Genomic DNA, 57,671 nt, shown 5'->3' with positions numbered 1-57,671 from the left:
TTATTGGTTTTGGGCGGGCGATTCAGGTTATTATAACCGAAGGAAATATCATAGATACAATAATCAATTATCTTTCACATTTGCTCCTGCAATTGCCAAAAGAAATTGCAGGAGTAGCCATGCTTATTATTCAAAATATTCTTTGTTTTTTTGTGCCTTCAGGAAGCGGGCAAGCCGTTGTTTCTATACCAATTTTAGCCCCGGTTGCAGATTTGCTGGGTTTAAGCAGGAATATCGCAATACTTACTTACCAATTTGGTAATGGTTTTGGGTATTTATTTTGGCCAATTGGGGCTGCAACAATTTGTGGCGTAATGAAGATAGGGATAGACCAATGGTATAAATATTTCTTGAAATTATATTGCTATTTTATTATAATACAAATAATTCTAATTATGTTAGCTGTTGTCATGAATATTTGAAAATGTAGTATCCAATATGGAGGAATGAAATGTCAGAAAATGTATATGAGTATAATGAAAAAAAAATTGTTGCTATTTTATCTTCAAAAATTTCACCAGAAGTTGCGTTAAATGTAATTGGACACTTAGCGATATCCTTAGGTGCATATAGCGAAGGCTCTCTTATGGGGAGAACCTTCCTGGTGGACAAAAGCAATATCAAGCATCCCGGAATTTCCAAATATCCATTTATTTGCACGAAGGTAAAGCCTGGAAGGTTAAGAAGTGTAATTGAAGATGTACGTACAAATCATCCTGATATAAAATTACATGATTTTCCGAAGCAAATGCTTGAAACCGGGCATGATGATGAACTAGCGCAAGCTATCGAGCAAAGTGAAGAAAATGAAATGGAATATTTGGGAGCGATTATCTATGGAAGTAGTTCGGAAGTCAATCTTATTACAGGGAAGTTCACTTTGTGGAGAGCTGATTAAATTAATAACATTTCATACTATTTGAAAATGCTCATGATATTCTTTTATATTTAAAAGCTGATGGAAGTATTATTGATGCTAACAAAACAGCAGCAGACAAATACGGTTACTCGTATATTGAGCTATTAAAAATGAATTTGAAACAAATATGACACCTTCAATGATGAGTGAATATAAAGGACAAATGGAAGTTTCTGCTTCCACAGGAATAATATCTGAAGGTATCCATGTAGCAAAAGATGGTACAGACTTTCCTTTTGAAGTAAGTTCAAGAAGTATTGACATAAAGGGTGAGTTGATAAGAATTCACATCATCCGTCATATTACAGAACGGGAACAAGCGGAAAAAATAAGGTATCTGGTTAATTATGATGCACTTACAGGTATTTCAAATAGGGGATTTATTATGCGGCAATTTGAAAGAACCATAGAACCAGCAAGACGTAGCAAGCTCATGTTTTCAGCTATGCTTTTTGATGTTGATAAATTCAAAACCATAAACGACATACACGGGCACAATTCAGGAGACGGGGTTTTAAGAAAAGTTGCTGAAAGATTACAGGCGGTGGTAAGAAAGGCAGATATAACAAGGAAGACTTGGCGGAGATGAATTTTTAGTGATTCAGCCATTTACCAATGATAAGAAAGAATGTTCAGTATTGGCTGATAAAATTCTCAATGAGGGTTGCCAGGACGGTTCAATGGGGGGATGCTACCTTAGGCATTCGGATAAGTATTGGGATAGCGTTTTTTCCCCAGGATTCAATTGACCCAAAGGTATTAATCCAGTACGCAGATAATGCCATGTATGCTATAAAACAACGAGGAGGAAAAGAAAAGCCACTTTGTGTACCTTGAGTTATAATGAAAATTTACATTGCTGTGTTATGATTGGATAAATAGTCATAGGAAAATACCTGTTGGTTATTTGTAGAATACGCCGCTAAAAACCGGAATTTGAAAGGAAGCGAATAAAGATGGGTGACCCGAGTAAGTTTGCAAATATTATAGAATATAATGTCTTGATGTATGTCTTAGGAGCACTATTGCTTTCCGAATGCATAATATGGTTTTTAACATTAAAAGGGAGCCGGGACAGTTCAAAAAAACATTCTGATAATGGAACTTTTTGGCTGATTATTATAGGCTGGTGCTGCAGTGTAATGTCCGGTGCCTTTTTTAGAAGCCAAAGCATGCCACAAGCTGTGAGAAACTGGCTACTTCCCCATTTTACATATTATATCGGAATAGTCTGTATTGTTGCCGGAATAATAGTACGTTGTACGGCGGTTGGGACTTTGAAACACGCCTTCACATTGTCAGTTCAGACAACAGACAGTCAGCATCTCATTCAAACCGGGCTGTATGGCATTGTCAGAAATCCCGCTTATACAGGGAGCATTATCAGCCTGTTAGGAGTGGCTTGTGCATATGGCCATATCCTGGGAATTATCGGTGTTTTTGTAATTTGCCTTATTTGCTATGGGGTAAGAATACATGTTGAAGAAAAGGCATTGACCACGCAATTTCAAGAAGAATTTGAACAATATTGCAAGCACACAAAATATCGCCTGATACCGGGTGTATATTAAGCAATTTACAAATAGCGGTCTGATTAGGAGCGAAAGACCTCTCAAGGTTTTGAAAAATTATACTCAAAAAACCCGCCATTCCTGGCGGATTATCTATTTCACTTTTAATAATTTTACTTCGTGGACATCTAAGATTTCCTTTATAGCCTTAATATCCTTTTTTATCTCAAGGGTATTTTCCAGAGCCTGACGATATCCGTCATATAAAGCTTTGGAATCTTCACTTTGCTTATTTTCAATAATCAAAACATGCTTTTCCAAACTCCTCACGTCGCTTTTTAAGCCGTTCACGTCGCTTTTTAAGCCGTTCACGTCGCTTTTTAAGCCGTTCACGTCGCTTTTTAAGCCGTTCACGTCACTTTTTAAGCCGTTCACGTCGCTTTTTATCTCTTTTATATCGGAATCCATGCTGTTGAGTTTTTCAAGAATCAGTCTTAAGGTTTCTTCCATATTACAGCCCTCCAGAAAGTAATTATATCATGTGTCGGTAATATATATCTATACTTTTTTTCAGACATTATAACTGAAAATAGTATTTTATTAATATACGTATGCTGAATGTGAATAAGACCAGACCAGGCATGATTTATCTCATATAATAAAATTTGGAGTGACTGCCGAAGTCAGGAATAAATCAAGCCTGACCTGTAAAAGTTACTTCTGGACCGGGATAAAACAGCTATAATTAAAATCTCCGTTGACATTGCCTGGAAACGCCAATATAATGAAAATGATGCAGTATTTTGAAACTGCAAAGGATTGAAATTTCAGGTGAAAGGAGTTGTTTTAATGTCTGTAAAAAATGTTGAGGTGGTTTTTCGCTAACTGAATACCGGCAAAGGTACACGCAAATGCCATAAAGCAGGCATTGTTTGTGTTGCCTGTGCAGCTTCTTTTGAGCAACCTGAATCGTGTATAGTGGAATTTTTGACACGCAGCCTGGCAGCGTGTTTTTTTATTACCTTTTTATGCTAGGAACCCTGCAGGTGGCTGTTATCTGCGAGGGTTTCCAAGCCTTTTTCAGATGAAAGAAGAAGCCTGGAATTGATGGCTGATATGAATATGGATAGGAAGTCCACAAAAGGAGGAGACAGGGAATGGATATTAAAATAAGAAGTGAAAGAATATCGGATTATAGCAGTGTGGCAAATGTCAATTACGAGGCATTCCTCGGCTGGCACCCCGACAACCAGTATGTTTCAGAGCCCGTATTGGTAGACCTGCTAAGGCACAATTCATTGTTTGATCCGGAATTGTCTCTGGTTGCAGAATTCGAAGGCAAAGTTATAGGCCATGTGCTTTTTTCACCTTTCAGATTTATTGTACTGGGCAGGGAGCAGATGGGGGTAATATTGGCTCCCGCAGCCGTGAAGCCTGAATTTCAAAATAAGGGGGTAGGGAGCCGGCTGATAGAAGAAGGACATAGAAAGGCAAAGGAAAAAGGCTTTGTATTTTCCTTGCTCTGCGGACATGAGGGCTACTATCCCAGGTTTGGTTATAAAACAGCTATGTTTTCAGAAACAGGAGCAAATGTGAATATATGCCGGGAAGACTTTGACCATGAAGGTTTTAATGACAGGCCGGTTAAAGAGGAGGACATCAAGTGGATACCGGAATTATGGAAAAGTCAGCATGCAACTGAGGCTATTGCACTTATGCCCGGGGAGAATATCAGCGAATGGAGTAACCAGGGAATGCACTGCAGGTGTTCGGTTGTCAGCAAAAATAACAGGATTCTGGGGTATGTCAGGTACGCCTCTTTAAAAAGACTGAATATAAAGGAGCTGGTGGCAAAAAGTGAGGATGTTCCGGATATATTAGCCTATCTTGTCTGGAAAAGCTATGGCAAGGCACAAGGAGAAATGAGTATTTTACTGCCTGCCGAAAAAATAAATGCTATGCTTGTAAATTCAGGCAATTATAGAATAACAGAGGGACGAATTGCACACAAAGCCTTTATGATGAAGGTTCTCCAGCATGCCGGCCCTGTGGAGGACTACTGCGAAAAAGTTGAAAAAGGGCTTATAAAGCCCGGCATTATTGCTTTTCCTGCAATGTTTGACATAGATGACGGGAGGGATAAATAGAATATGAAAAAATTTGAGACATTGACTTTATAAGGCAGCATTTGGTTATTATTACTTGATAATATATAATTAACGGTACATGGTAGATTCTGCTATGTACCGTTTTTTAAAATCCTATGAGACCTGGGAAAAATTGAAGCAGGTTGATATTTAAAAAAGGCTGGAATTCAGCGCGGTTGGCCAACAGACAACCATGAACGGCATTACCTGTATACCTTTGAGTATGAAAATCGGGGCAGTTTGATTCCGGCAATCCGAATTAAATGGTTTCTTGTATTGTTATGGTAAGTATGCTACAATAAAGGAAAAATATAACATTTTGAGGTAGACATATGAACAAAAGAATAATTAGCGTTTTCCTGATTTTATGCATGCTGGTTACCCTTAACATATTACCCTCCAGTGCCGCAGGTACTTCAAAGGTCAAGATTACTGTCAAGCTTCAATCAATTGACCTTGTAGAAAATAACCATGTGGGAAATGAGTGGGTCTTTGAGTGCAAGGTAAATAAGAAGAACTTGCAGGAAGGAGATTCAACCGTTATAAACACAACTTCAACAGGTAAAATTACAATCGTGTCAACTGTTGAAGAGATTGACAGTATTCCTGACACAGGTTCAAAGACCTTGACTGTTTCGGTGGGTAAATTGAAAGTCAACAAAAACAATACATATACCTCTCTGGTAACAGTCACTGAAAACAGGGGCCGATATTCAGGCAATAAAGCCGTATGGAGGTTCACATACGGCATAAAAAGATCCTAAGCTGCCTGACTATCCTGCGGCGTTTGTTACTCGGCCCGGGATTCACAATGTATCGGCAGGGTTGATTTTTGAAGCTGTTTTTTAAAAATTGCACCAAATGCGTATCTCACAAAGGGCTGTATGAAAAACAACTGAGAAAAAAATGCAAACGGAAAATTAAAAACCATCTTCTGCATCCACTGTGCCAAAAACTCCCAGGTAATCCCGTTGTATAAAATTGTAGCCACAAAGCTCATCATGGGACACATAAGAATGACTGTAGAGCATATGCTGGCGGTTGTAACCACATAAGGCTTATCCTCCCTGGGATTTACAATGCTGAAGGCAATTTTCAAAGACAGGGGACCGGCAATGAAAAATTGCAGCAAAAAGGCGAATACAAACTCAATTGCAATTACCTTTCGGGAAGCTGCAAAGACCAGGTTTGACATTCCCCCCATTTCAATTGCAAGATTGTAAAACACAAACAGATGCACCGTAATAGTTACGGTCATTAAAGTATAAACCAACTTTTGAAAATTTGTTGTGGGCATTAACATTCCCATCCTTTCTTTTTAATATTGCTATTCTTTTCCAGACAACAAAAAAAGACACAGCATGCACCTTGTACCGTAATCAGATTTACGTGCAAAGCACCACATGTGTCGTTTCGCCAGAAATAAATATTCAATTGGATATAATTTAACACATTTCATAAAGCGGGTCAAGCATCAGGGTATCTAAAGGGGAATTCCTTTTGGCAGCTTATGCACGATTTTGCCCGTGATATTCGGGGGCTGTATTTTTGCGGTATTCTATGGGCGAAACCCCCAGTATGTCTTTAAAGGCAGCGGCAAATTTGCTGGCATTTTCATAGCCCACCTTTCCGGCAATGGTGGCAATGCTGTCGCTGCTATGGCGCAGCATATAGGCTGCCGCCTGGATGCGGTGGGATTTTATGCAGGTGAAAATAGGCATTCCGTACACTCCCTTAAAACAAAGCTTCATGGAGGTAAGGCCAATGTGGAAATTCTCAGACAATTCCTCAAGTGAAAACCGCTTTTCCAGATTGTCGGTCATATGTTTTTTGATTTGTTTGACAATCTCCACCTGCTTTTTTGGAAAGTATTGTCTGGGCTCCTTTTGCTCGGACAATTCCGTAATACTCAGGAATAAAAGCAGTTCCAGCACCTTAAGCTTGAAATATCCTTTTTGTACCTCCTGGGGAATGGTGTAGAGCTCGGAAAAAATGTGCCGGATTTCTGCTTTCGCCCTCATGATAAAACAGCGGTTATTGGGGCAAAGCCTGTCACGCAGGGAATAGAGGTCGATTGAGATGTCCTCGAAAACAGAGGATAAAAAGGTTGAAGCCTTGTCAAGGCTGATAATTACTGCCACCCCATGATAATGCTCCAGGGGGAAGCTTGAAGCAGTTATCCTGTTATGGCACATATTCACCGCAAGGTCGCCTTCTTCCAAATAGCCGTATGTACCTCGCTCAAATTCACATTCAAACCTGCCTTCCCTGCAATGGTTTATTTCCATAATTTCCTCTTGAATATGAATGTCCTGATGGTAGCTAAAGGTGTGAAAATCATTGTATATCAAATCAACTCCGGGAAATACCCGGTAGCTGGTCATGACTCCCCGGCCATTGGCGGTTTCCGCTCTGTAAACCGTACAGTCATTGGTGCGCTGTATAACAGCAATATCCTGACCGTATAAGTTTCTCTCATATTCCGATGCTTGCATTATTTTTCCCCTCCGGTATTACAAAGTCAATTACTATGAGCTGAAAGCCTCCTGAATTCAAAGCTGATTCAAACCCAAACTGCGTTTGGCTTTGAACCGTAAATGGCCTTGGTAAAATATATTCTCACATAAGTTAGAATATCCTAACTTATTAATATAATATGTTTTTTCAGAAGAAAAGTAAAGAGCCTTTTAAGCTTAAAAAAATGTCCGAATGGAGCAGAGGACGGCTGAATGGAGCGGAAGGAGCAGTCCATAACTGGTATAATATAGCACTGGCAGCATATATAAAGGTACCTGGCAGGAAGGCAAATTTTTTTACTTGAAAGTTAGGTTATTCTAACAGTTTGCGTGAATGTCAATATTTTCAGGTATATAAAAATATATAAAGAAAAGAGGTAATATAAGGATGAAAAAAGAAAAATCTAAAGCCCATAAGCCCAAAAATGGGATGGCAAGGCTTATGGAGCTGGCAGCAACAAAGAAGCCCCTTGTTATTTGCTCGGCTGTTCTGTCTGCAATGGCAGCGGTTGCTTCCTTTGTTCCCTTTATATCCATTTATTATATCATTGGCGAGATAATGAATGGATATCCGGATTTCACAAGTCTCAATGTACAGAAGACCATAACCTTCGGGTGGATTGCCTTTGGAGGTGTTTTGGGAAATGTACTGCTATATTTTGCAGCTTTGATGTGCTCGCATCTGGCGGCATTCGGAACTCTTTACCGCCTGAAGGTGGATTTTGCTTCTCATATAGCGGGGCTTCCCCTGGGCTTTCATTTAAACTTCGGGAGCGGAAAGCTGCGTAAGGTTATGGATGAAAATATTGAAAAGATTGAGGGCTTTATAGCTCACCAGCTTCCTGACATTGTGGCGTCCCTTGTGGCACCGCTGGTTATGCTTGGAATTTTGCTGGCTTATGACTGGAGGTTTGGATTGGCCGCGCTGGCCGGAGTAGTTATAGCCTTTGTTCTGCAATTTTCAGCCTATGGAAATGAAGGCTCAAAGGCAATGGTGAATAAATACCAATCAGCACTTGAGGATATGAACAACGCCTCCGTAGAGTATATAAGGGGTATTTCCGTGGTTAAGGCCTTCAAACAGACGGTATATTCCTTCCGCAGGCTCCATGATACAATCAAGGCGTATACCGGATTTGTCATTCCATATACCCTGAGCTGGGAAAACCACATGTCGGGTTTCTCAACAGTCATCAACAATATATACCTGTTCCTGCTGCCGGTAGGCATACTGATAGGAATGAACACAACCGATTATGCCGCCTATGCCATGACCTTCATCTTCTATCTTCTGTTTGTGCCCTCTATTTCCTCAGTTATGCTGAAAATCATGTATGTTACCAGTAACGGCATGCAGATTACCGGGGGTGTGGAACGTATGGATCAGGTGCTTCAAAGGAAAGCCCTTGCCGAAACAGCGGATCCCAGAATGCCGGACGGCTGTACCGTAGAGTTCAAGGGAGTGTCCTTCACCTATGCTGAAGCAAAGGAAAATGCGGCTCTCACAGATGTATCCTTCCTGGCGGGGCAGGGAGAGGTCACTGCCATTGTGGGGCCTTCGGGAAGCGGAAAAAGTACCATTGCCCATTTGATCCCCAGATTCTTTGATGTGGCGGAGGGCAGTATTCAAATAGGCGGAGTGGATATCAGGGATATGAAGCTGGATAATCTCATGGAAAAGGTCAGCTTTGTATTTCAGGATGTATTTCTATTCAAGCAGAGCATTATGGACAATATCAGGATTGGAAATCAAACGGCCTCTGACGAACAGGTGATTGAGGCGGCCAAAGCCGCGCAGTGCCATGAGTTTGTGGAGAAGCTGTCCAAAGGCTATGACACGGTAATCGGAACAAGGGGAGTGCATCTCTCGGGAGGTGAACGGCAGCGGCTTGCAATAGCCAGAGCCATTGTAAAAGACTCTCCTGTCATAGTGCTGGATGAGGCGACGGCCTTTGCTGACCCGGAGAACGAATATCTGATACAGAAGGCCTTCGAAAAACTGATGCGGAATAAAACAGTAATTATTATTGCCCACCGGCTGTCCACCATCAGGAGTGCCAACAAAATCATTGTTATGGATAAGGGCCGGATGGTGGAGCAGGGAACCCATGAAGAACTTATCCAGGGAAATGGAAAATACAAGGTCATGTGGGATATGTACACAAAAGCAGTAGAATGGAAAATCCAAAGTGGAAAGGAGCTGGGTGCAAATGTTCAAATTGAAGGAAAAGCTGCTGTTATCGGATAAGGGGTATTCAGATTTGAAAAAGGCCATTGCTGCATGCACAATTACAAATCTATCCTTGATGCTTCCTTTTGGCATAACCATACAAATTTTTGCAGAATTGCTGAAGCCCCTGATGGGAGAGGAACTCTCCTGGGCCAGAATGTGGATATATTTCGGATTGGGGCTTGTAGCCGCGCTTCTGGTATTTCTGGCTAACAAGAATGATTACAAAAAAACCTATGTAGCCTCCTATATGGAATCGGAGGCAAACCGGATACGTGTGGCAGAGCATATAAGGAAGCTGCCCATGAGCTTTTTCAATTCCAGAAACCTTTCGGAGCTGACCACGAATATCATGGGAGACTGTGCAACAGAAGAGCATGTGCTGAGCCATATAATTCCCCAGCTTCTGGCCAACGGTATCTCCATAGCGGTCATATGCCTGGCCCTGGCTATTTTTGATTGGAGATTGGCACTGACTGTGTTTTGTACTGTGCCTCTGGCCTTTCTCATAATTGTCATAAGCAGAAAAATAACAGACCGCCTCAGTGAAAAGCATGTGGACTCCAAGCTCGAGGCTTCCGACCAGGTGCAGGAATATCTGGAGGGAATCAAGGTTATCAAGTCCTGCGGACTTGCGGGAGCAAAATTTTCTACCCTGGACAATGCCATAAAGCATATGAAGAATATGTCCATGAAGCTGGAGTTCGTGGGAGGAGTACTGGTAACCGGGGCTCAAATAGTTGTACAGTCCGGCATAGGGCTTACTGTCTTCGTGGGAACCTACCTGCTGACGGCAGGGGAAATCCGACTTATACCGCTGCTGATGTTTTTTCTCATAGTGGTGAGGATTTACGGGCCTGTACTTACGGAACTGACGCTGCTGCCCGAGCTTCTATATATGCAGGTTGCCACCGCACGCATGAGAACGCTTGTTTCAACTCCTGTAATGGAAGGGAACAGTGAAAGGAAAATACGTGATTTCAATATAACCCTTCAAAATGTCTCCTTCAGCTATACCGGGAAGCTTTCCAAGGAGGAAACCGTTATCAGGGATTTGAACCTGTCAATACCCCCAAACTCCATTACTGCCCTGGTAGGACCCTCGGGAAGCGGGAAGAGCACCTTGTCAAAGCTGATTGCAAGATTCTGGGATGTAAACAAGGGAACTGTTAAAATCGGCGGTATTGATGTCAAGACATTGGAGCCCGAGCATCTGATGAGCTATATATCCTTTGTATTTCAGGATGTGGTGCTGTTTAATGATACCGTTTACAACAATATAAGAATCGGGAACATGGACGCCACACGGGAACAGGTGCTGGCAGCAGCCAGGGCGGCCTGCTGTGATGAATTTGCCCTGAGCATGCCGGAGGGCTATGAAACCTTGCTGGGGGAAAACGGCAGTACCCTTTCGGGAGGCGAAAGGCAAAGAATTTCCATTGCCCGGGCTCTGCTGAAAAATGCGCCCATTGTTCTGCTGGATGAAGCGACGGCCTCTCTGGACCCTGAAAACGAAGTGCTGATCCAGCAGGCGATTTCCAGACTGATAGAAGGTAAAACAGTTATTGTAATCGCCCACAGGCTAAGAACCATTGCAGGTGCTGGAAAGATAATCGTCATGGATAAGGGCAGGGCAGTGGAAGAGGGCACCCATGAGGAGCTTATGCGCAAAAAAGGCTTGTATGAGAGGCTTTATACCATACAGCAGGATAGCCTGGGCTGGAGTGTATAATCATTCCCTGTCCGACTGCATGAATACTTGCATGGCAGCTATGGAGTCAGAACTTATAACATGTTCTATGGCGCAGGCATCGGCTTCAGCCACCGATAGCTCTACCTTTAAAACCTCAGTCAGAAATTGCCTGATGACGTGATGTTTTTTTGAAGTCAGTTCAGCCAGCTTCAGGCCCTCCGGTGTGAGGAAAATCTCCTTGTACTTTTCACTGACAATGAGCCCCTTTTCAGAAAGGGTGGACATGGCACTGTTGGTGCTTGCTTTGGTGACGCCAAGACGGAGGGCTATATCTGAAACCCTGGCACCTGCACCCTGGGCTGAAAGCTCATATATGGCTTCCAGGTAGTTCTCCATTGTAAATGTAAGCTTTTCCAAAATAATCCTCCGGGTTTATAAAATTAAGTGCCTTTATTTATGAAAGCTTATATGAGCGGAAATAAATAAAGGCGTTCTCACAACTATAGTATATCCTTTCGGCCTGTAAAAATAAAGCAGCTTGTTCGGGCATTCTGATGAATTAGGCTTGACATACTGAAGGCGGTGTTATATCTTGGAATAAAATATCCGGCTGCCATGAAATGCTTTCGGGGATGAAATCCAGGAACAGCGTTGGAAGGCGGTTTTTACGGATATAAAATGCGAATACGCAATATTGTTAAAAGAGGTGAAACGGTATGCTGTTTATATGTTATCCTAAATGTACCACCTGCCGAAAGGCACAAAAATGGCTGGACGAGAAAGGGTGCGCCTACACTTTCAGAGATATCAGGCAGTACAACCCCACCTATGAGGAACTGAAAAGGTGGGTGGAGAAAGGCGGGCTTCCTGTACGGAAGTTCTTCAATACCAGCGGAGTATTATATAAATCCATGGACCTTAAGAACAAACTGGAGTCCATGAGCGAAGAGGAGCAGCTTAAGCTGCTGAGTACCGATGGAATGCTTGTAAAAAGACCTCTGCTGGTGGACGGAGAAACAATATTGACAGGCTTTAATGAAAAGGAGTGGAGTGGAAGGCTGTGATTTTGAATTTTCAAAATTTTGAGTTAATATGATAGTTTTGGGAATAATAAGCCTGAAGGTTATCAAAGTCAATTACGGTTCAAAGCCATCGGCTTCCAAAAGCCAACAAGTTGGCTCTGAATTATGCTTTTAAGCTGACTTTGAAAGCCGATATGACTCATGAAAGGAAATAGTATGAGGCTGAGAAGATGGAATACTCCCAAAGTAGCTATTACTCATAACAGAGATGAAGCGGCAGCCATAAAACAAGCTCTGGAGCTGCTGCAGATAACCTCTGCAATTGGAAATGAGGATGTGATTGTGATTACACCCAACTGGGTGAACAATAAGCAGCCCGATTCTGCCGTGGTGGTCGGGCCGGAAAGCCTCAGACAGATAATAAGGATATTCAAGGCTAAAACGCCAAAAAGGATAGTGGTTGCAACAGGCACTGCCGACGGTGAGACAAAGGAGGTCATGGACTCGGTTGGCTTCGGAAAGGTGATTGCCGAGGAGGGTGTGGAGTTTATAGACCTGAACCACGGGCCTTTTGTAAGAATTGATTTGGAGCACCCCATAGTCAAGGCTACCAACCTGAACAGGCTTTATGAAGAGGTTACTGTTTTGGTTTCCTTCACCCAACTGAAGCAGCATGAGGAGGCCACAATGTCCGCAGCAATAAAAAATATTGCGTTGGGGTGGCCTTCTGCGGAAGAACACGGGCATCCAAAAAAGAACCTGGGAATCCATACCGACCTGCATGGCTTCATATATGCCATGGCCCAAAAAGTGCCCATTGACTTGTCCATTGTCAGTGCCAGCCCGGCTATGATAGGCACAGGTCCTTCAAAAGGAATCTCCCGGCATACTGGCCTGGTTGTGGCCGGCTGCGATCCTGTTGCTGCCGATACGGTTGCTGCAAGGCTTTTGGGCTTTAAGCCCCAGGCTGTCAGGTATTTGTTCGAATGCGGCAACAACAAAATAGGGCAAAGCGTTATAGATAAAATAAATATTGTTGGAATCCCCCTGGTGGAGGCTGAAAACATATTCAGCCGTGCGGCATATGGTGACGGCCTGGCTGTGGATAAGAAATAAACCTGCAGTTGAAAGGGAATACAAATAATATGAGGTCTTGCTCTTCAAAAGAACATAAAAGGCCGGCTTGTACATGAGAGTACCTGCCGGCCTTTGCTGTGTGCGCTCAGCACCGAAAGTCCATGGGCGAAGGTCACTGAAACTTCCTGGACCCCGGGGCATGGCCTTTTGTGTAAGTAAATCCGGACATTTATCTGAACTCCCTGGCCAATGCCTCAAAGGCGGGCAGAGAATTCTTTATTGTTTCAAGGCTCACACAATAGGCCAGCCTGAAATGGCCCGGACCTCCGAAGCCCGAACCTGGAACTATGAGCAGATTGTATTTTACGGCTCTGTTTTTGAACTCCACATCATCTGCAATCAGGGATTTGGGAAAGAGGTAGAAGGCTCCGTCAGGCTTCACACACTCATAACCCATTTGAGTCAGGCTGTTGTACAGCAAATCCCTTCTTTCCTTATAAATATTTATATCCACCGAGGAATCAATAGCCTTGGCTATAACCTTCTGGAACAGGGCGGGAGCGTTGACAAAGCCCAGAACCCTGTTGCAGTAAATCAAGCCGCCCATTAAGGTATCAATATCCTCAGCCTCTGGATTTGTAGCTATATAACCCATGCGCTCTCCGGGAAGAGAGAGGGACTTGCTGAAACAGTCAATCATTATTGCATTTGGGCATATTGTCAGAATGTTGGGTATTTCCACATCATAAGCCAGCTTCCTGTATGGCTCGTCGGAAATAATATAGATTGTATGTCCGTATTCCTTTCCTTTCTGCTCAAGCACTTTGGCAATAGCCTTTAAAACGTCCTCACCATAAACTACTCCTGTAGGATTGTTTGGAGTATTGATAAGTACCGCCTTGGTATTGGCAGTTATTTTGGACCTTAGCAGCTCCGGGTCGGGCAGGAAGGTCTTTGAATCAGTATTTACCATTACCGTCTTGCCGCCGTGATTGTCAATATACGAGGTATATTCAACAAAGTAAGGCGCAAAAATAATCACTTCCTCACCTGGGTTCAAAAGGGTTTTCAAGACAACATTCAAAGCTCCCCCAGCGCCAACCGTCATGACTATGTTGTTGAAGGTGAGCTGAAGCCCGGTTTCCCGGTTGATTTTGCCTGCTATGGTTTCCCTCACCTCAGTGTAACCTGCATTATTCATATATAGATGCATACCTGGCTCGTTTGAACCGGCCAGCTCCCGCAAGGCAGCCTTGACTTCTGCAGGAGGCTCTGGGTCGGGATTTCCAAGAGAAAAGTCATAGACCTTATCTGCTCCATACAGTTTTTTGAGTCTTGCACCTTCTTCAAACATAGCTCGTATCATTGATGAATTTGCAAGCCTGTCTTTAATTTTATCCGATATCATCTTAATTCCTCCTCACAGAATTTTTTTATATTTTAATAAATCTGAACAACAAACGGGTAAGGTATTCCAAGCCGGTGAACCAAATCACCTGACCCGGGTTATTTTTATTATTTTTTCTTCCTCAGGCGATATATTGATTGTCTTAAAGTTATCATATATGACCATGCCGGGCTTGGCGCCACCGGGTTTCTTGACGTTTTTTACAAGGGTGTAGTCCACTGGGACGTTATGTGACATTCTGGCACTGCTGTGATGGGCGGCAAGGGCTGCAGCTTCCTCCAGCGTAGAGTTTGGAACCTCACGGCGTTCCGTCCTTATTACAACGTGCGAACCCGGAATGTTTCTGGTATGCAGCCAGATGTCGCCGGCTGAAGCAAGCTTCAAGGTCAGCAGATCATTTTGCTTGTTATTTTTTCCCACAAGAATAACAAAGCCGTCACTTGAAGTGAATTCCAAGGGGGCAGAGGGTTTGTCCTGCTTCTTTTTTTGATTTCTGGCAGAGGCTCTGATATAGCCCTGGTCCGTTAACTCCTGCCTGACCTCTTCAATTTCCAGCCTGTTACTGCAGTTTTCCAGCATTGCCTGTACACTCTGCAGGTATTCCAGCTCGGACAAGGTCTCTTTTAACTGCTGTGTCACGTTTAAATGAGTGCTCTTGGCCTTTGAGAACTGCTTGTAGTATTTCTGTGCATTTTCCTGAACAGATTTATGTTCGTTTAAAGGAATATTGATATACTCCTGGTTTTCGCTGTAATAATTCAAAACCCTTGCAGCTTTACTGCCCGGGGGAATGCAGTAAATGTTGGCAGTGACCAGCTCTCCATATAGCTGAAGCTTATTCCTGTCGGATACCTCCCGGAGCTTGTCATGAAAAATGGAAATTTTCTTTTCACAGCGGTCTATGCTGTTCTTAATTACCTTTACCACATCGCCCATTTTTTGTGACAGACGTTCATTTGTATCCCTGAGAGCATAGAAATCATCCAGAGCAACAGATAAAAGCTCATAGTTTTTAAAAATAACCGGTTGGCTGGGAGCAAGGCAATAAAAGTCCAGCGGCCTGAGCAGGTTTTTATCCTGGTAGACAATGCAGGGCTGAAAAGCGTTGTTTTTTATCCGGTCCAGGTAATCCTTCAGGGCAGATATGACTTTTTCCCTTTGGGAACCGTCCAGGTCCGCAACCGGTGTTTTGGGTGCAACACCCGCTGCTGCACAAATTTCGCGGCAGGTATACGGGCTGAAACCCTTTATGATATTCAGCAGCAGCCCTTCAAGGTGTTTGGCCTCACCGGCAGTTCTATGCCGGAAGATATGGTCTGCTTCAACACTTTCAGGCAGTTCCTTGTCTTGAGCAGGCGGGAGGGAATAGGGCCTTGCAGGCATAACCTCCCTGACACTGCTGATATCACTGTCTACGTGCTTTATGGAATCAATGATTTTGTCCTGGCTGTTCAGCAGGATAATATTGCTGTGCTTTCCCATTATTTCAATCACGACCCTTTTAACGGATAAATCCCCCAGCTCATTAACTGATTCTATATTGAGCGAGATAACTCTTTCATAGTCGTGAAAGCTTATGTCAAGCAGCTTACCCCCTGAAAGGTGCTTTCGCATAAGCATGCAGAAAACAGGAGGTGCCTGTGGGTTTTCCTTTTGAGCCGCGGTGATGTGGAGGCGTGGATAATTGGCATTGGCACTGGCCACAAGCCTGTAGTTCCGGCTTTTGGAACGGATCAGCAGCACTATTTCATCTGCTTCGGGCTGAAAGACCTTGTCCACCCTTCCGCCTGCAAGCAGGCTATTTAATTCATTTACAATACATTTTGTCACTATTCCGTCAAATGGCATTTTAGTATAGACTCCCGTTAAAAAACTTAATGCGGTATATTATTGATATATGTTATATTTTAATCCGTTAAACAAGCTGAGGTATGGATTTTCAATCCTCAAGGGCCTGACGGATATCCTCTATAATGTCCTCCACGTTTTCAATTCCCACTGAAAAACGTATTAGGCCGGGATCGATTCCCGCCTGAACCAATTGTTCATCGGATAACTGTCTGTGAGTGGAGCTGGCCGGATGGAGCACCGCCGTTCTGCAATCCGCAACGTGAACGACTATTGCAGCCAGCTTGAGCTTGTCCATGAACCTGACCGCACCTTCTCTTCCGCCTTTGATTCTGAAGGATACAACGCCGCTGCAGCCTTTTGGCAGGTATTTGTCCGCCAAAGCATGGTAGGGGTCGTTCTTAAGATAAGGGTAGCTTACAGACAGGATTTTGTCACTTGACGCAAGAAATCCGGCAACACTTTCAGCATTCCTGCAATGGCGCTCAATTCTCAAATGCAGGGTTTCCAGGCCCAGATTTAAAAGGAAGGCATTATTTGCCGACATATAGCAGCCGAAATCTCTTATAAGCTGAACCCTGGCTTTTGTTATGTAGGCGGCCCTTCCGCAGTCCCTGGTATAAATCATGCCGTGATAGGATTCATCGGGCTCTGTCAGGCCGGGAAACTTTCCGTTCTCCCAGTTGAAATTTCCTGAATCTACAATAACTCCCCCCACGCATACAGCATGGCCGTCCATGTATTTGGTAGTGGAATGGATTACGATATCAGCACCATATTCTATAGGTCTTAAAAGCATTGGAGTGGCAAAGGTATTGTCAATAATCAACGGCACCTTATTTCTGTGAGCAATGGCCGCAAATTTTTCCATATCCAGAATACTGATTTTGGGATTTGCTATTGACTCGCCGAATAGGACCTTTGTGTTTGGCTGGAAGGCCTTTTGTATTTCTTCCTCCGAACTGTCCTGGTCAACGAAGGTAATACCGATGCCCATTTCGTTCAGCCGCTTGTGGAACAGGTTAAAGGTTCCGCCGTATATGGTGCTGGAGCATACGAAATGGTCGCCGGACTTGCAGATATTCAATATGGACAGCAGGGAAGCAGCCTGTCCCGAAGAGGTGCAAATAGCTCCAATACCGCCTTCCAGGGCAGCAATCTTGTTTTCGACACATTCTACTGTAGGATTGCTTATTCTGGAATACATATGCCCCGGTACTGACAGGTCAAACAGCTTGGCAACATGCTCTGTGGAATCGTATTTATATGTAGTACTCTGATATATTGGCAAAACTCTGGGCGCGCCGTTTTCAGGCTTATAGCCTTCCTGAAGGCATTTTGTTTCCATTTTCCATGACATTTGAAAAATCACTCCTCGCAAGTATCAAAAGTTCTAGAATTTAACATTAGCTTATATTTTATAATACATCAGGGATTTTAACAATAGATTGAAAGCAAGTAGAGCTGTTTATAGAAATAAACTTATGAACCAGTGGTATGTGACACCTAAAAGTCCCATATTGCCGACGGTTAAATTCTGCGCAGAATTTCGTTGTCGTTCTTTCCAATACATACAGTATTGCCTTCGTCCTCTGCCTTATCCTGCAAAAATTTTCCACCCCGCAATATACGTTTCAGATGTTACAGACCACTGGTACAACATTCGGTAAATAGGGTGTATAAATTTGGAGAAGATTTTTTAGAAATACAAGGCGGAGGAGTGTGGAATAATTGCTTTATTTCAATTGACGACAACGATGTAGTTCAAAAAAATATACCCAAATTATGTGCCAGGATTTACCGAATGTTGTACTGGCTGGCTATAAACAATCCGCTGAAATTATTGTCAGACTATTGGTGCGAAGGCTGGCGGGGCTCACCGGCTGTATCTGCCTCATCCTCCCGGGGACCGGGATTTTGTTCAAAGGGTCTGACCAAACTGCTGAAGCCCATAAAGGGGTTATTGTGTATGCTGTCTATAATAGTGTCTATTCTTTGGGATACGTAGCTGTCATTTCTTCTTTTATTTCTCATGGGAATACCAAAAGTCCTTTCCTGCCTTACGGCTTTTTAAACTGCTTCTTTTATATTATTCTGGGATAAAGAAGGTTATTTAATTCATAAATGTTTCTGTAAAAAGTAAAACAGACAAATCCGGTTGGGATTTGTCTGTTTTACCAAAGTCAATTACGGTTCAAAGCCTTCGCCTTCCAAAAGCCAACAAGCTGGCTCTGAATTATGCTTTCAAGCCGGCTATTAAAGCCGGTAGTAATTGACTTTGATAGCTGTATATATTTATATTTTGCAATTCACAATATTGCTGTTAATGACAGAGCAGACTGCTTGATTGGGCTAGGCTGCAATATCTTCACTGTCCTGAGCATTTGATTTTCTGAAACCGCCCTTTTTGGAATAGACGATGGCTCCAATAATCAATACCGCACAAATGCCAAGTGCCACCAGCATTCCTGCGTCGGTACTCTTATACTGTATAAGGATGGGGGCTGCCAAAAGAGATACAAGGTTTATAACCTTAATCATTGGATTAAGGGCAGGGCCAGCCGTATCCTTCAGCGGATCACCTACCGTATCTCCCACAACCGCAGCCTTATGGCTCTCAGAGCCTTTTCCGCCGTGAGCACCGTCCTCGATGGTTTTCTTTGCATTATCCCAGGCGCCGCCGGAATTGGCCATGAATACTGCCAGCAACTGTCCCGAAATGATTACGCCTGCCAGAAAACCGCCCAGGGCTTCAACTCCGAGAAGAATACCAACTATCAGTGGTGAGACCACCGCAATAATTGCAAGTCCCAGAAGTTCTCTTTGAGCAGCCACAGTACAGATATCCACGGCTCTCTGATAGTCCGGTCTGACCTTGCCCTGAAGGAGGCCGGGAATCTTAAACTGCCGTCTTACTTCATTGACTATGAGAGAGGCGGCTCTTGTAACAGAATTTATGATAAGTGACGAGAAAAGCCAGGGAATACATGCTCCAATGAGCATTCCTATAAACACCACAGGACTTGACACACGTATGCCGGTATCAAAAATAGTTTCCTTGGCACCCATACCGATTTGAATCTTGGACACATCTGTAAGGAAGGAGCCGAACAGGGATACTGCGGCTATAACGGCAGAACCTATGGCAACACCCTTTGTAATAGCCTTTGTAGTATTGCCTGTAGCGTCAAGGCTGTCCATAACTTTTCTGGCATCCTTGTCCAGACCGGCAAGTTCACCTATTCCGTTTGCATTGTCGGCAATAGGCCCGAAGGAGTCCATTGCCACATTGTTACCGGTAAGTGTAAGCATTCCTATACCTGTCATGGCCACTCCATAAAGGACATAATGCACATCCTGTCCCCAGAATATCAAGACTGAACTGAGTATGGTCGCTGCAATAACTACAGTCTGCCATACTGCACTTTCAAAGCCCTCCGCCAATCCGCGGAGAATTAGAGTTGCAGAGCCTGTTTTTGAAGATGCGGCTATATCTTTAACCGGTCTGTGGGAGGTATCGGTAAAATGCTTGGTAACTTCATCCAGAGCTACGGCAAGTAAAATACCTACTCCAACGCAAAGGAAAGCTTTCCATTCATTCATGTAGAGGGCTGCCAATAATGCAAAGGCGGCAAGACTTATAACTGCGGAAGTATAAAACCCTTTATTTATGGATTTGAGGGCGTCACCTTTTTTTGACCCTCTGACCAGATAGGTGCCTACTATGGAAGACAGAACTCCTATTCCTCTTACAAGCAGAGGAAATATTATCCATTTTAGTTCCCCTGTCAGGGAATAAAGGGACAAGCCCAAAATCAAACCTGATACGATTGTTACTTCATAAGACTCAAATATATCGGCTGCCATACCGGCACAGTCACCAACATTGTCTCCCACAAGGTCGGCTATTACCGCCGCATTTCTGGGGTCGTCCTCGGGAATGCCTGCTTCCACCTTGCCCACCAGGTCTGCTCCCACATCTGCCGCCTTGGTATAAATGCCTCCGCCGACTCTCATGAACAAAGCCAGAAGAGTTCCGCCGAAGCCGAAACCAAGAAGTGCGTCAGGAGCTGCGATTCCAAGAACAATAAAAATGAGGGTTCCGCCCAGCAACCCCAATCCATCGGTAAGCATACCGGTTATTGTTCCGGTTCTGTAGGCGATTTTCAACGCTTCGCCGAAGCTTCTTCTGGAAGCGGAGGCTACACGTACATTGCCTTCTACAGCCATTCGCATGCCGAACTGTCCAACCAGCAGGGAGAAGATTGCACCCATAACAAAAGCAATAGCCCTTGCAAAGCCGATTATGATTTTAACATTATCCTCACTTAAATTTGAAAACCTTTTTGTTGCCTCCTCACTTGGAGGAACAATATAAACAGAAAAGAATAAAAGAACGGTAAGAACAGCAATAAGAGGGAGGATGGACTTGAGCTGCCGGCGCAGATAAGCGTCCGCCCCGCCCTTGATGGAATTCCATACCTCCTGCATTTTTTCAGTACCCTTGTCATACTTCATGACCTGACGCCGAAGTATGAGTGCATAACCCAGGCCCAGAAAGGCGATAATAAGTACGCACCAGATTCCAAAAGTCTCAAACCGTGTTGCATTGCTTAAACCAGACATTAAATACACACCCTTTCAAAAAATTTTTTTATTTAAAAAAATTAATAAACGGAAAGAATGGAATGAGTAATAAAAAAAATTGTGCCAAATTATACATTCTATGAAATTCTATTTTTTCCTTTATTTTTTCCCCCTTTTTTTAAAAATATTTATATAAATTATCATATTGTCCGGCTAGTGGTCTGTAACATTGTTTCTTGACATTTTGAGTTAAAATTCATCAAAAAAATACAATTGACTTTTTGCCGGATTGATAGGTATTAAAAGCCACAATAGGCTTAAATACAGCAGTTGAAGCTAAAACAATACTGTATGGTGTTATGTACCTATTGACATAGACAACACATATAAACTATAATTTCAAGGTGATGATTTTACAATTACTGACATGTTTTTTATAAATATGTATTATTGTGTAGTTTTGTGCGTTTTTACATTGAGTTATATGTAATATAACTATAAAAATATTTTACTTGGAGGTTGATTATGTTAAAGCAGCGTTCTTTTTGGGGTTACTTTGGACTTGTTTTAATAACTTTGGGTATTTATGGCTTGGTTTTTGTCTATAAGATGACAAAGGACATTAATACCTTAACCGGTGATGAGGCTCCCGAAACAAGTCCGGGTCTGGCACTGGTACTTTATATGTTTACGTGCGGCATATATCCTCTGATCTGGTATTACCAGCAGGGTCAGAAGCTGTACAATTCCGGTATGGCAAAGGGAGTTGCAGTAAAGGAAACGGGAGCTTCCTATCTGCTGTGGATAATCCTTGGAGCATTTCTCTTTGGACTGGGACCGTTGATTGCAATAGCCAAGTTTATAAAGAACTACAATAATATGGTTGTTATTTATAATAACAGAGTAATTAATAATGCAAATGCATAATAAAAAAGGCGGACTTTCCAGTCCGCCTTTTTTATTATGCATTTTTACCTGCCTTACCTGCTTTACATTTCAGAAAAAGACTCTTTGGGTAAAGCCCTGTCGGGCCCGGAAACTTCATCAGCTTCCTTTGAATCTGCCAAAAGCTTTCCCATTCTGAGCTTTGAGACAATCATATTCAGTATAAGGAAAGCCAGGCCGGTGCAGCCGAGAACAAGCAGGTTCTGAGCCAGATAACCGTAATCTATGCCGGAGATTACTTCCTTTAATGCATTAACAGAATATGTCATGGGCATAAAGGGGTTTATAGCATTAAAGAAGTTGGGGACCAGCTCCATGGGGAAGGTTCCCCCGCAGGAGGTAAGCTGGAGTATCAGCAGAAGTATTGCAGTGAATTTTCCCACATCTCTGAGTTGTACCAGCAAAAATCTCATGATTGAAGTAAAGGAAAGTGAGATTATGATACTTGCCAGTACAAAAAGCACGGTATTTTTTACCTGCAGATGCAGCCCGTTCAATATGGCAATGTCCAGAACAACTGCCTGTGCCATACCGATAAGACTGTAACCTGCGAACCTGAGAAAGCCCCTTGAATTTTCAGACAGCCTGCGGAACCTGACATCGGGGTCCAGATAAATGGCAAAGAACATCATGAGTGCGCCAACCCACAGTGAAAGCGACACAAAGTAAGGGGTAAAGGCAGTTCCGTAATCCGGGATTCCATTGACTTTCTGCTCCTTCAGCAGGATTGGTCCTGCAATATACTCTTTTAGTCCGTCAATTCCGTCAAGCTGACTGTCAGCTCCGGACAGAGAACCGGAAACATCCTGGTGTGCCTTGGAGATCCCTGAAGTGAGTTCCCCCATTCCGGCATAAAGTTTTTCTTCACCGTCATATAGTTTTACTGCACCGGAATACAGGTGTCCACTTCCGCCGGCGGCTTCAGCCATCCCTGAAGCAAGCTCAGAGGCTCCGGCCTGAAGACGGGAGGCTCCTTCATAGAGTTCCTTTGAACTGGCGGCGGCAGAACTGACATTCTCCGAAACAACAGTTATAGCTGAATCAATCCGGCCATAGGACGCATGAAGCTTTTCCGCTCCTGCCGAAATCTGGCTAAAGCTGTCAGAAAGCCTGCCCAGGCCTGCATTCAGACTGTCTGCTCCCTGGGTCAACCCGGAAGCGCCTTCACACAGCTTTTCCCCTGACAGCGTCAACGCCGCTCCTGCCTGTTTTATCTGTTCCGGAGCCTGCTGTCCGGCTTGAAGTGCTTTGACAATTGCCTGCATGTTCTGGTCATTCAGGGCTTCCGGGTGTGCAGACATATATTGCCGGAGCATGGCTGCAATACCCGCTTGTGCATCTGCAGACTTATTAACGGATTCCACATAATTATTAAGACCGGAAGAAAAGGCCTGCAGGTTCTTGCCGTAGGATTCCATACCATTCTTGAGCCCAGAGGAGGAGGAGGCGAGCTGAGCGGTGCCCGTACTGAGTTTTGTAAGGCTTTCATTCACGGACGTCAATCCCTGTGAAAAGGAGGAGACTCCTTTTACGAGCCCGGGTATGGTTTGTGCACCTGCATTGAGCTTTTCATAGAACACGCCGGCTCCGTCCCGGAGCTTCCGTGCGCCGTCTGACAGCTTCCCGGAACTTGCCCTGGCAGACTTGATTCCCTTGTTCAGGTCATATAGGCCTGTATTGAATTGTTTTTGACCGGCAATCAGCTCTCCTGTCTTCAAATAAATTGTATCTGCGCCGTCGTCCAGCTTTTTCAGCCCTCCGTCCAATTCCTTCAAGTCTGAGGGGATATCCTTAATCTGCTGAAAAAGGGTGTCCATAATTTCCTCGGAAACCTCCTCTGAAATCTTGTCTTTGAACTCAAGCGTGACTCTGCTTAATACCTGGCTTGCCAGGTAATTTCTTTTTTCGTTTACACTGTAATTAAGGGTTCCCTTTATTTTTTCAATATCACCTGCGGTAGAGATGTTCTTTGAAAATTCAGGCGGTATATAAACAGCAGCGTAGTATCTTCTTCCATTAAGGCCGTCTTTGGCGTCTGCGTCGTCGGTTACAACCCATTTTAAGGTGTTATCGTTTTCAAGCTTGCCGGTTATTTCCTTACCGATGTTTTTATCCCTGCCGTTTATAGTTGCACCGGAATCCTGATTCACAACAGCCACCGGAAGGTTTTCCAGCTTACTGTACGGGTCCCAGAAAGCATCGAGGTAAAAGAAGCTGTATACCAGTGGAATTATGATCACTGCCAGAATTACAGCTACGATTTTGTATTTTTTTAACTTTTGCATTATTCTGCCTCCTTTTAGTCAATGATAAATTTAAAAAATATTTCACCTCCAAAAATGTTTTAAAATTAAATAATTTGAAATTCAAAGTAATTATACAAAAAAATATATCAGCTAAATACCTTGTCAAAATGGGAGTTTACATTGGAAAGAATATCAATTAATGCTTTCCTTTCCTGGGGATTCAGTATGCAAAAAATTTTTTCGGCAATTTTATTCCTTAATTCCACAATGGATTTAAAAACATCCACCCCGGTTTCGGAAAGGGATATGAAAACCTGACGCCTGTCTTCTTCATCACGCTGCCGGACGACATAACCCTTTTTTATAAGCCTGTCAATGGTGACTGTGGGTGTACCGAAGGTAACTCCCAAAGTATTGGCGATTTCTGACATCTTCTTATTCTCAGAGCCGTGGCCTATTACAAGTATTGTATTTATCTCGATTACCGTAAGGTCTTCAAGGCTCTTGCTCAGGTATTTCTTGCTTTCGAGCTTGTAATACTTGTCAAACAGCTTTCTGAATAACTGGTCAACAAGCAGCAGCTCATTTGCCTTTTCGGAACTCATTCTGACAACACCTCGTTTATTTTGAAATTCAAACTATTTGATAATAAATATAAACGTTTTTATAAATATTGTAAAGCATATTTATTATAAATTTTCAAATAATTTTATAGTGAAAAGAGCAATAGGAAAATTTATACAAAATTATTACATTATGGGTTTTTAATATTTACTTTTTATAAAAAAGATGGTAATATTATGCAGAACAGATTATTTACAAAAGAAAAGAATGGTGATTAACATGGAAAACAAAACTTTTTTGCTAAATAAGGAAGTAGAATGTCTGAAGGAAGAATTATATGATCTGCTGGAAAACGAGCCTTGGGCACAGTATGATATCTTGCGCATAAGTACGCGTTTAGACAACCTGATAATCAAATTCTACAAACCAGAATGATATTTGACGTGAATTGAATTACATTCATTGACCAAGTTTTTTATTGCTTTTTTCTTTATAAAATTTGTTTCCAGATTGATATTTTCAGAGATATATCTGATTTTATTTGCCGTATGGCTTTTGAAATCAGTTATATCAATGGTCTTGTTTTTATATTGCTTCAATAGAATTGAAAGCATGGCAATACAGCATTCCAGCAATTGCTTATCATAATTTTCCATGTCTTCACACATAATGTATTCTCCATCTCTATGAATTTTTTATAAAGTTCTGACAAAATAACTATAATAAATATACGAAAAATTGTCAAATATTTCCTATGGATATGAATTTGAAATTTATCTGATTGAAATTATCTGATATAATTCTATAAAGAATCAAAATTTGATAAAGATTTTTCAGGTGGCCGGTATGCTCAATATTCATGTTAATGATGACTGCTTATTCGTTAAAAGTATAGACAGGACAAGTATAAAGAAAATCTATTCAATATATACAAATTCCAATGACTTTAAATATGCGACAGGTATTTTCCAGCCCATAGGTTATGAGCAATTTGCAAATAACCTATCCCAGTTTATACAGAGGGAAAATGTGTTTTTTCTTCATGTCCGGCTGCATTCGGGTGAGACAATAGGCCTGGTGAAGGGAATAGTCATAGAAAATGACAATATAGTCTGGATAAATTCCATGGTTATAGATACTCCATATCAGGGCAGGGGATACGGCCGAAGGGTTATTGGGCTTCTGGAGGATTATTTCAGGTGTGACAGCATGGCCCGGAGAATTTATCTGTCTGTTTTCAAACCCAATACAGTGGGAGTGAGGTTCTGGAAAAAATGTGGATTTGACGACTGCAATCAATTTCCGGGAAGGAAGACGGTAAAATATAATGATACTGTTCAGATTATGTATAAATTGTTATAAATGATATACATATTACAGAAATATTACTAAAAAATTGCTGTTTTATTTCAAAAAGTTTGACAAACTGTTACAAATTGAATATAATGTTCAAAGAGTAAATAAATGCAGTGGGACTAAATTATAGAAATTGTGGACCTTGATTTATTTACCGTAAATAAAGCTGAATCCCTTAAAGGGTACGGAGGAACCAAATTATTGGGGTGAGTCCATGAAAATGGTAGGGAGATCCTATTGCCCGAGCCCGACAGCTAACTTCGGAAGCGAACTATAGGAGGAGCCAATGTCAGGTAAGATCAGCAAGATACTTGTTGGATGTATTTTTGCCTTTTCTCTGGTTTTGATTTGTTCAGTGGCTATGGCGGCTTCACAGCCTGCCCAGATAGTGGGGACCAAGGTAAACGTGAGAACGGCACCGGATACTTCTTCAAGTGTAATCACAAAGTTATCCAATGCAAGGGTATCGATTGTTGATAAGTCCAATGGCTGGTACAAGATTTCCTTTAATGGAAAGACAGGCTGGGTAAGCGGTGACTACATAAAAGTATTGACTGCCAAAGGTACTATTAATGCTGAAGGCGTTAATTTCAGAGAAACTGCCAGCACATCCGGCAAGATAATCGATTCCTTAAGTAAGGGGACGAGTGTAGAAATTCTTGATACTCTCTCAGATTGGCACAAGGTAAAGGTGGGCAGCAAGACAGGTTATATCGTGACCAAATTTGTTACAGCCGCCAGTACCGAACAGAAGTCATCCCGTTCTACAACAGTATCAACCTTGTCAGATGCAGATTCAGGAGTAGCCGACGACTCTGCGGAAAGTGATATAGTTGCATACGCCAAGAAATTTGTTGGAGTACGGTATGTTTATGGTGGAAAAAGCCCAAGTGGCTTTGATTGCTCAGGTTTCGTTGGATACGTTTTTAAGAATTTCGGAATTAAGCTTAATAGTTCCGCTGCAAGCATGTATTCAGACGGTGTAAAGGTATCTAAGAGTGCATTAAAAGCAGGAGATCTATTGTTTTTTGACGCATCTTCTAGGAAGGCATCTGGCGCAATTGACCATGTAGGTATTTATATAGGAGGCGGCCTTTTTATTCATGCTTCTACTTCAAATAAAAAGGTTATTATACAGGACCTATCAGAATACCAGGGAAAATATATTGGTGCAAAAAGAGTAATGTAAATTTTATCATAAACCCACAAAAACGTCCGGACAGGACGTTTTTGTGTATCATTTTACTTTTCTTTCTCAATTCTTTAATTAACAGAAAATATATTTCTTCTTATTTCATTTTATTTAATTCGCAAGTATAACCATTCTTTTTTCTTTTCAAGGAATATCCATTGGCATTACGGTTATGTGCATTTCTGTGCAAAATACCGGGTATGGAGGTCATATGCTTTTAAAAAGACCGCTTTGTATGTTTTGTGGCTTATTTATGGCAGGAATACTGCTGGCAGACATACTCAAGGCTCAGATGTTTCTGTCTCTGGCGGCAACAGGCTTCATGCTGCAGGTCATCCTGTTCAATAAGCTGGGGAAAAAAGCCGGGTTACTGTTTTTATGCCTGCTGTTTTTCTGTGGAGGCGGACTGCTGCTCATAAAATCAGAGAATAAATACCTGCTGGAGCTGGAGGAATATTATGGTAAACAAATTTCACTTGAGGGCTATATTGACAGTGAAGTTGAAACTTTTCCTGACAGGCTAAGATTTGTTTTCAGGGCGGACCGCTTTGGATTGTCCTCTGAACGAACCGGAAATATTGACGCAAAGCTGATAGTAAACATATACGGCCTGGAGGGGAGTGCCTCCGCCGTTTATAAAAAAATCAGTTACAGGACGAGGCTCTCTCTGCGGGCGGTGCTTGACAGGCCAAAGGGAGCTGTGAATCCGGGCGGATTTAATTATCAAAGGTATCTGGCAACGGTGGGGGTGTCCGGAACAATTAATATTCTGAACGGCAGGGATATGGAGGTTATGGGCTCAGAGCCGGGCGGGATGCTTTACAGGCTTGGTTTCAAGATAAAAAACAAGGTCCTGGGAATAGTGGAAAAAAGTCTGGATGAAAACCAGGCCGGCTTGCTGGCCGGTATGATAATCGGCTATAAGGACGGACTGGGTGAAAATGCATCAGAAGCTTTCAGGCAGGCGGGTCTGACTCATATTATGGTTGCTTCGGGTATGAACGTGGCCTTTATAATTTTACCGCTTATGTACCTGTTCAAGAAAATTCACCTGGGGAATAAGGCAGCGGGCTTGATTGTCATTCCCGTGCTGCTGCTTTTTGTTTTTGTAGCAGGATTTTCGGCCTCTGTGGTCCGTGCCGTCATAATGGGAATAATTATTCTGGCCGGAAAAATCCTTATGAGGGAAACCGATATATATACAAGTATTTCGGCAGCAGCACTGATACTTTTATTTATAAATCCATATACAATTTATGACATAGGCTTTCAGCTTTCATTTTCAGCCACTCTGGCGCTGGTTTTATTCTATCCGGGCATTAAAAAGGCTGTCACACTGAGAAATATGCCGGGAATCCTGGAGGACACCCTTGCTGCCACCCTTGCGGCACAAATTGGAACAGTACCGGTTACCTTATATTACTTCAACAGCCTTTCCATAATTTCAATCATAACAAATCTGCTGGTAGTCCCCCTGGTTCAGATTATAACCATTACGGGCTTTGTCATGGTCTTTGCAGGTCTTGTAAATATTCAACTGGCGGTCCTCATAGGCAATATAAACAATACCTTTTTATCCTTTGTACTTTTTGTTGCGGAAACCTCGGCCAAACTGCCTTTTGCTTCCCTGATGCTTCCTACTCCTCCAGGCTGGCTGCTGTTTACTTATTATGCAGCCGTATTGTATATATTTAAAGGCAGGGAAAAGCTGAAGGGCAAAAAAGCCTTCCGGTGGGCGGTAAAGGCTTCTGCGGCACTGTCCCTGTTGCTGCTGCTGGCCGGTACGGTGCTTCCCAAGCCCCTGACCATAACCTTTCTGGATGTAGGACAGGGTGACGGTGCCTTCATAAGGACAGCCAGGGGAACGACAGTACTGATTGACGGCGGTGGGAGGGATGCCGGCTCAAAATCTGCATTTGATATAGGTGAGGCTGTTGTGGTACCATATATTCTGGACCAGGGGACCAGAAGTATAGACCTTGTAATTGCAAGCCATGGGCATTTGGACCACACCGAGGGACTTGAGGCCGTATTAAGGAATATCAGGGTAGGAAGAGTCGTTTTGCCGGATACTGATGGGAACGGTTTTGAAGCCATAAAGGACATTTGCCTGAGGAAGGGAATACGGTTTGAGCTTTGTAAAAAAGGAGACAGCATAAGACTTGACCGGGATACCCGCATGGAGGTGCTGAATCCTCTGGCTTTTTCTGAGGACAGTTTATCACAGCAGTCTTTAAATAATAGTTCATTGATGCTAAAATTAATTTACAAAAACATAAAGGTGCTTTTTACCGGAGATAGTGAAATGCCGGTGGAAGAAAGGCTTTTGGATGCCGGAACGGAGGTTGCCGCCGACTTGCTGAAGGTGGGGCACCATGGTTCTGTGACTTCAAGCGGCGAGCCCTTTATAGACAGGGTCAGTCCCAGGTATGCAGTGGTTTCCGCGGGGGAGCACAATAAATTCGGACATCCCTCCCAATTTGTTTTGGACAGGTTTGAACAACGGGATATCAAGCTTTACAGAACGGATGAATGCGGTGCGGTAACAGCAAAAAGCTATGGCGTGGATATAAAAATAAGCACCATGCTTCCATAAGGCCGCTCAGACAAATAAGAGCTGCAGTAAAAATAAAAGGAGATGTACTATGAGTCTGGATATTCTAAAAAAACAGCTTAAGGAAGAAAAACTTCAGAATATATATTTGTTCACGGGGGCTGAGGAATATTTGATCAAGTATTATATAAATGCCATTTCAAAACTTATAGTTTCCGAGGACAACAAGGAATTCAACTATGTGTGGCTTGAAGGGAAAACCGAAGCCCAGTCAATTATTGCAAACTGTGAAACCTTGCCCATGTTCAGTGACATGAAGCTTGTAATAGCCAGGAATACAGGACTTTTCAAAGGCAAAAAGGGTTCCGGTGCGGAAAGTGCAGCAGGCGGAACCGGCAAGGACAGGTTGGCGGAGTATCTTGAAGAAATACCACAGTATACCTGCCTTATATTCGTAGAAAGTGAAATTGACAAGAGGATGAAGCTTGTCAACGCTGTTAAAAAAAATGGTCTGCTTGTGGAAATGGATTATCAGAAGCCGGCTGACCTGGTAAAATGGGTTATTAAGGTTTTCAAAAGTTACAATAAAGCCATTGACCAGATGGCGGCGTCGTATATGGTTGAAAACAGTGAATACGCCATGACGGAGCTGTTGAACGAGATTGATAAAGTGGTCAATTATACAGGCGGAAAAAATGAAATAGATATTAAGGATGTGCAGACAGTATGTGTCAAAACCATTAAAAGCAGGATTTTTGATTTGACGGATGCCATTTCCGAGGGAAACAATTCCAAGGCACTTTCACTGCTCAACGATATGGCAGCTCTGAAAGAACCCATGCAGAAGGTCATGTTCATGGTCATACGTCAGATAAGAATGGTCTACAGGCTGAAGCTTCTGAAAATGCAGGGAGTCAGGGAGGATGCTGCTGCAAAGCAACTGGGACTTACTCCTTTTGTAGCTTCAAAGGTTGTGAGCGTCAGCCGGAATCTGGAGGTGGGCCTTTTGGAAAATGCCATGTATTACAGCCTGGAGCTTGACGAGTCCATAAAAACAGGTAAAATATCCGACAGGATTGCCATAGAGCTGTTGATAGCAGCAATGGGGCGGAAATAACATCTGAAGATATTAAAAATTCAACTTTGGGGGTTGTAAATTGGAAAAGTGGATTTTGAGGAATCCTAAAAATGACTTTGAAAAAATGTCACGGGAATTGGGCGTCAGTCCGCTGCTTTGCAGAATAATGGTGAACAGAGGTATAACCGGGCCTGACTCCGCAAGGAGCTTTTTGAATCCGGATATGGGGGCTTTGTTTGATCCAAGGTCAATGAGGGATTTGGAAAAAGGTGCGGCTATTATTATTGATAAAATAAGGCTGGGCAAGAAAATAAGGATAATCGGCGACTATGACGTGGATGGTGTTGTCAGCACCTTTATTCTTTACACCGCTCTTGAACGATGCGGAGCAAAGGTGGATTACGCCATACCCCACAGAATATTGGACGGCTACGGAATAAATAACACAATTATCGATAAAGCCAGGGAAGACCTGGTGGACACCATAATAACCTGCGATAACGGGATTTCTGCCGGGGATCAGGTGAAATATGCCAGGGATGCCGGGATTACCGTGGTGGTTACAGATCACCACGAGGTTCCTTTTATAGAAAATGAAAATCATGAAAGAATACATATACTGCCCCAGGCAGATGCGGTCATAGATATAAAAAGGCCGGACTGCAGCTATCCTTTTAAGCTGCTTTGCGGCGCAGGGGTTGCCTTCAAGTTTATACAGGTGCTGTATGAGGAGCTGGATATTCCTGAGGCTGAGTACCAGGATTTCTATGAATTTGTTGCAATAGCCACTGTATGTGATGTGGTTGACCTGACAGGGGAAAACAGAATTTTTGTGAAAAAGGGTCTTTCAATGATAGGGAACACCGGAAATGCCGGACTTAAGGCCCTTATGAAGCAGACCGGCATTTGGGGAAAGGAAATAGGTGTCTACCACCTGGGGTTTATTATCGGCCCGTGCATCAACGCCTCAGGAAGGCTGGACTGGGCGGAAAAGGGTTTGAAGCTGCTTTTGACCCGGGAGGCTGAGGCGGCTGAAAAGCTGGCTTTTGAGCTTCACCAGCTTAATACAGAAAGAAAGAATATGACTCTGGCAGGAGTTGAAGAAACAGTAGCCGCTATTGAAAACAGCAGCCTCAAAGAGGACAAAATCCTTGTGGTTTACAGGCCTGACGTCCATGAGAGCATAGCGGGAATTATTGCCGGTAAAATCAGGGAAAAGTATAATGTGCCCGCATTTATAATAACCGATGCCGAAACCGGTGTAAAAGGCTCGGGGAGGTCCATAGAGGAGTATAACATGTTTGAGGGCCTTCTGGAATGCAAGGAGCTGCTTACCCGCTTCGGAGGACACCCCATGGCGGCAGGGCTCAGTCTGGAACGTGAAAATCTGGACCTGCTGAGAAAAAGGCTGAATGAATCAGCGGCTTTGACAGAGGAGGACCTTATTCCGAAGGTGTACATAGATGCAAGAATTTTGCTTTCTCACATAACCATCAAACTGGCGGAAGAGCTTGCGCTGCTGGAGCCATATGGCAAGGGCAATGCCAAACCGCTTTTTGCGGAAAAGGAGATAACCGTTTCCAGGGCGGCTTTGCTGGGTTCGGGCAGGAATGTACTTAAGCTCAGGCTTGAGGCGGCGCCGGGGAGGCATATTGATTGCATCTACTTTGGAAGCGCCGCTGATTTTGATGAATACATAGCCGGAAAATACGGAGCCGTGGAATTAGAAAAACTTTACAAGGGAATAGCGGAAGGTATAAAGCTGGATATTATATTCAACATAGATATAAATGAGTATAATGGGAACAGGAGCGTGCAGCTTGTAATGCAGCATTACAGGTAGTTGGCCGTGGTTTTGCTGCTTCCGGAGCAGGACTTGGTTTTCCCGCTGAAAAAAAGTATTTGTAAGTGCGGAAGTATTTAATTATAATATTATCTATACATAAATTCAGTACCACGAAGAGAGGTATATTGATATGGACTTAAAAGCAAAGCTCAGGCATGTTATGGATTTTCCCAAGGAGGGAATCGACTTTATCGATATTACAACAGTTCTCCAGGATGCGGAAGCCTTTAAGGCATGTATGGATTCCTTCAAGGATTATGCAGAGCAGCTTGGAGATTTTGATGTGATAGTGGGGTCTGAATCCAGAGGATTTATATTTGGAGCACCGCTTGCGTGTCAGATGGGAAAAGGCTTTGTTCCTGTGAGAAAGAAGGGCAAGCTTCCGTACAAAACCATTAGAGTGGAGTATGACCTGGAATATGGTCAAGATGTTCTGGAAATGCACGAAGATGCTGTAAAGCCGGGACAAAGGGTACTCATTGTTGATGATCTGCTGGCAACCGGCGGAACTACAGAGGCAAATATAAAGCTGGTTGAACAGCTTGGGGGAGAAGTCGCCGGAATAATATATTTTATTGAGCTGGGTTTTCTGGAGGGCAGAAAGAAACTAGAGGGCTATAAAGTAAATTCAATTGTAACATTTTAATCATATTACCCTCTATTAACAATGTATAGTACGTTTTTGAGCGGCGAATTTACCTTTCGGCTACGTTGAAGCCGTTTGTAAGGCACAAAGCCTTCCTTCGCGTCTTCGCCTTGCCGCAAGCCCGATTCTCTCGCTCAAAAATCTCCGATCTCACACCAAAATATTTTGGCAGTTTTCGAGGCGGATGGACGCAGCCTTGCTGATGCAAGGCAAGGACGACAACAAAGAAAAGTGGCAAAATAGCCGGTGTGAGGCGTGTTACACATTGTCAATAGAGGGTATTATACCATGATATACAAAAGTCACAGATGACTGGTGGAGGATGCTTTGATAGATAGCTTTTCAGTGCTTGTTGAAAAAGTAAAAAAATATGACCCCAACAGTAACATTGAACTGCTTGAAAAGGCATATGATGTTTCTAAAACCGCCCATGAGGGCCAGCAGAGGAATTCAGGGGAGCCCTATATTATCCATCCTGTAGAAGTAGCTGTAATACTTGCAGAAATGGAACTGGACTGCACTGCGCTTGTTGCTGCCCTTCTTCACGACACCATTGAAGACACCACCTGTACATATGACGAAATAAAGGCTCAGTTCGGAGCCGAAGTTGCAGACCTTGTAGATGGGGTTACAAAACTGACAAAGCTGGGCAAGCTGCCGTTTACTTCAAAAGAAGAGCAGCAGATGGAGAACCTCCGCAAAATGTTTGTTGCCATGGCAAAGGATATCCGCGTCATTATGATAAAACTGGCCGACAGGCTTCATAACATGAGAACGCTGAAATATATGAACGAGGGCAAGCAAATAGAGAAGGCCAGGGAAACCCTTGAGATATACGCCCCTCTTGCTCATCGGCTGGGTATTTCCAAGATAAAATGGGAGCTTGAGGATATATGTCTCAGGTATCTTGATCCCAAAGGGTACTATGATCTGGTTGAAAAAATTGCTTTCAAGAGAAAGCAGAGGGAAGCATATATTGAAGGCATCCTTCAGACCCTCAGAGAAAAAACTAATGATTTGGGCATTGAAAATGCTCAGATTGACGGCAGGCCCAAGCACTTCTACAGTATATACAGAAAGATGGTAAAGCAGAACAAAACACTGGACCAGATATATGATTTATTTGCGTTCAGAGTGATTGTAAATTCCGTAAAGGACTGCTATGCCGTCCTCGGACTTGTACACGAGCTGTATAAGCCCATGCCCGGCAGGTTTAAAGACTATATAGCCATACCCAAGCCAAATATGTACCAGTCGCTCCATACCACCCTGATCGGGCCGGAAGGTCAGCCTTTCGAGGTGCAGATCAGAACCTGGGATATGCACAGGGTTGCAGAGGTTGGTATAGCGGCCCACTGGAAGTATAAAGAAGGGGGCGGCAATCCAAAGGAATCAGACAATAAATTCGCCTGGCTCAGACAGCTTTTGGAGTGGCAAAAGGATGCCCGTGATGAAAGTGAATTCATGGAAACCCTGAAGGTTGATTTGTTTACTGATGAAGTGTTTATATTCACTCCAAAGGGAGATGTGGTAAGCCTGCCCTTTGAATCTACGCCTGTTGACTTTGCATACAGCATTCACAGCGCTATCGGAAATAAAATGATCGGGGCCAAGGCCAATGGAAAAATGGTTCCCATAGACTATAAATTAAAAAACGGTGATATTATAGACATCCTGACTTCTTCAACAATTCACGGTCCAAGCAGGGATTGGCTGAAAATTGTTAAAAGCAGTCAGGCTAAAAACAAGATAAATCAATGGTTTAAAAAGGAAAAAAGAGAAGAGAACATATTAAGAGGCAAGGAAATGGTCGAGCGGGAGCTCAAAAAACAGGGGTTTGCCTTTAATCAGCTATTCAAGGCAGAGTGGATTGAACTGGTGCTAAGAAAGTACAATTTCTCTACTCTGGAGGATTTATATGCAGGTATAGGTTATGGAGCCATAACAACAAATAAGGTTATTACCAAGCTTAAGGAGGAATTCAAAAAAACCCTTAAGCCGGAAGAAATAGAACAGATACTGGAGTCCATTGCCCAGACCAGAAATGACAAAAAGAAAAAGAACATACCTGAAAGCGGTATTGTTGTTAAGGGAATTGACAACTGTCTTGTGAGACTGTCCCGCTGCTGCAATCCGGTGCCCGGTGATGAAATTATAGGTTATATAACCCGGGGACGTGGGGTTTCGGTTCACAGAAGCGACTGCATAAATGTTTCAGCCGGTCTGGAAGAAGAAGGGCGGCTTATAGATGTTAAATGGTATTCCACCAATGATGCGGCTTACAAGGCGGATATAACCATTATGGCAAATGACAGGACATCTTTGCTGCTGGATGTTACCAACAGCATAGCAGAACTGAAGATTCCAATAAAAGCAGTTAATGCCAGAACTACACGGGAACAGATAACATTAATAAATCTTACTCTTGAGATAACAAATACCGAGCAGTTGGAAAAAATCATCAAGAAGCTTAAAAAGATTGACAGTGTGTTTGATGTAACAAGAAACAAGCAGTAAAGCAAAACGAGCAGTAAGCAAAAAAAGCACTAAAGCGAAACAAACAGTAAAGCAAAACAGGCAGGAGTTCAAATGAGAGCGGTTGTCCAAAGGGTGACAAAATCAAAGGTGACTGTTGAAGGCAGTGTGGCAGGGGAGATAAACAAGGGTTTTATGGTCCTGCTTGGTGTTGGCCGGGAGGACTCGGCCTCCGATGTGGATTATCTGGCTGAAAAAATTGTCAATCTGAGAATATTTGAAGACAGTAACGGTAAGATGAACCTATCCCTTATTGATGTAGGGGGAGAGCTGCTGGTGGTATCCCAATTTACGCTCTACGGAGATTGCAGGAAGGGCAGAAGACCCGGGTATGACAAGGCTGCAAGACCTGAAGAGGCCAAGGCCTTGTACGAGGCCTTCGTTGAAAAATGCAGGGGCTGTGGAGTAAAGGTTGAAACGGGCATTTTTCAGGCTCATATGCTGGTGGATATATGCAATGACGGCCCTGTGACACTTTTACTGGACAGTAAAAGGGAGTTTTAGTCCGGTCTTGACTGACGGTAAACTAAGTATAAGTAAATTTTAAATATGAAGAAGGACATGCTATGATTATAAAGACAATTACAGGCGGAATATTTGATTCCATATCCTATCTGATATGTGAAGGTGACAAGGCGGCAGTGATAGACCTGGGAGTCAAAAGTGAAAAAATACTGGCGGCGGCTGCCGAAATGAAGGTAAGCATTGAAAAGATTATTATGACCCACGGACATATTGATCATATAGTGGAGCTTGACCATATACTTGAAAAAACCAATGCAAAAGCATATATACATGTGGATGACGAGCCGGCACTCACCGATGCGAAATTAAACGTATCTGCCTTTACCTTTTCGCACCAGACTATAAACTCCCGCTGTGAATTGCTCAGGGACGGCAGTGTGCTTAAGGTGGGCAGCCTGGAGCTAAAGGTCATCCATACGCCTGGCCACAGTCCAGGTTCTATCTGTATTCTGGCGGGCAGCAGCCTGTTTTCAGGAGATACGTTGTTTTGCAACGGCTATGGAACTGTGGAGCTTCCAAACGGGGATTTTGAGGAAATATACCGTTCAATAACGGACATTCTTTTCAATTTGCCGGAAGACACAACGGTTTATCCCGGCCATGGCAGTTCAACTTCCATAGAGCAGGAAAAACGTACAAATCCCATAAGGCATGCGGTGGAATGGTAGAAGTCAGGCACTTCCTCCGGCAGCATTTTATAAAAGAGATATTTGGAGTTACCATGCTATATTACAAAAATGATTTTTATTATTTGGATTATGAATTTGAGGATGTTCTAAAGCTGTTCTTTTTAAAAGATGAGCTGCAAAAGGCAGATGGCCCTTGGAATTACGGTTCCGGGGCATTTCTATTCTGTGGGTTTGAAACGGAAGCAGCGGCGGATTTGTGTATCAGCTTGAACGCTGACGGATTTAAGGAGCAGATAAGTATTCCTGTTCCGGAGGAATTGGCCGCTCTTTTTCAGGCTGAAAGGAAAGGGGCTCCGGGGGCTTTAAAGGAGCATAAGACGGATATCAGACCTTTTAGAAAAGTATTCAAAAGAAAGCTGTACCTGCTGCTTGAAAGCTTTACCGGAAAGAGTATTCCATGGGGCATAATGACAGGCATCAGGCCTGCAAAGCTTGTCAATGAGCTTATGGATGCCGGCGAAAAGGAGCAGGACATTGTCAATAAGCTGGTAGAAGACTATTATGTGACACGGAGCAAAGCCCAGCTTTTATATGAAGTTGCCGGGAACCAGCGTGAACTGTTTAAGGATTCAGCACCTGAAAGTGCAGCCTTGTATGTGGGAATACCCTTTTGCCCGACACGGTGCCTGTATTGTTCCTTCAGTTCAAGTACCCTGGGGCAGTATAAAAAGCTGGTGGACGTTTATCTGGAGGCCCTTTTAAAGGAAATCCGGCATACCGGGGATATAATAAGGAGCTGTGGCCTGAAAATAGAAAGTATATATATTGGAGGCGGAACTCCCACTTCGGTCAATTCCATACAACTGGACAGGCTGCTTAAGGGGATTGAAAGTCTGCTGGATTTAAGCACAATGAGAGAATACACACTGGAGGCAGGACGGCCTGATACAATTGATGCCGGCAAATTAAAGGTCATAAGGGACAGCAGAGTAACAAGAATCAGTATAAATCCGCAGAGTATGAATGCAACAACCCTGGAAAGAATAGGCAGAGGGCACACTCCCCGTCAAGTGGAAGAGGCCTTTTATACCGCCCGGAGTCTTGGATTTGACAACATAAACATGGACGTTATATGCGGGCTTCCGGGGGAAGATGCCTCCATGTTCAAGCGTTCAATGGAACAGCTTTCAAAGCTGAAGCCGGAGAGCATCACTGTTCATACAATGGCTGTGAAGAGGGCGTCCAGACTCAACCTGGAAAGCGACAATTTCAGTCTCCGCAAGGAGTACGGCCAGGTGGCGGAAATGGTGGAGATAGCCGGAGCATACGCGGCAGAGCTGGGCTTAAGGCCGTATTATCTGTACAGGCAGAAAAATATACTGGGGAATCTTGAAAATGTCGGCTACAGCCAAAAAGGAAAGGAGTGCCTGTACAACATTCAGATTATGGAGGAAAGGCAGTCGGTATTTGCCTGCGGTGCAGGTGCGGTTACAAAAATAGTTTTTCCTGAAAACAGGATTGAAAGGTCTTTTAATGTCAAAAGTGTCGAAGAATACCTTGGGCGTATTGACGAAATGCTGGAGAGAAAAAAATTTCTGATTGCCAACCAGTTATAAATGTTGACAATATCAAAAGTGAATTTTAAAATATATAGTAGACTGTTACCAAAATCAAGTCAGGTTTCAGGTTGGCTTTCAGCCGGCGGCAGTTGACTTGTTAATATTGTCAGGCCTTAAAAGGGAAGAGTAATCAATGCTTCTATTCAGGGAAAAGCTGCCGAAAGCCAATTAAGCTTAAAACTTTTTTGGCATCGACTGTGAGCGGCTTATAGAAAAGGTGACGAAAGACACCCTATGTGGATATGTTTCCAGGGCTGATGGGTTAAAAGCTCATCCGTTTTCTGCGTTAAAGACTTCAAGTAGGTTCTTTTGTTAAGCATTTATTAATGCGGGAACCATTAGGGTGGCATCACGGGAAGTATCCTCTCGTCCCTTATTGGGATAAGGGGACTTTTTTAGTGTATAGGATTTATTCTTGATGTAACCGGATTTTTCTTTACATAATATTATTATTAATTTGCATATTCATGTAAATAATTGAAATTATATATATTTTTAATGATGGGAGTTGTACAAATGGCGAAACAACAAGTAGTAACACCTTCGATTTTGCCTGGGTTTTTGGAGTTATTGCCTCAGGAGCAGATGGTATTCAATGAAATGTTGGAAACTATTAAAAAGACATATGAAACATACGGATTTATTCCACTGGATACTCCGATGATTGAAAAATCAGAGGTTCTTCTGGCCAAAAGCGGCGGTGAAACGGCAAAGCAGGTATACAGGTTCAACAAGGGCGAAAATGACCTGTCTTTGAGATTTGACCTGACTGTGCCTCTGGCAAGGTATGTTTCACAGCATTTTGGCGAACTGACCTTTCCCTTTAAAAGGTATCATATTGGAAAGGTGTTCAGGGGAGAGAAACCTCAAAAGGGCAGATTCAGAGAATTTTATCAGTGCGATATAGATATTATCGGCTTTGAAAGCCTCAGTGTCATAAATGATGCCGAAATTTTGAGTGTAATATATTCTACCTTTAAAGCGTTGGGTTTTAGTGATTTTACCATAAGGCTGAACAACAGGAAGATTCTCAACGGTTTTTTTGAAAGTCTTGAGGTAGCGGACAAGGCAGAGGTTCTGCGGACAATAGATAAAATCGAAAAGATTGGCAGGGCTGCTGTGGCCGATGAACTGAAAGCCTTGGGTCTGTCCGAGGGGGCGGCTGGCAGGGTTCTGGATTTTGTGGGCATTAAGGGGAGCTGCAGCGATGTGATTAAAAAGCTGCGTGGGCTTTCGGTGAATAATGAGATGTTTACAGAGGGTATAGATGAGTTGGAACTGGTAATTAATTATATTGATGCCTTTAAGGTTCCGTCCGGCAATTATACCGTGGACCTGACGATTGCAAGAGGTCTGGACTACTATACCGGCACCATATACGAGACAATACTGAACCAGTATCCTTCAATCGGAAGTGTGTGCTCAGGGGGAAGGTACGATAACCTGGCTCAGAATTACACCACCAAGAAACTGCCTGGAGTAGGCATATCCATTGGACTGTCCCGGCTGTTCTACCAGTTGAGGGAGGCGGGAGTCCTTGGAGAAAGCAAGAAGGCCACACCCTCTCAGATTCTTGTCATACCCATGAAGGAAACTATGGCGCAGTCCCTGGAACTGGCAACAAAAATAAGGGCTTGCGGAATTGCAGCAGAGATTTATTTCAATGAGGGCAAGATAGGCAAGAAATTTGCGTATGCAGACAAGCTTGGAATTCCGTATGCGGTTGTTGTGGGCGAAGATGAAGTGAATTCCGGGAAATATAAGCTCAAGGCTATGGCAACCGGAGAACAGCAGGAACTGGATATTGACCGTATAATCCAGGAGCTTAAAGCCAGATGAGGATGTAAAAATACCTGCTATAGCCGGACTTCCGGCACTATGGCAGCACAGATACCTAAATACTATTTGATAGCGTGCACCTTGGGATTATATGCATGCGGACGGGAGAGCATATGGGAGAATCCATATACGGACTTACAAGAAGTCACAAATGTGCTGAATTGACTTCGGCAAATATAGGTGAAACAGTTACTGTCATGGGCTGGGTTCAAAAACAGAGAAATCTGGGCAGCCTGGTTTTTGTAGACCTGAGAGACAGAACAGGTATTTTGCAGCTTGTGTTCACCGATAAGGACGGTGAAATGTTTAATAAGGCAAAAACCATCAGAAGCGAATATGTGCTTGCAGTGGTTGGAACTGTTGCAGCGAGGGCGCCGGAAGCAGTAAATGCAAAGATGGCTACGGGAGAGATTGAAATAAATGCCAGGGAGCTCAGAATACTCAGCAGCTCGGAAACACCCCCTATTTATATTGAAGAAAATTCCGAGGTCAACGAAATAACCAGACTGAAATACAGGTATCTGGACCTGAGAAGGCCTGATATGCAGAGAAACCTCATTCTCAGGCACAGAGTTGCAAAGGTTGCCCGTGACTATTATGATGATAACGGCTTCCTGGAAGTTGAAACACCGATCTTAATCAAAAGTACACCCGAGGGCGCCAGGGATTATCTTGTGCCAAGCCGCGTACATCCCGGCAAGTTTTTTGCACTGCCTCAGTCTCCGCAGCTTTACAAGCAGCTTTTGATGGTATCGGGCTTCGACAGGTATTTTCAGATAGCAAAGTGCTTCAGGGATGAGGACCTGCGTGCGGACAGGCAGCCTGAATTTACACAGATAGATATTGAGATGTCCTTTGTTAATGTTGATGATGTGCTGACTGTAAATGAAGGCTTTGTAAAGAGAGTATTCAAGGAGGCCCTGGGAATAGAGCTAAAGACTCCGTTTCTCAGGATGCCGTATGCTGAAGCTATGGAAAGGTTTGGTTCAGACAAGCCGGATATCCGTTTTGGAATGGAGCTGGTGAATGTATCAGAACTGGTTGCTGACTGCGGCTTCAAGGTATTTACCGATGCTGTGGCCAATGGAGGAAGTGTCAGGGCGATCAATGCAAAGGGCTGCGCTAAATTCAGCAGAAAGGAAATAGATGCTCTGGTTGAAGTAGTCAGGACTTACAAGGCAAAAGGCATGGCCTGGATATCAATCGACGGTAATAACGAAATTAAGTCTTCCTTTGCCAAGTTTATGACTGAAGATGAGATGAAAGCCCTGCTCGGGGCGGTTCAGGCTGAACCTGGAGACCTTATCTGCTTTGTAGCCGATAAAAACGAGGTTGTTTATGATGCTCTCGGACAGCTAAGGCTGGAGGTTGCAAGAAAACTGGATATTTTAAATCCGGAGGACTATAACTTTTTATGGGTTACAGAATTTCCCCTGTTTGAATATGATGAAGAGGAAGGACGTTATGCCGCGAAGCATCATCCCTTTACCTGCCCCATGGATGAGGATGTTGCACTTTTGGACACAGAGCCGGGCAAGGTGCGTGCAAAGGCCTACGACATCGTATTGAACGGTGTTGAACTGGGCGGAGGGAGCATAAGAATCCACATGCAGGAATTACAGGCAAAGATGTTGGAAATGCTGGGCTTTACCCAGGAAGACGCCAACAGAAAGTTTGGTTTCCTGCTGGATGCGTTTAAATACGGCACACCTCCTCACGGCGGAATGGCCTTTGGACTGGACAGGATGATAATGCTGATGGCCAAGACTTCCAGCATAAGAGATGTCATAGCATTTCCCAAAGTGCAGAATGCTTCAAGCCCAATGGATAACGCGCCTGACATTGTTGATGGAAAACAACTGGAGGAATTGCATATAGATGTTATAAAGGAAAATACCCTCTATTAACAATGTATAATACGTTTTTGAGCGGCGAATTTACCCTTCGGCTACGTTGAAGCCGTTTGTAAGGCACAAAGCCTTCCTTCGCGTCTTCGCCTTGCCGCAAGCCAAATTCTCTCGCTCAAAAATCTCCGACCTCACACCGAGATATTTTGGCAGTTTTCGAGGCGGATGGACGCAGCCTTGCTGATGCAAGGCAAGGACGACAACAAAGAAAAGTGGCAAAATAGCCGGTGTAAGGCGTGTTATACTTTGTCAATAGAGGGTAACTAGCCTTTGATGCAATTTCCTGGTCGATTACATTGAAAACATTGCCATTGGTCGGAGTTTGCCGATTTTGGTATAATAGACGTAGCAGTCTTTTAATCGTGGAACTGTTGGACAAATTTTAATGTAGGAACTATGTGAATAAAAAGGTATTCTATAGATTTTACATAGTTATAAAATTAAGTTTGGAGATTAGTCAATATATGAAAAAAAATTATCGCGTGGGATTGGATGTTGGATCTACCACTGTAAAAATGGCTGTTCTTGATAATAATAACAATCTTGTTTTTTCAAAATATCAAAGACATTATTCGGACATAAGAAAAACCATCTTTGAATTAATGGATGAAACCTGTGATAAGTTTTATCAGGAAGAATGCACCATAATGATAACCGGTTCGGGTGGATTACTGGTCTCTCAGTGGCTGGGTCTTGACTTTATTCAGGAAGTAATTGCAGGCTCGGAGTCTGTACAAACTCTTATCCCCGATACTGATGTAGCAATCGAACTTGGCGGAGAAGATGCTAAAATAACATATTTCAGAGGCGGTCTGGAGCAGAGGATGAACGGAACCTGTGCGGGAGGTACGGGCTCGTTTATTGACCAGATGGCCTCCTTGCTGCAAACTGATGCAACGGGCTTGAATGAATATGCAAAAAACAGCAGGATGATTTACCCCATAGCCGCCAGATGCGGAGTATTTGCCAAAACCGATATCCAGCCGCTTTTGAATGAGGGGGCTGCAAGGGAGGATATTGCGGCTTCAGTATTCCAGTCGGTGGTCAATCAGACAATCAGCGGTCTGGCTTGCGGAAAGCCTATTAAGGGTAATATAGCCTTTCTGGGCGGTCCACTGTATTTTCTTTCGGAATTGAGAAAGAGATTTGAGATAACTCTTGACCTGAAGCCCGAGGAGGTAATTTTCCCTGAGAATTCGCAGCTTTTTGTGGCAATAGGTGCCGCGCTTTCATCAAATTCGTGTAAAACGGTGTCCTTTAAGGAACTGAGGGAGAAACTTCCAGAGCTGAATACAATTGTGGTTCATGAGGTTGAAAGGCTTAAGCCGCTTTTTGTCAATCAGCAGGAACTTGATGAGTTCAGGGAAAGACATGCCCGGCATTCTGCGGTTATACGGCCGCTGTCCCAGTATAAGGGTGATTGTTTCCTTGGGATTGATGCAGGCTCCACAACTACTAAGGCGGTTTTGATTGATTCTGACGGAGAGCTTCTTTACTCACATTACGGAAGCAATGAGGGAAGTCCCTTAAATTCATCCATAAGAATTTTAAATGACATATATAAAAAAATACCTTCCGAAGCCAGAATAGTAAATTCAACTGTTACAGGATACGGTGAAGGCTTGATTAAGGCTGCCCTGAAGGTGGATATCGGGGAAATAGAAACAATAGCCCATTACAAGGCCGCCGACTTCTTCCTGCCCGGTGTTGACTTCATACTGGACATAGGCGGACAGGATATGAAATGCCTTAAGGTCAAGGATGGAATTATTGACAGCATTATGCTGAACGAGGCCTGCTCCTCCGGGTGCGGTTCCTTTATAGAGACTTTTGCAAAATCGCTGAACTTTACAGTTGAGGATTTTGCAGTCCAGGCACTGCTGGCTGAAAAGCCGGTTGACCTGGGTTCAAGATGTACAGTATTTATGAATTCAAGGGTTAAGCAGGCACAGAAGGAGGGTGCCCAGGTAGGGGATATTTCCGCCGGGTTATCCTACTCCGTTATTAAAAATGCCCTGTTAAAGGTTATTAAAATACGTGATCCCAAGGAAATGGGAGAAAAGATAATAGTGCAGGGAGGAACCTTCCTCAATGATGCAGTTTTAAGAAGCTTCGAGCTCATTTCCGAAAGAGAGGCTGTAAGGCCGAACATTGCCGGGCTTATGGGAGCTTTCGGTGCGGCTTTGATAGCGAAGGAACGCTATAACGGTGCTCAGAGCACACTCCTGTCCAAAGAAAAGATAGGTGAGTTTGAGTTCAATACAGAGTTGCAGAGGTGCAAACTGTGTAATAACAATTGTCTGCTGACTATAAATCAATTCAGCGACGGCAGCAGGTTTGTATCAGGCAACAGGTGTGAGCGGGGAGCGGGGCTTGAAAGCTCAACCAAGGATGTGCCTGACCTTTACGACTATAAGTATAAGCGGATAGTTGGCTACAAGCAGGCGGCTGGAATTGAATATACAAGAGGAACAGTGGGTATACCCCGGGTTCTTAACATGTATGAGAATTATCCCTTCTGGTTTACTTTTTTTGACAAATTGAAATTCAGGGTGGAACTGTCTCCTCGTTCTTCAAAGAAAATATATGAGCTGGGTATTGAAACCATGCCTTCCGAATCGGTGTGTTATCCTGCCAAGCTCGTACACGGGCATATTACCAGTCTGGTAAATAAAAACGTGAACTTTATTTTCTATCCATGTCTTCCATATGAGATTATTGAGGATGAAGGAGCGGATAATCATTATAATTGTCCAATAGTTACTTCATATCCCGAAGTCATAAAGAATAATATGGATATTTTGAAGACAAAAGGCATAAAGTTTATGAATCCCTTCCTTCCTTATGACAACAAGGAAAGAATGAAGGTAAGGCTTTTTGAGGTTCTGGGTGCAGAATTCGGCATATCCAGGGCTGAAATAGAAAATGCCGTTGAAATGGCATATGCTGAGGACGAAAAGGTTAAAGACGATATCAGACGTAAAGGGGAGGAGACTCTCAAGTATCTGAGGGACAATAACAAAAGGGGAATTGTGCTTGCGGGAAGGCCTTATCATATTGACCCTGAAATAAACCATGGCATTCCTCAAATAATAACCTCCCATGGCTTTGCTGTGCTGACTGAGGACTCAATAGCCCATCTGGGAAAAGTTGAGCGCCCTTTGAGAGTAGTTGACCAGTGGAAGTATCATTCCAGGTTATATTCAGCGGCTACAGTGGTGAATGAATACCCTGAGCTTGAGATGATACAGTTGAATTCCTTTGGATGCGGCCTGGATGCAGTAACTACAGATCAGGTTCAGGAAATTTTGAATACCAACGAAAACATATATACTGTTCTCAAAATTGACGAGGGCAACAACCTGGGTGCGGCCAGAATCAGAATAAGGTCGCTGGTTGCAGCCATAGAAGACAGGGATAAGAAAGAGCTGAAGCCTCACAAGCAGCATGAGTCTCACAAGAAGGCGGTTTTTACCGGGGAAATGCGGGAGAAGCATACAATTCTGGCTCCTCAGATGTCCCCCATACACTTTGATTTTGTTGAAGCTGCCTTCAGAAAGAGCGGCTATAAGGTTGAGGTGCTTCCGGAGGTTGACAGTGCAGCGGTTGAGGACGGCTTAAGATATGTCAATAATGATGCCTGCTACCCGTCTATTATAGTGGTGGGACAGATAGTACATGCGCTTAAGTCAGGCCGGTATGACCTGGACAACACGTCTGTTTTGATCACGCAGACAGGCGGGGGCTGCCGTGCTACCAACTATATCGGCTTTTTGAGAAAAGCTCTCCAGGAGGCCGGTATGAGCCAGGTTCCGGTTATATCCCTGAATGCTCTGGGACTGGATAACCAGCCGGGCTTCAAGATAACCCTTGACCTGTTGGACAATGCCTTCAAGGGACTTGTTTACGGGGATCTGCTCATGCGTGTGCTCTACAGGGTAAGGCCTTATGAAGCTGTGCCGGGCTCGGCAAATGAGCTGCATAAAAAGTGGTCCCAAATTTGCGTGGATTCCATTTACGAGGGTAAAAGAGGAAGCTTCAAGCGGAATATAAAGGGAATAATCAGGGAATTTGATGCCCTTGAATTGCAGGATATAGTCAAGCCCAAGGTTGGCCTGGTTGGCGAAATACTGGTCAAGTTCCATCCGGATGCCAATAACAATGTAGTTGATGTGGTGGAAAAAGAAGGTGCAGAGGCTGTAATGCCTGACCTTATTGATTTCTTCCTGTATTGTGCCTATGATGCAAATTTCAAGTACAAAAATTTGTCCGGCTCCTTTAAGAAGTTGGTGATAAATAATCTGGCCATTCTGGGTATTGAATATTACAGAAGGCATATGAAAAAATATCTTCGCAGGAGCAAAAGATTTGATGCCCCTCATTCCATTTACGAGCTGGCGGACAGTGCTTCTGAAATCCTGTCCATAGGAAACCAGACAGGTGAAGGCTGGTTCCTTACTGCTGAGATGATTGAGCTGATAAAGAGCGGAGCAGGAAATATTGTTTGCATGCAGCCGTTTGCATGTCTGCCAAATCATGTGACAGGGAAGGGAATGATAAAGGAGCTGAGGAGGAGATATCCTCAATCAAATATTGTTGCTGTTGATTACGACCCCGGGGCAAGTGAGGTTAACCAGCTTAACAGGATAAAGCTTATGATGTCTGTGGCCTTTAAAAATCTTGAAAATCCTCCTGTAAATGCGGATACCGCAGATGCCGGCGAGGACAAAGCTCCGGACGGACAGAAGGTTGTCTTGCAGGGAGAAAAGATAAGTTCATAGACAAGTAAGGTTAAATATGCTTGGATGCTGCCCACTGCCGTACGAACTTTAAATAATGCTTGTACCTGTAGCAACTGCTTGAAATTTTATGGTTTATTATACCAAGAATTTCAGCAGTTGCTTTTATTTGGGAGCGAAGAAACCGTTTTCACGATATTTTTCACTGAAATCAAGGATTCGATTCAATTTACCGTAAAAAAATTACGGATATATACTAAGTTTTATTTATTGCAGTTATTCAATATCTCCCCGACTATGCCTGCATAAAGCTTTCCTTCGGTTTTTTCAAGACGCAGGGCTATATCTCTGATGTAAAAATTGTCTTTTAACAGCCGGGCTCTGAGGTTGTTTTTTATAGCCTCCAGATTGTCCCGGGCCTGTTCTGAATCCCTGCATACCGTGATAGCGCAGGTATCCTTGTAAACAAAGGTGTTTACGGTATGACCGCTAATTGTTATCCACATGCCCTCTTCGGTATTTTCCATAAATTTTGCAGCCTGTATAATGCCGTCCCTTGTATCAATGAAATAAACCTTTTCCCCTTCCTTGAACATATTAAAACCTCCTTTTATTTGTGCAATAGTATTTTATATCATAAACAGCAATTAAATATAATATATAAAAATAAATACCAAATTTACAATATATATGATATCATATTTTTAAAATTCAAAACAAATGTGGCGGGTTCAAGAGGTGCAGGATGCCAAACAACAAACATGAAAATTCTGAAAGTTACATTTACCCTGACGGAGGGGAAGCCATCACCATAGCGTTGATTGGAGAGACTGAACCTTACCCCGGATACTGGCAGGCCAGTGAAGACGGTGTGTTGGAACGGGGAATCAAAATAATTTCCAAAAAAGGCTTGAACGGCAGCTTGCTTGATGTAGGCTGCGGCTTTGGAAGGCTGCTCCTGAAATTCTCAAAGTATTTTGACTCACTGTATGGAGTTGAGCCTGACAAGGAAAGATACGAAGTATGCAAAAAAAATATTTCCGAATGGGGTATGGAAGAAAAAGTAAGGCTGTTCAATGGAACTGTTGACATGCTCGATGACAAGCTGCGCTTTGATGTTATACTCTGCAGCCATGTAATTCAGCACATTCCGGAACAAATATCCGGCCAATTGCTGAAAACCTTCAGAAAGCTGCTTAAGGACAACGGACTTCTCATACTCACCACTTCACACTCAGATACAAATGAGGATATTTATCTGAAAAATTATATAAATACTGAAGGTAAACGGGCGGAAGCAAAGATTTCACAGAAAGAATTCAATTCCTTTGAGAATAAAAACGGAATCCTGCCCACAAAAATGTTTTCCTGGCATAATTTGCAGAAGCTGCTTGAAGCCGGCGGATTTCATGTCATAGACTCAAGGGTGTACCATGATAACAGGGGCAGCAGGTACGTACATAAGCTATTTGGAACCGACAGGCTTATCAATACCCTGGGCAGCTTGAAAAAAACTCGCGGGAGGGATATTTGTGTTATTGCAGGACAGGATTGATTTCAGGGATACGAGCTGCGTCCTTCTCACCAGCGCAAAATTCAGGTTCAGGCCCGTAGTCTTGAACAAGCTGATAAAAAGACTTGAAGACTACTTCCATCTCCCAAGGTGGAACAAGGACAGTTATTATGCCAGGGAATTTCTAGAGTATAAGAACATTGTCTTTAACAAGGAATTCAAGATAGATTCCGAGTTAAAAGTGAAGCTTGGAAGGTTCAATTTCGATCTTACATATAATTCAAAAAAGAAGAAATATTCTGTAGATGTTTTTGCATTCATATATCCGGTAATAGATGTTGTCAACCTGTTCTACTGTATTCCGCTGGAGGATATGACGGTGGATGAGCATATTTATTTCCGCAAGGCCATCCAGTTTGACAAATTTAAAAAGGGCAGTCTGAAACTCCATAATACCGGTTTCTTAAAGACCGCCAATGAATTTGATTATACCGACTTCGGCTCCATAACCAGGGAGATTTACCGCATATTTGTCGAGCTGTCCGGCTACAGGAGATACAGGGTTCTTCACACCCTTGCCTGCCTTGGGAAAAAGCTTGCTTTAGATTTGCAGGAGCGCTTTTGCAAGACTGGAACAGGAACAGAAAAGGACGGTGCAGAGAAGAATAGTGCAGAAAAGAACGAGAGTAAAGGCCACAGGAGCCTGCAGAAGTTATATATTGAGCACCTGTTTGAAAAAATAAATATTGAAAAGCTGCTGCTGTTGGAAATCAGAGATATCCCGGATTTTGGAGGGAATTGCGCCCAGGACAAAGATTTTAAGGAGTACTATGCCAAAAAGCTGTACGGCCTTCTGGTATGCGACGAAGGCTATGACTTTGTTCCGGAGGGCACTGTTGGAAATGCAATAGATGAAAGCTTTGGTTCCAGAGATTTTTTCAGGGTATATGCTTCAAATATCGGTGTGGTGATGTTCAACCTGATAAATTGTGAATGCAGAATAAAATATAATGATTTTCAGAGGGAAATAGGGGAAAGATTTCAGGACAACAGTTCGGGAATACTGACCCGGAACCCTGAAATTGCAGGTTTGGAGCATGGGGCATTGCTGGCCATGGAAGAATCCATAAACTTGCTTACCATAATCAATTCCAACATGAGAAAGAGTTATTTGTCCCATAACAAAAAGATATCCAAAATCATTGACAATAGAAGAAAACTCATAGAAATTATTAATCTTATATCAAGTATAAATATAAATGAAATAACCAACTTAAAAAACCTGATGCTAAAAAAAATAGGAATACTGGCATTTGTGTCAAAGGTCAGAGAAAGATTGGATATTGCGGAAAATGACACATTAGTGATATATCAGAGAAGAAACAATTTCCTGGTCATGATAATCACAGTACTGGGAGTATTCTTTGCTGCCATGAGTATTTCAGAAATAAAGTCCGGAATTGTTGAATTCCTGAAAAACCTGCTTATGGGAAGCTAAAGTACCGGGAGGTATGATAAGGCCTCCCGGTACTTTTATTTTCACGGGAGGCTTACCAAAGTCAAACTATTGACTTGTTATTCAGTGCAGCTTGGCAATTCAAGTATGGCCTTAAACAGGTCTCCGTCAATACTTATTTTAAAGTTTCCACCCTGCAGCTCCGTGAGGCTTTTGGCAATTGAAAGTCCAAGTCCCGAGCCCTCGCTGTGCCTTGAGGCATCACCTCTTTTGAACCTTTCCATCAATTCATCCTCAGTGACATTGAGCTCATAGGCTGAAATATTCTTCATCACTATATTTATCCTGTCGCTTACCTGATTGACATCTATATATACCCTCGAACCGGGAAGAGCATATTTAAACACATTAGACAAAAGATTCTCCATAACTCTCCAAAGCAGTTTTCCATCGGCCATTACATATGCATTTTCCGCCGGAAAGCCGGTTTTAAAGGTCAGGCCGGAGGCTTCGATCTTATCTGAAAGCTCTCCCAGACCTTGAGAGACAAGTGAAGCAACATTGAGTCTTTCCAGATTTATGGCAATATTACCGCTGGTCGCCTTGGCAGCTTCAAATAAATCTTCTGTAAGACTTTTAAGCCGTTGAGATTTCGAATCGATTATACCAAGGTACTTATGTGCGTTTTCAGATTCCAGTCCTTCATTCTTTAAAAGATCCACATAGGTTATGATTGAGGTGAGAGGTGTTTTCAAATCGTGGGAGACATTGGTAATGAGTTCCGCCTTCATTCGCTCCGCCTTCACCTGGCTGCCTACGGCATGTTTCAAGCCGTCGGCTATCTGGTTGATACTTCCGGCCAAAGTCCGCAGCTCAGGGATACCCTGTTCGGGAATGTTGTAGGTCAATTCACCGGCCCTTATTCTTTCTGTGCCATCTTTTATATTTATGAAGGTCTTGAAATTTTTCAGCAGGAAGTATACAGCTACAACATTAACGCCAACTATACCCGCCAAGCCAAACAGAGCTCCCATATCCCCCCCTGATGCAAACAGGATCAGAGTGAAAAATAATATTATAAATGAATATCCGCCGAAAATCAGAATAAGTCTCATTGCCAGAGGACTTTTACCAAAAACTCCGCTTATATTTCTTTTAATCCCCGCTGCAAGCTTGTTCAGCCACCTAAAGAACCATCTGAGAATCCTGTAAATCAGGGTGTGTCTTATAACCTCTCGCCTTTTAAGCCTTTTTACGAACATTGTGGTGAACAAAATACCAATTAATGTTCCGATTGCAATAATTACGCTGAATATTACATATATGAGACTGATGTTATAGCGGAGGTTATCCCTGTAGAAGTATGGAACGAACTGCGCCATAGGAGTGATACAGAGCGCAATTGCGGGAATGCTTATGGCCAGTGCGATATCAAGATATACCATATCCACGGTAATCAATTGTACCCCGTCGGTGCCGGGACGCCTTCCGGAGGAATATACCAGATAAGAAAGGCTTATTAATACCAGCAGCAGACCCAGGGAAGAGGTTTTAACACCTGCAAGCCCCCTGGCCACATTCTTTTCAAAGCTTGAAACCTCGGTCTGGTATCTTTCCTGGGACATTCCAAAATAAACGGTGGTATCTGAAGGTATGAAATAAGGCGAGTAGGAATAGTTTCCGAAGAAAGAGCCCCAGTTGCTCTGTGTAAGCTTTACTGAGATGGGGAGGGTACTGTAGTAGTTTTCTGCCGACCCGGCCGCTACATTGGTAAGTGTGTTTTTGCCTGCCTGGACCACAGTATAATATATTCCGTGATAATTCTTAAGATTTCCCAACTGGGCTTTGTAATCTGCAAGCTGCTGGTTTATTGCATCTTTTTCAACATCACCCAGAAGCTTGTCATATTTTTCATTTATTTCCTTTATGCTGTTATCTTTCTTTTCTTTCAACTGTTTGATTTTCTCCAGTATGTCATCATTTTTCAGGCCTGATATAATATCTGAACCGTCTGATACGTTTCCATCCGAGTCTATTGTAAACTGCCGGTCATTCAGGTAGCCCTGGTATGTGTTTACAGATTCATAATAGCTGCTTTCCGCCTGTTGGAGTTCAGTTTCCTTCTGACTTCCCAGATAGGATTTTTTGTCTGCTATTTCAGCTTCGTTAAGTGCTGAACCTGCTTTTATATTTTCTTCACTTTTGTAATTAAAGGCCAGGACTGAGATGTGATAATAGACCTGCTGAAAAATATTCTTGCTTGCCATACTTTCCCTGAATTCTTTATTCTGGATGGCTTCTTCGAAATAAGGCGCCTGCAGAAGCCCATACGCAAGGGTTATCATACCTGAAACACAAATGATTACGGCCAGGAGCTTAAACCAGACCGAATATCTATAATTTTTCGATTTTGTATCCAATTCCCCACACCACCTTTAAATATTTTGGTTCTTTAGGATTAATTTCTATTTTTTCACGAATTCTTCTAATGTGCACAGCTACAGTGTTTTCGGGACTAAAGGAGGGTTCGTTCCAAACCTGTTCATATATCTGGTCAATGGAAAAAACTCTTCCTGCATTTTCACATAAAAGCTTTATTATTTTGTATTCCACCGGAGTCAGCCGTACCGGCTCACTGTCTACCCGGACTTCCTTTGCAGTATCGTCCACAACCAGTCCGCCGGATTTGTATACACCTGTTTTGGGGACAAAACTCCCAAGTGAGACATATCTCCTGAGAAGTGATTTTACCCGGGCAAGCAGTTCCAAAGGGTTAAAGGGCTTGGTTACATAGTCGTCAGCGCCCAGATTAAGACCCAGTATCTTATCCGTATCCTCGGATTTTGCACTTAACATCAATACCGGAATATTATACTTTTCTCTGATTTTCATGGTGGCCCTTATGCCATCCATTACCGGCATCATAATATCCATAATGACCAGTTGTATTTCGGCTCTGCTGAAAACCTCTATGGCCTCAGCACCGTTATAGGCCTTAAACACTGTGTAGCCGTCGTTTCTCAGATATATTTCTATTGCATCCACAATTTCCTTTTCGTCGTCGCAAACCAGAATATTCACGTTAACCTCCGTAATTAATGCACCCGGTATTTCATTGCCCAGCCCGGAGCAGATGGTGTTGCCTTTCCTGCCGGCCCTTATCTATTCTTTCCCGTTGACAATACATATCATTATATCACATCCCCGCATTTTGAAATTTTGTGGCTTCTGCCTGCTTATCTATATTGAATACTATCAATGGTATCTTTCAAACTTATTGACAAATTTCTTACAATTTTCTTAATTAAATTGGCTGTGGCAAGGGAGCAAGGTAAATGCTAAAATGAAGTAAATGTATAGACCGGTGGTGAAACGGGCCTCCAACAAGAAACCGGATGATTTTAGGAGGTAGTTTGAAAGAAACTGAAAGTTTGGAAAACTAATGCACAAGTGCCTGTTTTTTAGGTACTAAAAAATAAATGGCACGTGTGATAAATTGAATTTAAGCCCATAAAAGATTTCATTGAAATTTTTGTTTCTGTTTTGGGCAAATTCATTTTGCACGAAGCAGAAATGGAGCTTAAATGAAAAAGATACTGCTTATACCTGATTCCTATAAGGGAACCATGTCTTCAATGGAGATTTGTAAAATAATGAAGAAAGCAATTTACAGGCACTTTCCCCATGCCGAGCTGGTGGCCGTTCCTGTGGCCGACGGCGGGGAGGGCAGTGTGGATGCCTTTCTGGCTGCTGCCGGCGGCAAAAAGGTCCATCTGAAGGTAAAGGGTCCGTACTTTGAAAGCCTGGACAGCTTTTATGGGGTTTTGCCTGACAACACAGCCGTCATTGAGATGGCTGCCGCCGCCGGACTGCCTCTGGTGGGAGAAAACAGGCATGCAGAGCTGACTACAACCTACGGGGTTGGACAGCTTATAAGGCATGCTGCCGAAACAGGCAGCAGAAAAATAATAGTGGGTTTGGGAGGAAGTGCTACAAATGATGGGGGCACAGGTGCCGCAGCCGCTCTGGGCGTGAGGTTCCTGGACCTGGACGGAAACGCTTTTATTCCTGTGGGTGAGACTTTAAGCCGGATTGCCAAAATAGATATTTCAGGCATAACTCCTGTATTAAGGAGTGTGGAACTTGTAGGCATGTGTGACATAGACAACTCCTTATGCGGGGCCAAGGGGGCGGCAGAGGTATTTGCTCCTCAAAAGGGTGCTAATGCTGATATGGTTAAACTTCTGGACAGAAATCTGGGGCACCTGGCGGATGTCATTGAACGTGATATTGGGAAGGACATAAGAAATATACCGGGCGCAGGGGCAGCAGGAGGCATGGGAGGCGGAATGGCAGCCTTCTTCGGCGTCAGGCTCCAGCCCGGTATAGAGACTGTGCTGGAGGCGGTGGGCTTTGATTCTCTCTTGACAGGCGCAGACCTGGTCATAAGCGGAGAGGGCCGGATTGACAGCCAGTCATTGAGGGGAAAGGTAGTAATTGGCTGTGCCAGGCGGGCAAAAGCTGCAGGAATACCTTTGATTGCTGTGGTGGGAGACATTGGTGACCATATTGAGGAAGCCTATGCAGAAGGAGTCAGCGCCATTTTCAGCATAAACAGTGTGGCAGCACCTTTTGAAAAAGCCAGGGAACGCTGCAGAGACGATTTGGCCATGACGGTTGACAACATAATGAGAGCCTTGAAATTATATGCATAATGAAGTTGCTCTGATGATTTCAATATATAAAAACTCCCGGAAGGGAGTTTTTATATATTGAAATCATATTTGAAAATATTTTGAAAAGGCTCAGCACTGACAGCCTTGGTTACAACTGTTCCATTCAGGACCAGCCTGTGCCCGCAGCTTTCGCATCTGAAAGTAAGGCTGTTCAATTTTTCAAGTTCTTCCTGTGGAAGATTCAATAGAACACTATTGCATATACAACATCTTACAGTACAAAAATTCAAATTTTTCCCTCCAATCCTAAAATAAGTATATTCTTAGATGTATGATTTTGTACCGGTTTTTAGAACAAAAAAATAAAAATAAGGCTATAGAATATATTACATTATTTCCCATAAAATGGAACTGCTTGTCTCAGGGTAATACCTGGTTTTGGTACAAGCCAGTAATATTTTATGAATTTTTGAATATAGTTTTATAAATTTAATGTTTGGCAGTTGGTTGAATGGAGGCATGCATATATGAGAGAAATTGCGAGGTTTGATGGAAATTCCATATACGGTGATGCAAATGTGTCAAAAAGTAAAGGCAATTTTTCAAAATTACCTATAATACTGTGTGCAATTGCGGGCATTTTAATAGGAGGCCTGGCCTTCAGGGCGGCAAACGGCAAACTGAGCATTGAGAGTCTCAGCGGGGGAGTGCGGCAGCTTGAGGCGGGCGGCAATAAAACGGCCCACACCTTTGAACTGGCAATGGATATTCTGTTTAAAGCCTTCGGAATGGACCGGTATAATCCCATTACCATATTAAACAGCAATTCCCCCTTCTTTGAAGCATACTACAAGAATGATTACCTGAAATTTATAGCGCAGAAGGAGCAGGAGGAGCTCCAGAAAAAAATAGTTGAAAGCCGGGAACTGCAGCCTGAAAAGCAACCGGAGGCGCTGCCAGCCGGCACCGCAGGAAATACAGCCGGAGGTGCGACAGCCATGGCCGAAGCAGGTGATGGGTTTAAAGAGGCGTCAAGCAGCATCACCTTTGAGGGGGATGTGCAAAACAGCGACCAGGAAAAAAATCCTGTGGTGACAAACGGAAAAATAAAGGTGGTTAATGAGACAAAGTACAATATTGATATAAACAAGCTGCTAAAGGAACCACTTAAGCTGAACCCGGTCAAAACCGGGCCCCAGATATTTGTATACCATACCCATACCACAGAAAGCTTTCTGAAAAACATTGGTCAGATTGGTGACAAAAGTGTTCCGTCAAGAACCAGCGACAGCAATTACAATGTTGTAAGAGTGGGGGATGCACTCATAACAAATCTTAAAAAACTGAACGTAAATGTCATACACAATAAGACCATACACGATAAGGATTATAACAGCTCCTACGTCAAGTCGCTGAGCACACTTACAGATTATGTGGGAAAATATCCTTCCCTCAAAATGACTATCGACCTGCACAGGGATGCAGCGGGCAGCGAAAAGCTGAGGGTGGTAAAAAAAATAAACGGCAAGGACTTTGCGCAGATAATGTTTGTTATAGGAACAGATTCCAAGCTTGAAAACCCCAAATGGAAGGAAAACCTGAAACTTGCCTTGAAGATCCAGTCCCGGCTGAATGAGCTGGCACCGGGTATAGCGAAACCGACATATATCAGCAAAAACAGGTACAACCAGCATTTGACCAACGGCTCTGTTATTATTGAAATCGGCGGTGACGGAAATGTTATAGATGAATGTGTCAGGAGCACAACTTATTTGGCTCAGGCAATAAATGACGTAATATATAAAAACAAATACTGATGATTAAATTTACTGCTTCAGGTCAAAAATAGATAGCATCAGAATGTTTGTCCGGAGGCTGCTTTGGCTAGAAAAATAAGGTTTAGAAAGATAAGAATCTATCATTTGAAAATACTGGCGGTTATTATAATGTTTTTATTTGTGGTCATAGGAGGACTTGTTGCCGTTGATATAACTAAAAGCAATGTCATGAAGGGCCATCCGCAGTTGGAAATGGTTAAGATAAGTGAGTTGGACGAGGATATTTACAGGATATCTGTATTTGATGATGCTTTTAACCTGAATCTGAAATACTTGAAAAGGGAACTCAGCAAGGTGAAAAATATTTTCAGATAGGAAATAAAGTAATAGGAAGTAAAGGTTTAAACCTGCGGGTGTCAAGTGTTATTAATGTAACCTTTTTGTTACCAATGGTCTTGGATATTATGTTAATATTTGCTCATACAGCTATTATAATTATTTTGCTAAGGATAAATATTGTTTACGAGGGGATTTGATGCAATGAAGAAATTAATTTCACTGGTTCTGGCAATTCTGTTGTGTTTCACCGGGTTTACCACACTGGAGGGAGCAGCCTCCGGCAGCACTGTAAAGGTTGAGGCAAGAAAAATTGACCGGCAGGAAGACAGCCTGGACATAAAAATAATATATCCATTCCTTGAAGGGTTTAAAGCAGCATCCCAATTGAATGATATCATTCAAAAAAGAAACATTAGTGCAATTGGAGCTATTAAAGAGGCTCAAACCTTTATTGATGACCTGAAGGCGACCCAGAAAGCTGACGGAGAACAGGTAACAACCATGAAAGCGGCGGTTGAGTCTTACTTTGACTACAATTTCAGCGGCAATATACTGTCCATACTTATAAACTCCTATGATTATTACGGCGGTGCCCACGGGTCCTCCTACATGGATAGTTACTCGGTAAATACAAAGACAAATGAGATATATAATTCTTTCAATTCCCTTTTTAACAGCGGCAGCAATTATAAAAAGGCAGTATTGGATAAGTTGAACAGGCTTATTGATAA

49 protein-coding genes and 1 riboswitch (2 of these 50 cut by a window edge) are annotated in these 57,671 nt (G+C 43.0%); of the genes, 33 read left to right on the top strand and 16 right to left on the bottom strand.

Annotated features, from left to right (window positions below; translation table 11 throughout):
- The 6 genes from CLHUN_RS13335 to CLHUN_RS22800 form a co-directional block, all read left to right on the top strand.
- On the top strand, positions 1-422 hold the end of the coding sequence (locus tag CLHUN_RS13335; RefSeq protein ID WP_165755749.1) for a YfcC family protein. The gene continues 955 nt to the left of window position 1, outside the view; the window shows 422 of its 1,377 coding nt (coding positions 956-1,377); its start codon lies beyond the left edge, outside the window; the stop codon is at positions 420-422.
- A 29-nt stretch (positions 423-451) separates the two neighbouring features.
- Positions 452-898 (top strand): DUF2000 domain-containing protein, encoded by a 447-nt coding sequence (locus tag CLHUN_RS13330; RefSeq protein ID WP_080065127.1) that lies wholly within the window; start codon positions 452-454, stop codon positions 896-898.
- Between the two features lie 14 nt (positions 899-912).
- Entirely contained in the window at positions 913-1,050 is a 138-nt protein-coding gene (locus CLHUN_RS22910; protein ID WP_117387057.1) for a PAS domain S-box protein, read from the top strand.
- A gap of 32 nt (positions 1,051-1,082) precedes the next feature.
- Positions 1,083-1,508, top strand: a complete 426-nt coding sequence (locus tag CLHUN_RS22735) for a GGDEF domain-containing protein (RefSeq protein WP_165755748.1) — start codon at positions 1,083-1,085, stop codon at positions 1,506-1,508.
- 26 nt (positions 1,509-1,534) lie between these two features.
- Entirely contained in the window at positions 1,535-1,756 is a 222-nt protein-coding gene (locus CLHUN_RS22905; RefSeq protein WP_080065125.1) for a diguanylate cyclase domain-containing protein, read from the top strand.
- A gap of 119 nt (positions 1,757-1,875) precedes the next feature.
- Positions 1,876-2,490 carry a methyltransferase family protein gene (locus tag CLHUN_RS22800; protein WP_080065124.1) on the top strand — a complete coding sequence of 205 codons (615 nt, stop codon included), beginning with the start codon at positions 1,876-1,878 and terminating at the stop codon, positions 2,488-2,490.
- Positions 2,491-2,583: 93 nt separating this feature from the next.
- On the opposite strand, the gene CLHUN_RS13310 is transcribed toward CLHUN_RS22800, so the two are convergent.
- Positions 2,584-2,940, bottom strand: a complete 357-nt coding sequence (locus CLHUN_RS13310; RefSeq protein ID WP_080065123.1) for a hypothetical protein — start codon at positions 2,938-2,940, stop codon at positions 2,584-2,586.
- Between the two features lie 647 nt (positions 2,941-3,587).
- On the opposite strand from CLHUN_RS13310, the gene CLHUN_RS13305 reads away from it, so the two are divergent.
- Positions 3,588-4,577 carry a GNAT family N-acetyltransferase gene (locus CLHUN_RS13305; protein ID WP_080065122.1) on the top strand — a complete coding sequence of 330 codons (990 nt, stop codon included), beginning with the start codon at positions 3,588-3,590 and terminating at the stop codon, positions 4,575-4,577.
- A gap of 332 nt (positions 4,578-4,909) precedes the next feature.
- Positions 4,910-5,341, top strand: a complete 432-nt coding sequence (locus CLHUN_RS13300; RefSeq protein ID WP_080065121.1) for a hypothetical protein — start codon at positions 4,910-4,912, stop codon at positions 5,339-5,341.
- 26 nt (positions 5,342-5,367) lie between these two features.
- Here CLHUN_RS13300 and CLHUN_RS13295 read toward each other — a convergent pair whose 3' ends face one another.
- Complete coding sequence (locus CLHUN_RS13295; protein ID WP_080065120.1) at positions 5,368-5,874, bottom strand: DUF2798 domain-containing protein; 507 nt, start codon at positions 5,872-5,874, stop codon at positions 5,368-5,370.
- Between the two features lie 211 nt (positions 5,875-6,085).
- Complete coding sequence (locus CLHUN_RS13290; protein ID WP_080065119.1) at positions 6,086-7,072, bottom strand: helix-turn-helix domain-containing protein; 987 nt, start codon at positions 7,070-7,072, stop codon at positions 6,086-6,088.
- Between the two features lie 409 nt (positions 7,073-7,481).
- On the opposite strand from CLHUN_RS13290, the gene CLHUN_RS13285 reads away from it, so the two are divergent.
- Both CLHUN_RS13285 and CLHUN_RS13280 read left to right on the top strand, forming a co-directional pair.
- Positions 7,482-9,341, top strand: coding sequence for an ABC transporter ATP-binding protein (locus CLHUN_RS13285; protein ID WP_080065118.1), 1,860 nt, complete (start codon positions 7,482-7,484; stop codon positions 9,339-9,341).
- Positions 9,304-11,055, top strand: coding sequence for an ABC transporter ATP-binding protein (locus CLHUN_RS13280; RefSeq protein WP_080065117.1), 1,752 nt, complete (start codon positions 9,304-9,306; stop codon positions 11,053-11,055). Before CLHUN_RS13285 ends, CLHUN_RS13280 begins: the two co-directional genes overlap by 38 nt.
- Here the strand turns inward: CLHUN_RS13280 and CLHUN_RS13275 are convergent, their stop codons facing one another.
- A complete protein-coding gene (locus CLHUN_RS13275) occupies positions 11,056-11,433 on the bottom strand; it encodes a metal-dependent transcriptional regulator (RefSeq protein ID WP_080065116.1) in 378 nt (125 codons plus the stop codon).
- A gap of 299 nt (positions 11,434-11,732) precedes the next feature.
- Here CLHUN_RS13275 and CLHUN_RS13270 point away from each other — a divergent pair, with 299 nt between their 5' ends.
- Both CLHUN_RS13270 and CLHUN_RS13265 read left to right on the top strand, forming a co-directional pair.
- Positions 11,733-12,080, top strand: a complete 348-nt coding sequence (locus tag CLHUN_RS13270; protein WP_080065115.1) for an arsenate reductase family protein — start codon at positions 11,733-11,735, stop codon at positions 12,078-12,080.
- 174 nt (positions 12,081-12,254) lie between these two features.
- Positions 12,255-13,154 (top strand): DUF362 domain-containing protein, encoded by a 900-nt coding sequence (locus CLHUN_RS13265; protein WP_080065114.1) that lies wholly within the window; start codon positions 12,255-12,257, stop codon positions 13,152-13,154.
- 190 nt (positions 13,155-13,344) lie between these two features.
- Here CLHUN_RS13265 and CLHUN_RS13260 read toward each other — a convergent pair whose 3' ends face one another.
- The 5 genes from CLHUN_RS13260 to CLHUN_RS13240 all read right to left on the bottom strand — a co-directional run bounded on the left by CLHUN_RS13260 (position 13,345) and on the right by CLHUN_RS13240 (position 20,997).
- A complete protein-coding gene (locus tag CLHUN_RS13260; RefSeq protein WP_080065113.1) occupies positions 13,345-14,523 on the bottom strand; it encodes a pyridoxal phosphate-dependent aminotransferase in 1,179 nt (392 codons plus the stop codon).
- 84 nt (positions 14,524-14,607) lie between these two features.
- Positions 14,608-16,371 (bottom strand): Rqc2 family fibronectin-binding protein, encoded by a 1,764-nt coding sequence (locus CLHUN_RS13255; RefSeq protein ID WP_080065112.1) that lies wholly within the window; start codon positions 16,369-16,371, stop codon positions 14,608-14,610.
- 91 nt (positions 16,372-16,462) lie between these two features.
- Positions 16,463-17,731 (bottom strand): O-acetylhomoserine aminocarboxypropyltransferase/cysteine synthase family protein, encoded by a 1,269-nt coding sequence (locus CLHUN_RS13250; RefSeq protein WP_080065111.1) that lies wholly within the window; start codon positions 17,729-17,731, stop codon positions 16,463-16,465.
- Positions 17,732-18,222: 491 nt separating this feature from the next.
- Positions 18,223-18,405, bottom strand: coding sequence for a hypothetical protein (locus CLHUN_RS13245; protein ID WP_080065110.1), 183 nt, complete (start codon positions 18,403-18,405; stop codon positions 18,223-18,225).
- Positions 18,406-18,723: 318 nt separating this feature from the next.
- Entirely contained in the window at positions 18,724-20,997 is a 2,274-nt protein-coding gene (locus tag CLHUN_RS13240) for a sodium-translocating pyrophosphatase (protein ID WP_080065109.1), read from the bottom strand.
- A gap of 486 nt (positions 20,998-21,483) precedes the next feature.
- On the opposite strand from CLHUN_RS13240, the gene CLHUN_RS13235 reads away from it, so the two are divergent.
- On the top strand, positions 21,484-21,885 hold the full coding sequence (locus tag CLHUN_RS13235; RefSeq protein ID WP_080065108.1) for a DUF4234 domain-containing protein: 402 nt from the start codon (positions 21,484-21,486) through the stop codon (positions 21,883-21,885).
- Positions 21,886-21,947: 62 nt separating this feature from the next.
- Here the strand turns inward: CLHUN_RS13235 and CLHUN_RS13230 are convergent, their stop codons facing one another.
- Positions 21,948-24,188, bottom strand: coding sequence for a YhgE/Pip domain-containing protein (locus CLHUN_RS13230; protein WP_080065107.1), 2,241 nt, complete (start codon positions 24,186-24,188; stop codon positions 21,948-21,950).
- Positions 24,189-24,295: 107 nt separating this feature from the next.
- Positions 24,296-24,754: a MarR family winged helix-turn-helix transcriptional regulator gene (locus CLHUN_RS13225; RefSeq protein ID WP_080065106.1), complete on the bottom strand. Its 459-nt coding sequence runs from the start codon at positions 24,752-24,754 to the stop codon at positions 24,296-24,298.
- A gap of 184 nt (positions 24,755-24,938) precedes the next feature.
- Between CLHUN_RS13225 and CLHUN_RS13220 the strand changes: the two genes are divergently transcribed.
- Positions 24,939-25,148, top strand: coding sequence for a Spo0E family sporulation regulatory protein-aspartic acid phosphatase (locus CLHUN_RS13220; RefSeq protein WP_340148338.1), 210 nt, complete (start codon positions 24,939-24,941; stop codon positions 25,146-25,148).
- On the opposite strand, the gene CLHUN_RS13215 is transcribed toward CLHUN_RS13220, so the two are convergent.
- A complete protein-coding gene (locus tag CLHUN_RS13215; protein ID WP_080065104.1) occupies positions 25,133-25,381 on the bottom strand; it encodes a hypothetical protein in 249 nt (82 codons plus the stop codon). The genes CLHUN_RS13220 and CLHUN_RS13215 overlap by 16 nt on opposite strands.
- Before the next feature lie 178 nt (positions 25,382-25,559).
- Between CLHUN_RS13215 and CLHUN_RS13210 the strand changes: the two genes are divergently transcribed.
- From CLHUN_RS13210 to CLHUN_RS13150, 13 genes are all read left to right on the top strand, one after another.
- A complete protein-coding gene (locus CLHUN_RS13210; RefSeq protein ID WP_080065103.1) occupies positions 25,560-26,075 on the top strand; it encodes a GNAT family N-acetyltransferase in 516 nt (171 codons plus the stop codon).
- 148 nt (positions 26,076-26,223) lie between these two features.
- Positions 26,224-26,354: riboswitch (cyclic di-AMP (ydaO/yuaA leader) on the top strand.
- Between the two features lies 1 nt (position 26,355).
- On the top strand, positions 26,356-27,258 hold the full coding sequence (locus CLHUN_RS13205; RefSeq protein ID WP_080065102.1) for a C40 family peptidase: 903 nt from the start codon (positions 26,356-26,358) through the stop codon (positions 27,256-27,258).
- Between the two features lie 214 nt (positions 27,259-27,472).
- Complete coding sequence (locus CLHUN_RS13200) at positions 27,473-29,857, top strand: DNA internalization-related competence protein ComEC/Rec2 (RefSeq protein WP_080065101.1); 2,385 nt, start codon at positions 27,473-27,475, stop codon at positions 29,855-29,857.
- A 49-nt stretch (positions 29,858-29,906) separates the two neighbouring features.
- A complete protein-coding gene (holA, locus tag CLHUN_RS13195; protein WP_080065100.1) occupies positions 29,907-30,932 on the top strand; it encodes a DNA polymerase III subunit delta in 1,026 nt (341 codons plus the stop codon).
- An 85-nt stretch (positions 30,933-31,017) separates the two neighbouring features.
- The gene (gene recJ, locus CLHUN_RS13190; protein ID WP_165755750.1) at positions 31,018-32,736 is read left to right on the top strand and encodes a single-stranded-DNA-specific exonuclease RecJ; all 1,719 of its coding nucleotides are present in this window, start codon (positions 31,018-31,020) and stop codon (positions 32,734-32,736) included.
- 133 nt (positions 32,737-32,869) lie between these two features.
- Positions 32,870-33,385, top strand: coding sequence for an adenine phosphoribosyltransferase (locus CLHUN_RS13185; RefSeq protein WP_080065098.1), 516 nt, complete (start codon positions 32,870-32,872; stop codon positions 33,383-33,385).
- Between the two features lie 327 nt (positions 33,386-33,712).
- Positions 33,713-35,902 carry a RelA/SpoT family protein gene (locus tag CLHUN_RS13180; RefSeq protein ID WP_080065097.1) on the top strand — a complete coding sequence of 730 codons (2,190 nt, stop codon included), beginning with the start codon at positions 33,713-33,715 and terminating at the stop codon, positions 35,900-35,902.
- 72 nt (positions 35,903-35,974) lie between these two features.
- Entirely contained in the window at positions 35,975-36,424 is a 450-nt protein-coding gene (dtd, locus tag CLHUN_RS13175) for a D-aminoacyl-tRNA deacylase (RefSeq protein WP_080065096.1), read from the top strand.
- A gap of 62 nt (positions 36,425-36,486) precedes the next feature.
- Entirely contained in the window at positions 36,487-37,113 is a 627-nt protein-coding gene (locus CLHUN_RS13170; protein ID WP_080065095.1) for an MBL fold metallo-hydrolase, read from the top strand.
- 53 nt (positions 37,114-37,166) lie between these two features.
- Entirely contained in the window at positions 37,167-38,690 is a 1,524-nt protein-coding gene (hemZ, locus tag CLHUN_RS13165; RefSeq protein WP_080065133.1) for a coproporphyrinogen dehydrogenase HemZ, read from the top strand.
- Between the two features lie 519 nt (positions 38,691-39,209).
- A complete protein-coding gene (gene hisS, locus CLHUN_RS13160; RefSeq protein ID WP_080065094.1) occupies positions 39,210-40,532 on the top strand; it encodes a histidine--tRNA ligase in 1,323 nt (440 codons plus the stop codon).
- Positions 40,533-40,645: 113 nt separating this feature from the next.
- Complete coding sequence (gene aspS / locus CLHUN_RS13155; RefSeq protein ID WP_080065093.1) at positions 40,646-42,439, top strand: aspartate--tRNA ligase; 1,794 nt, start codon at positions 40,646-40,648, stop codon at positions 42,437-42,439.
- Between the two features lie 464 nt (positions 42,440-42,903).
- Entirely contained in the window at positions 42,904-47,220 is a 4,317-nt protein-coding gene (locus CLHUN_RS13150; RefSeq protein ID WP_080065092.1) for a 2-hydroxyacyl-CoA dehydratase, read from the top strand.
- A gap of 221 nt (positions 47,221-47,441) precedes the next feature.
- Here the strand turns inward: CLHUN_RS13150 and CLHUN_RS13145 are convergent, their stop codons facing one another.
- On the bottom strand, positions 47,442-47,774 hold the full coding sequence (locus CLHUN_RS13145) for a hypothetical protein (protein ID WP_080065091.1): 333 nt from the start codon (positions 47,772-47,774) through the stop codon (positions 47,442-47,444).
- A gap of 149 nt (positions 47,775-47,923) precedes the next feature.
- On the opposite strand from CLHUN_RS13145, the gene CLHUN_RS13140 reads away from it, so the two are divergent.
- A complete protein-coding gene (locus tag CLHUN_RS13140; protein WP_080065090.1) occupies positions 47,924-48,733 on the top strand; it encodes a class I SAM-dependent methyltransferase in 810 nt (269 codons plus the stop codon).
- A complete protein-coding gene (locus CLHUN_RS13135) occupies positions 48,711-50,189 on the top strand; it encodes a hypothetical protein (protein ID WP_080065089.1) in 1,479 nt (492 codons plus the stop codon). The genes CLHUN_RS13140 and CLHUN_RS13135 overlap by 23 nt, the downstream gene beginning before the upstream one ends.
- 77 nt (positions 50,190-50,266) lie before the next feature.
- Here the strand turns inward: CLHUN_RS13135 and CLHUN_RS13130 are convergent, their stop codons facing one another.
- Both CLHUN_RS13130 and CLHUN_RS13125 read right to left on the bottom strand, forming a co-directional pair.
- Entirely contained in the window at positions 50,267-52,567 is a 2,301-nt protein-coding gene (locus CLHUN_RS13130) for a HAMP domain-containing sensor histidine kinase (RefSeq protein ID WP_080065088.1), read from the bottom strand.
- Complete coding sequence (locus tag CLHUN_RS13125; protein ID WP_080065087.1) at positions 52,542-53,228, bottom strand: response regulator transcription factor; 687 nt, start codon at positions 53,226-53,228, stop codon at positions 52,542-52,544. Before CLHUN_RS13125 ends, CLHUN_RS13130 begins: the two co-directional genes overlap by 26 nt.
- A 503-nt stretch (positions 53,229-53,731) precedes the next feature.
- Here CLHUN_RS13125 and CLHUN_RS13120 point away from each other — a divergent pair.
- Complete coding sequence (locus tag CLHUN_RS13120) at positions 53,732-54,862, top strand: glycerate kinase (protein ID WP_080065086.1); 1,131 nt, start codon at positions 53,732-53,734, stop codon at positions 54,860-54,862.
- Positions 54,863-54,912: 50 nt separating this feature from the next.
- On the opposite strand, the gene CLHUN_RS13115 is transcribed toward CLHUN_RS13120, so the two are convergent.
- Complete coding sequence (locus CLHUN_RS13115) at positions 54,913-55,113, bottom strand: protein kinase (RefSeq protein ID WP_080065085.1); 201 nt, start codon at positions 55,111-55,113, stop codon at positions 54,913-54,915.
- A 237-nt stretch (positions 55,114-55,350) separates the two neighbouring features.
- Between CLHUN_RS13115 and spoIIP the strand changes: the two genes are divergently transcribed.
- The 3 genes from spoIIP to CLHUN_RS13100 all read left to right on the top strand — a co-directional run.
- Positions 55,351-56,640 carry a stage II sporulation protein P gene (gene spoIIP / locus CLHUN_RS13110; protein WP_080065084.1) on the top strand — a complete coding sequence of 430 codons (1,290 nt, stop codon included), beginning with the start codon at positions 55,351-55,353 and terminating at the stop codon, positions 56,638-56,640.
- A 63-nt stretch (positions 56,641-56,703) separates the two neighbouring features.
- Positions 56,704-56,976 carry a hypothetical protein gene (locus CLHUN_RS13105; RefSeq protein ID WP_080065083.1) on the top strand — a complete coding sequence of 91 codons (273 nt, stop codon included), beginning with the start codon at positions 56,704-56,706 and terminating at the stop codon, positions 56,974-56,976.
- Between the two features lie 165 nt (positions 56,977-57,141).
- A protein-coding gene (locus CLHUN_RS13100) for a DUF3298 domain-containing protein (protein ID WP_080065082.1) crosses the window boundary here: on the top strand, positions 57,142-57,671 show its beginning. Its footprint extends 913 nt past the window's final position; 530 of the gene's 1,443 nt are visible here — the first part of the coding sequence; it begins with the start codon at positions 57,142-57,144; its stop codon lies beyond the right edge, outside the window.

This window comes from Ruminiclostridium hungatei (assembly GCF_002051585.1).
GTDB classification, from domain to species: Bacteria; Bacillota; Clostridia; order Acetivibrionales; family DSM-1351; genus Ruminiclostridium; species Ruminiclostridium hungatei.
The sequence above is the reverse complement of the archived record's forward strand: the minus strand, read 5'-3'. Positions and strand labels throughout refer to the sequence as shown.

Excerpts from the sequence above, each read along its gene's own strand:
- CLHUN_RS13330 (WP_080065127.1), top strand. The coding sequence starts at position 452 with ATGTCAGAAAATGTATATGAGTATAATGAAAAAAAAATTGTTGCTATT.
- CLHUN_RS22735 (WP_165755748.1), top strand. The coding sequence starts at position 1,083 with ATGGAAGTTTCTGCTTCCACAGGAATAATATCTGAAGGTATCCATGTA.
- CLHUN_RS22905 (WP_080065125.1), top strand. The coding sequence starts at position 1,535 with ATGATAAGAAAGAATGTTCAGTATTGGCTGATAAAATTCTCAATGAGG.
- CLHUN_RS22800 (WP_080065124.1), top strand. The coding sequence starts at position 1,876 with ATGGGTGACCCGAGTAAGTTTGCAAATATTATAGAATATAATGTCTTG.
- CLHUN_RS13310 (WP_080065123.1), bottom strand. The coding sequence starts at position 2,940 with ATGGAAGAAACCTTAAGACTGATTCTTGAAAAACTCAACAGCATGGAT.
- CLHUN_RS13305 (WP_080065122.1), top strand. The coding sequence starts at position 3,588 with ATGGATATTAAAATAAGAAGTGAAAGAATATCGGATTATAGCAGTGTG.
- CLHUN_RS13300 (WP_080065121.1), top strand. The coding sequence starts at position 4,910 with ATGAACAAAAGAATAATTAGCGTTTTCCTGATTTTATGCATGCTGGTT.
- CLHUN_RS13295 (WP_080065120.1), bottom strand. The coding sequence starts at position 5,874 with ATGCCCACAACAAATTTTCAAAAGTTGGTTTATACTTTAATGACCGTA.
- CLHUN_RS13290 (WP_080065119.1), bottom strand. The coding sequence starts at position 7,072 with ATGCAAGCATCGGAATATGAGAGAAACTTATACGGTCAGGATATTGCT.
- CLHUN_RS13285 (WP_080065118.1), top strand. The coding sequence starts at position 7,482 with ATGAAAAAAGAAAAATCTAAAGCCCATAAGCCCAAAAATGGGATGGCA.
- CLHUN_RS13280 (WP_080065117.1), top strand. The coding sequence starts at position 9,304 with ATGTTCAAATTGAAGGAAAAGCTGCTGTTATCGGATAAGGGGTATTCA.
- CLHUN_RS13270 (WP_080065115.1), top strand. The coding sequence starts at position 11,733 with ATGCTGTTTATATGTTATCCTAAATGTACCACCTGCCGAAAGGCACAA.
- CLHUN_RS13265 (WP_080065114.1), top strand. The coding sequence starts at position 12,255 with ATGAGGCTGAGAAGATGGAATACTCCCAAAGTAGCTATTACTCATAAC.
- CLHUN_RS13260 (WP_080065113.1), bottom strand. The coding sequence starts at position 14,523 with ATGATATCGGATAAAATTAAAGACAGGCTTGCAAATTCATCAATGATA.
- CLHUN_RS13255 (WP_080065112.1), bottom strand. The coding sequence starts at position 16,371 with ATGCCATTTGACGGAATAGTGACAAAATGTATTGTAAATGAATTAAAT.
- CLHUN_RS13250 (WP_080065111.1), bottom strand. The coding sequence starts at position 17,731 with ATGTCATGGAAAATGGAAACAAAATGCCTTCAGGAAGGCTATAAGCCT.
- CLHUN_RS13245 (WP_080065110.1), bottom strand. The coding sequence starts at position 18,405 with ATGAGAAATAAAAGAAGAAATGACAGCTACGTATCCCAAAGAATAGAC.
- CLHUN_RS13240 (WP_080065109.1), bottom strand. The coding sequence starts at position 20,997 with ATGTCTGGTTTAAGCAATGCAACACGGTTTGAGACTTTTGGAATCTGG.
- CLHUN_RS13235 (WP_080065108.1), top strand. The coding sequence starts at position 21,484 with ATGTTAAAGCAGCGTTCTTTTTGGGGTTACTTTGGACTTGTTTTAATA.
- CLHUN_RS13230 (WP_080065107.1), bottom strand. The coding sequence starts at position 24,188 with ATGCAAAAGTTAAAAAAATACAAAATCGTAGCTGTAATTCTGGCAGTG.
- CLHUN_RS13225 (WP_080065106.1), bottom strand. The coding sequence starts at position 24,754 with ATGAGTTCCGAAAAGGCAAATGAGCTGCTGCTTGTTGACCAGTTATTC.
- CLHUN_RS13220 (WP_340148338.1), top strand. The coding sequence starts at position 24,939 with ATGGTAATATTATGCAGAACAGATTATTTACAAAAGAAAAGAATGGTG.
- CLHUN_RS13215 (WP_080065104.1), bottom strand. The coding sequence starts at position 25,381 with ATGTGTGAAGACATGGAAAATTATGATAAGCAATTGCTGGAATGCTGT.
- CLHUN_RS13210 (WP_080065103.1), top strand. The coding sequence starts at position 25,560 with ATGCTCAATATTCATGTTAATGATGACTGCTTATTCGTTAAAAGTATA.
- CLHUN_RS13205 (WP_080065102.1), top strand. The coding sequence starts at position 26,356 with ATGTCAGGTAAGATCAGCAAGATACTTGTTGGATGTATTTTTGCCTTT.
- CLHUN_RS13200 (WP_080065101.1), top strand. The coding sequence starts at position 27,473 with ATGCTTTTAAAAAGACCGCTTTGTATGTTTTGTGGCTTATTTATGGCA.
- holA (WP_080065100.1), top strand. The coding sequence starts at position 29,907 with ATGAGTCTGGATATTCTAAAAAAACAGCTTAAGGAAGAAAAACTTCAG.
- recJ (WP_165755750.1), top strand. The coding sequence starts at position 31,018 with ATGTCACGGGAATTGGGCGTCAGTCCGCTGCTTTGCAGAATAATGGTG.
- CLHUN_RS13185 (WP_080065098.1), top strand. The coding sequence starts at position 32,870 with ATGGACTTAAAAGCAAAGCTCAGGCATGTTATGGATTTTCCCAAGGAG.
- dtd (WP_080065096.1), top strand. The coding sequence starts at position 35,975 with ATGAGAGCGGTTGTCCAAAGGGTGACAAAATCAAAGGTGACTGTTGAA.
- CLHUN_RS13170 (WP_080065095.1), top strand. The coding sequence starts at position 36,487 with ATGATTATAAAGACAATTACAGGCGGAATATTTGATTCCATATCCTAT.
- hemZ (WP_080065133.1), top strand. The coding sequence starts at position 37,167 with ATGCTATATTACAAAAATGATTTTTATTATTTGGATTATGAATTTGAG.
- hisS (WP_080065094.1), top strand. The coding sequence starts at position 39,210 with ATGGCGAAACAACAAGTAGTAACACCTTCGATTTTGCCTGGGTTTTTG.
- aspS (WP_080065093.1), top strand. The coding sequence starts at position 40,646 with ATGGGAGAATCCATATACGGACTTACAAGAAGTCACAAATGTGCTGAA.
- CLHUN_RS13150 (WP_080065092.1), top strand. The coding sequence starts at position 42,904 with ATGAAAAAAAATTATCGCGTGGGATTGGATGTTGGATCTACCACTGTA.
- CLHUN_RS13145 (WP_080065091.1), bottom strand. The coding sequence starts at position 47,774 with ATGTTCAAGGAAGGGGAAAAGGTTTATTTCATTGATACAAGGGACGGC.
- CLHUN_RS13140 (WP_080065090.1), top strand. The coding sequence starts at position 47,924 with ATGCCAAACAACAAACATGAAAATTCTGAAAGTTACATTTACCCTGAC.
- CLHUN_RS13120 (WP_080065086.1), top strand. The coding sequence starts at position 53,732 with ATGAAAAAGATACTGCTTATACCTGATTCCTATAAGGGAACCATGTCT.
- spoIIP (WP_080065084.1), top strand. The coding sequence starts at position 55,351 with ATGAGAGAAATTGCGAGGTTTGATGGAAATTCCATATACGGTGATGCA.